At 61.7% G+C, this 55,773-nt stretch carries 58 protein-coding genes, 2 tRNA genes and 2 riboswitches (1 of these 62 only partly in view); of the genes, 33 read left to right on the forward strand and 27 right to left on the reverse strand.

The window, feature by feature from the left end:
- Positions 1-317: 317 nt before the first annotated feature.
- Positions 318-2,651 carry a TonB-dependent receptor gene (locus Q8R81_RS16070; protein WP_305619536.1) on the reverse strand — a complete coding sequence of 778 codons (2,334 nt, stop codon included), beginning with the start codon at positions 2,649-2,651 and terminating at the stop codon, positions 318-320.
- 176 nt (positions 2,652-2,827) lie between these two features.
- On the opposite strand from Q8R81_RS16070, the gene Q8R81_RS16075 reads away from it, so the two are divergent.
- From Q8R81_RS16075 to glpK, 6 genes are all read left to right on the forward strand, one after another.
- On the forward strand, positions 2,828-4,837 hold the full coding sequence (locus tag Q8R81_RS16075; protein WP_305619537.1) for an alpha-glucosidase: 2,010 nt from the start codon (positions 2,828-2,830) through the stop codon (positions 4,835-4,837).
- Positions 4,834-5,847: a LacI family DNA-binding transcriptional regulator gene (locus Q8R81_RS16080; RefSeq protein ID WP_305619538.1), complete on the forward strand. Its 1,014-nt coding sequence runs from the start codon at positions 4,834-4,836 to the stop codon at positions 5,845-5,847. The genes Q8R81_RS16075 and Q8R81_RS16080 overlap by 4 nt, the downstream gene beginning before the upstream one ends.
- Positions 5,844-6,758: an aldo/keto reductase family oxidoreductase gene (locus tag Q8R81_RS16085; RefSeq protein WP_305619539.1), complete on the forward strand. Its 915-nt coding sequence runs from the start codon at positions 5,844-5,846 to the stop codon at positions 6,756-6,758. Before Q8R81_RS16080 ends, Q8R81_RS16085 begins: the two co-directional genes overlap by 4 nt.
- A gap of 91 nt (positions 6,759-6,849) precedes the next feature.
- A complete protein-coding gene (locus Q8R81_RS16090; RefSeq protein ID WP_305619540.1) occupies positions 6,850-7,938 on the forward strand; it encodes an LLM class flavin-dependent oxidoreductase in 1,089 nt (362 codons plus the stop codon).
- Positions 7,938-9,434: a glycerol-3-phosphate dehydrogenase gene (gene glpD / locus Q8R81_RS16095; RefSeq protein WP_305619541.1), complete on the forward strand. Its 1,497-nt coding sequence runs from the start codon at positions 7,938-7,940 to the stop codon at positions 9,432-9,434. The genes Q8R81_RS16090 and glpD overlap by 1 nt, the downstream gene beginning before the upstream one ends.
- Positions 9,431-10,915 (forward strand): glycerol kinase GlpK, encoded by a 1,485-nt coding sequence (gene glpK / locus Q8R81_RS16100; protein ID WP_305619542.1) that lies wholly within the window; start codon positions 9,431-9,433, stop codon positions 10,913-10,915. The genes glpD and glpK overlap by 4 nt, the downstream gene beginning before the upstream one ends.
- A 15-nt stretch (positions 10,916-10,930) precedes the next feature.
- Here glpK and cobU read toward each other — a convergent pair whose 3' ends face one another.
- The 9 genes from cobU to Q8R81_RS16145 are packed head-to-tail and all read right to left on the reverse strand — an operon-like array spanning position 10,931 to position 19,438.
- Positions 10,931-11,437 (reverse strand): bifunctional adenosylcobinamide kinase/adenosylcobinamide-phosphate guanylyltransferase, encoded by a 507-nt coding sequence (gene cobU, locus Q8R81_RS16105; RefSeq protein ID WP_305619543.1) that lies wholly within the window; start codon positions 11,435-11,437, stop codon positions 10,931-10,933.
- Positions 11,434-12,894: a cobyric acid synthase gene (locus Q8R81_RS16110; RefSeq protein WP_305619544.1), complete on the reverse strand. Its 1,461-nt coding sequence runs from the start codon at positions 12,892-12,894 to the stop codon at positions 11,434-11,436. Before Q8R81_RS16110 ends, cobU begins: the two co-directional genes overlap by 4 nt.
- Positions 12,882-13,814, reverse strand: a complete 933-nt coding sequence (gene cbiB / locus Q8R81_RS16115) for an adenosylcobinamide-phosphate synthase CbiB (RefSeq protein ID WP_305619545.1) — start codon at positions 13,812-13,814, stop codon at positions 12,882-12,884. Before cbiB ends, Q8R81_RS16110 begins: the two co-directional genes overlap by 13 nt.
- Entirely contained in the window at positions 13,807-14,805 is a 999-nt protein-coding gene (locus Q8R81_RS16120) for a threonine-phosphate decarboxylase (RefSeq protein ID WP_305619546.1), read from the reverse strand. Before Q8R81_RS16120 ends, cbiB begins: the two co-directional genes overlap by 8 nt.
- On the reverse strand, positions 14,802-15,515 hold the full coding sequence (locus tag Q8R81_RS16125; protein ID WP_305619547.1) for an adenosylcobinamide-GDP ribazoletransferase: 714 nt from the start codon (positions 15,513-15,515) through the stop codon (positions 14,802-14,804). Before Q8R81_RS16125 ends, Q8R81_RS16120 begins: the two co-directional genes overlap by 4 nt.
- Positions 15,512-16,090 (reverse strand): histidine phosphatase family protein, encoded by a 579-nt coding sequence (locus Q8R81_RS16130; protein WP_305619548.1) that lies wholly within the window; start codon positions 16,088-16,090, stop codon positions 15,512-15,514. Before Q8R81_RS16130 ends, Q8R81_RS16125 begins: the two co-directional genes overlap by 4 nt.
- Positions 16,087-17,103, reverse strand: coding sequence for a nicotinate-nucleotide--dimethylbenzimidazole phosphoribosyltransferase (cobT, locus tag Q8R81_RS16135; RefSeq protein WP_305619549.1), 1,017 nt, complete (start codon positions 17,101-17,103; stop codon positions 16,087-16,089). The genes Q8R81_RS16130 and cobT overlap by 4 nt, the downstream gene beginning before the upstream one ends.
- Entirely contained in the window at positions 17,100-17,507 is a 408-nt protein-coding gene (locus Q8R81_RS16140; protein WP_305619550.1) for a DUF1636 domain-containing protein, read from the reverse strand. Before Q8R81_RS16140 ends, cobT begins: the two co-directional genes overlap by 4 nt.
- On the reverse strand, positions 17,507-19,438 hold the full coding sequence (locus Q8R81_RS16145) for a TonB-dependent siderophore receptor (protein ID WP_305619551.1): 1,932 nt from the start codon (positions 19,436-19,438) through the stop codon (positions 17,507-17,509). The genes Q8R81_RS16140 and Q8R81_RS16145 overlap by 1 nt, the downstream gene beginning before the upstream one ends.
- A gap of 206 nt (positions 19,439-19,644) precedes the next feature.
- A riboswitch (cobalamin riboswitch) is annotated at positions 19,645-19,837 on the reverse strand.
- A 58-nt stretch (positions 19,838-19,895) separates the two neighbouring features.
- A riboswitch (cobalamin riboswitch) is annotated at positions 19,896-20,097 on the forward strand.
- A 212-nt stretch (positions 20,098-20,309) separates the two neighbouring features.
- Here Q8R81_RS16145 and Q8R81_RS16150 point away from each other — a divergent pair.
- From Q8R81_RS16150 to Q8R81_RS16160, 3 genes are read left to right on the forward strand one after another with little or no spacing between them, the layout of a single operon-like run.
- Positions 20,310-20,882 carry a hypothetical protein gene (locus Q8R81_RS16150; RefSeq protein WP_305619552.1) on the forward strand — a complete coding sequence of 191 codons (573 nt, stop codon included), beginning with the start codon at positions 20,310-20,312 and terminating at the stop codon, positions 20,880-20,882.
- Positions 20,879-21,481 carry a cob(I)yrinic acid a,c-diamide adenosyltransferase gene (gene cobO / locus Q8R81_RS16155; protein WP_305619553.1) on the forward strand — a complete coding sequence of 201 codons (603 nt, stop codon included), beginning with the start codon at positions 20,879-20,881 and terminating at the stop codon, positions 21,479-21,481. Before Q8R81_RS16150 ends, cobO begins: the two co-directional genes overlap by 4 nt.
- The gene (locus Q8R81_RS16160) at positions 21,478-22,767 is read left to right on the forward strand and encodes a cobyrinate a,c-diamide synthase (RefSeq protein WP_305619554.1); all 1,290 of its coding nucleotides are present in this window, start codon (positions 21,478-21,480) and stop codon (positions 22,765-22,767) included. Before cobO ends, Q8R81_RS16160 begins: the two co-directional genes overlap by 4 nt.
- A gap of 43 nt (positions 22,768-22,810) precedes the next feature.
- Here Q8R81_RS16160 and Q8R81_RS16165 read toward each other — a convergent pair whose 3' ends face one another.
- The 5 genes from Q8R81_RS16165 to Q8R81_RS16185 form a co-directional block, all read right to left on the reverse strand.
- Positions 22,811-23,419, reverse strand: a complete 609-nt coding sequence (locus tag Q8R81_RS16165) for a hypothetical protein (protein WP_305619555.1) — start codon at positions 23,417-23,419, stop codon at positions 22,811-22,813.
- A gap of 183 nt (positions 23,420-23,602) precedes the next feature.
- Positions 23,603-24,511: a hypothetical protein gene (locus Q8R81_RS16170; protein ID WP_305619556.1), complete on the reverse strand. Its 909-nt coding sequence runs from the start codon at positions 24,509-24,511 to the stop codon at positions 23,603-23,605.
- Positions 24,511-25,386 (reverse strand): hypothetical protein, encoded by an 876-nt coding sequence (locus Q8R81_RS16175; protein WP_305619557.1) that lies wholly within the window; start codon positions 25,384-25,386, stop codon positions 24,511-24,513. Before Q8R81_RS16175 ends, Q8R81_RS16170 begins: the two co-directional genes overlap by 1 nt.
- Complete coding sequence (locus Q8R81_RS16180) at positions 25,383-25,514, reverse strand: hypothetical protein (protein WP_305619558.1); 132 nt, start codon at positions 25,512-25,514, stop codon at positions 25,383-25,385. The genes Q8R81_RS16175 and Q8R81_RS16180 overlap by 4 nt, the downstream gene beginning before the upstream one ends.
- A complete protein-coding gene (locus Q8R81_RS16185; RefSeq protein WP_305619559.1) occupies positions 25,507-26,151 on the reverse strand; it encodes a hypothetical protein in 645 nt (214 codons plus the stop codon). Before Q8R81_RS16185 ends, Q8R81_RS16180 begins: the two co-directional genes overlap by 8 nt.
- A gap of 135 nt (positions 26,152-26,286) precedes the next feature.
- Between Q8R81_RS16185 and Q8R81_RS16190 the strand changes: the two genes are divergently transcribed.
- Both Q8R81_RS16190 and Q8R81_RS16195 read left to right on the forward strand, forming a co-directional pair.
- Complete coding sequence (locus Q8R81_RS16190) at positions 26,287-26,514, forward strand: helix-turn-helix transcriptional regulator (protein WP_305619560.1); 228 nt, start codon at positions 26,287-26,289, stop codon at positions 26,512-26,514.
- A 70-nt stretch (positions 26,515-26,584) separates the two neighbouring features.
- Positions 26,585-27,235 carry a WG repeat-containing protein gene (locus Q8R81_RS16195; RefSeq protein WP_305619561.1) on the forward strand — a complete coding sequence of 217 codons (651 nt, stop codon included), beginning with the start codon at positions 26,585-26,587 and terminating at the stop codon, positions 27,233-27,235.
- 99 nt (positions 27,236-27,334) lie between these two features.
- Here the strand turns inward: Q8R81_RS16195 and Q8R81_RS16200 are convergent, their stop codons facing one another.
- Both Q8R81_RS16200 and Q8R81_RS16205 read right to left on the reverse strand, forming a co-directional pair.
- Entirely contained in the window at positions 27,335-28,369 is a 1,035-nt protein-coding gene (locus Q8R81_RS16200; RefSeq protein ID WP_305619562.1) for a hypothetical protein, read from the reverse strand.
- Positions 28,370-28,480: 111 nt separating this feature from the next.
- Positions 28,481-28,557, reverse strand: a tRNA-Arg gene (locus Q8R81_RS16205).
- A 60-nt stretch (positions 28,558-28,617) separates the two neighbouring features.
- Between Q8R81_RS16205 and Q8R81_RS16210 the strand changes: the two genes are divergently transcribed.
- Positions 28,618-29,343, forward strand: coding sequence for a queuosine precursor transporter (locus Q8R81_RS16210; RefSeq protein ID WP_305619563.1), 726 nt, complete (start codon positions 28,618-28,620; stop codon positions 29,341-29,343).
- Between the two features lie 197 nt (positions 29,344-29,540).
- On the opposite strand, the gene Q8R81_RS16215 is transcribed toward Q8R81_RS16210, so the two are convergent.
- Genes Q8R81_RS16215 through Q8R81_RS16225 form a run of 3 tightly spaced genes read right to left on the reverse strand, consistent with a single transcriptional unit; the run spans position 29,541 to position 30,042 of the window.
- On the reverse strand, positions 29,541-29,765 hold the full coding sequence (locus Q8R81_RS16215; RefSeq protein WP_305619564.1) for a PspC domain-containing protein: 225 nt from the start codon (positions 29,763-29,765) through the stop codon (positions 29,541-29,543).
- On the reverse strand, positions 29,765-29,905 hold the full coding sequence (locus Q8R81_RS16220) for a hypothetical protein (RefSeq protein WP_305619565.1): 141 nt from the start codon (positions 29,903-29,905) through the stop codon (positions 29,765-29,767). Before Q8R81_RS16220 ends, Q8R81_RS16215 begins: the two co-directional genes overlap by 1 nt.
- The gene (locus Q8R81_RS16225) at positions 29,905-30,042 is read right to left on the reverse strand and encodes a hypothetical protein (RefSeq protein WP_305619566.1); all 138 of its coding nucleotides are present in this window, start codon (positions 30,040-30,042) and stop codon (positions 29,905-29,907) included. Before Q8R81_RS16225 ends, Q8R81_RS16220 begins: the two co-directional genes overlap by 1 nt.
- A gap of 353 nt (positions 30,043-30,395) precedes the next feature.
- Between Q8R81_RS16225 and rimP the strand changes: the two genes are divergently transcribed.
- From rimP to Q8R81_RS16295, 14 genes are all read left to right on the forward strand, one after another.
- Positions 30,396-30,956 (forward strand): ribosome maturation protein RimP, encoded by a 561-nt coding sequence (rimP, locus tag Q8R81_RS16230; protein ID WP_305619567.1) that lies wholly within the window; start codon positions 30,396-30,398, stop codon positions 30,954-30,956.
- Between the two features lie 3 nt (positions 30,957-30,959).
- Positions 30,960-32,612, forward strand: coding sequence for a transcription termination factor NusA (gene nusA, locus Q8R81_RS16235; RefSeq protein WP_305619568.1), 1,653 nt, complete (start codon positions 30,960-30,962; stop codon positions 32,610-32,612).
- Positions 32,593-33,354: a DUF448 domain-containing protein gene (locus Q8R81_RS16240; RefSeq protein WP_305619569.1), complete on the forward strand. Its 762-nt coding sequence runs from the start codon at positions 32,593-32,595 to the stop codon at positions 33,352-33,354. The genes nusA and Q8R81_RS16240 overlap by 20 nt, the downstream gene beginning before the upstream one ends.
- A 5-nt stretch (positions 33,355-33,359) precedes the next feature.
- Positions 33,360-35,960 carry a translation initiation factor IF-2 gene (gene infB, locus Q8R81_RS16245; protein ID WP_305619570.1) on the forward strand — a complete coding sequence of 867 codons (2,601 nt, stop codon included), beginning with the start codon at positions 33,360-33,362 and terminating at the stop codon, positions 35,958-35,960.
- 173 nt (positions 35,961-36,133) lie between these two features.
- Complete coding sequence (locus tag Q8R81_RS16250) at positions 36,134-36,670, forward strand: DUF1697 domain-containing protein (RefSeq protein WP_305619571.1); 537 nt, start codon at positions 36,134-36,136, stop codon at positions 36,668-36,670.
- A 2-nt stretch (positions 36,671-36,672) separates the two neighbouring features.
- The gene (rbfA, locus tag Q8R81_RS16255; protein WP_305619572.1) at positions 36,673-37,077 is read left to right on the forward strand and encodes a 30S ribosome-binding factor RbfA; all 405 of its coding nucleotides are present in this window, start codon (positions 36,673-36,675) and stop codon (positions 37,075-37,077) included.
- Positions 37,078-37,090: 13 nt separating this feature from the next.
- Complete coding sequence (locus Q8R81_RS16260) at positions 37,091-37,669, forward strand: thymidine kinase (protein WP_305619593.1); 579 nt, start codon at positions 37,091-37,093, stop codon at positions 37,667-37,669.
- Positions 37,666-38,217, forward strand: coding sequence for a GNAT family N-acetyltransferase (locus tag Q8R81_RS16265; RefSeq protein ID WP_305619573.1), 552 nt, complete (start codon positions 37,666-37,668; stop codon positions 38,215-38,217). Before Q8R81_RS16260 ends, Q8R81_RS16265 begins: the two co-directional genes overlap by 4 nt.
- Positions 38,214-38,921 (forward strand): site-2 protease family protein, encoded by a 708-nt coding sequence (locus Q8R81_RS16270; protein WP_305619574.1) that lies wholly within the window; start codon positions 38,214-38,216, stop codon positions 38,919-38,921. Before Q8R81_RS16265 ends, Q8R81_RS16270 begins: the two co-directional genes overlap by 4 nt.
- A gap of 1 nt (position 38,922) precedes the next feature.
- Positions 38,923-39,837, forward strand: a complete 915-nt coding sequence (truB, locus tag Q8R81_RS16275; protein ID WP_305619575.1) for a tRNA pseudouridine(55) synthase TruB — start codon at positions 38,923-38,925, stop codon at positions 39,835-39,837.
- A 5-nt stretch (positions 39,838-39,842) separates the two neighbouring features.
- Positions 39,843-40,112 (forward strand): 30S ribosomal protein S15, encoded by a 270-nt coding sequence (gene rpsO, locus Q8R81_RS16280; RefSeq protein ID WP_292623991.1) that lies wholly within the window; start codon positions 39,843-39,845, stop codon positions 40,110-40,112.
- Positions 40,113-40,371: 259 nt separating this feature from the next.
- A complete protein-coding gene (gene pnp / locus Q8R81_RS16285) occupies positions 40,372-42,696 on the forward strand; it encodes a polyribonucleotide nucleotidyltransferase (RefSeq protein WP_305619576.1) in 2,325 nt (774 codons plus the stop codon).
- Between the two features lie 110 nt (positions 42,697-42,806).
- Positions 42,807-43,316 (forward strand): hypothetical protein, encoded by a 510-nt coding sequence (locus tag Q8R81_RS16290; RefSeq protein WP_305619577.1) that lies wholly within the window; start codon positions 42,807-42,809, stop codon positions 43,314-43,316.
- Positions 43,317-43,570: 254 nt separating this feature from the next.
- Positions 43,571-43,801 (forward strand): hypothetical protein, encoded by a 231-nt coding sequence (locus tag Q8R81_RS16295; RefSeq protein WP_305619578.1) that lies wholly within the window; start codon positions 43,571-43,573, stop codon positions 43,799-43,801.
- Positions 43,802-43,805: 4 nt separating this feature from the next.
- Here Q8R81_RS16295 and Q8R81_RS16300 read toward each other — a convergent pair whose 3' ends face one another.
- Both Q8R81_RS16300 and Q8R81_RS16305 read right to left on the reverse strand, forming a co-directional pair.
- The gene (locus Q8R81_RS16300; RefSeq protein ID WP_305619579.1) at positions 43,806-44,972 is read right to left on the reverse strand and encodes a diguanylate cyclase; all 1,167 of its coding nucleotides are present in this window, start codon (positions 44,970-44,972) and stop codon (positions 43,806-43,808) included.
- 72 nt (positions 44,973-45,044) lie between these two features.
- Complete coding sequence (locus Q8R81_RS16305) at positions 45,045-45,746, reverse strand: GcrA family cell cycle regulator (protein ID WP_305619580.1); 702 nt, start codon at positions 45,744-45,746, stop codon at positions 45,045-45,047.
- Between the two features lie 119 nt (positions 45,747-45,865).
- Between Q8R81_RS16305 and Q8R81_RS16310 the strand changes: the two genes are divergently transcribed.
- Complete coding sequence (locus Q8R81_RS16310; protein WP_305619581.1) at positions 45,866-46,744, forward strand: ABC transporter permease; 879 nt, start codon at positions 45,866-45,868, stop codon at positions 46,742-46,744.
- A 27-nt stretch (positions 46,745-46,771) separates the two neighbouring features.
- Here the strand turns inward: Q8R81_RS16310 and hspQ are convergent, their stop codons facing one another.
- Complete coding sequence (gene hspQ / locus Q8R81_RS16315) at positions 46,772-47,152, reverse strand: heat shock protein HspQ (RefSeq protein WP_305619582.1); 381 nt, start codon at positions 47,150-47,152, stop codon at positions 46,772-46,774.
- Between the two features lie 176 nt (positions 47,153-47,328).
- Between hspQ and Q8R81_RS16320 the strand changes: the two genes are divergently transcribed.
- Positions 47,329-47,418, forward strand: a tRNA-Ser gene (locus Q8R81_RS16320).
- Between the two features lie 244 nt (positions 47,419-47,662).
- Complete coding sequence (locus Q8R81_RS18405; RefSeq protein ID WP_371135391.1) at positions 47,663-48,019, forward strand: integrase arm-type DNA-binding domain-containing protein; 357 nt, start codon at positions 47,663-47,665, stop codon at positions 48,017-48,019.
- A 423-nt stretch (positions 48,020-48,442) separates the two neighbouring features.
- Here Q8R81_RS18405 and Q8R81_RS16330 read toward each other — a convergent pair whose 3' ends face one another.
- The gene (locus Q8R81_RS16330; RefSeq protein WP_305619584.1) at positions 48,443-49,156 is read right to left on the reverse strand and encodes a response regulator transcription factor; all 714 of its coding nucleotides are present in this window, start codon (positions 49,154-49,156) and stop codon (positions 48,443-48,445) included.
- A gap of 200 nt (positions 49,157-49,356) precedes the next feature.
- On the opposite strand from Q8R81_RS16330, the gene Q8R81_RS16335 reads away from it, so the two are divergent.
- Together Q8R81_RS16335 and Q8R81_RS16340 are read left to right on the forward strand one after the other, a co-directional pair.
- Complete coding sequence (locus Q8R81_RS16335) at positions 49,357-51,189, forward strand: EAL domain-containing protein (protein WP_305619585.1); 1,833 nt, start codon at positions 49,357-49,359, stop codon at positions 51,187-51,189.
- Between the two features lie 46 nt (positions 51,190-51,235).
- On the forward strand, positions 51,236-51,649 hold the full coding sequence (locus Q8R81_RS16340) for a BLUF domain-containing protein (RefSeq protein WP_305619586.1): 414 nt from the start codon (positions 51,236-51,238) through the stop codon (positions 51,647-51,649).
- Between the two features lie 8 nt (positions 51,650-51,657).
- Here the strand turns inward: Q8R81_RS16340 and Q8R81_RS16345 are convergent, their stop codons facing one another.
- A complete protein-coding gene (locus Q8R81_RS16345) occupies positions 51,658-53,262 on the reverse strand; it encodes an ATP-binding protein (RefSeq protein ID WP_305619587.1) in 1,605 nt (534 codons plus the stop codon).
- Positions 53,210-53,932, reverse strand: a complete 723-nt coding sequence (locus Q8R81_RS16350) for a Crp/Fnr family transcriptional regulator (RefSeq protein WP_305619588.1) — start codon at positions 53,930-53,932, stop codon at positions 53,210-53,212. The genes Q8R81_RS16345 and Q8R81_RS16350 overlap by 53 nt, the downstream gene beginning before the upstream one ends.
- Positions 53,933-54,103: 171 nt before the next feature.
- Between Q8R81_RS16350 and Q8R81_RS16355 the strand changes: the two genes are divergently transcribed.
- Together Q8R81_RS16355 and Q8R81_RS16360 are read left to right on the forward strand one after the other, a co-directional pair.
- Complete coding sequence (locus Q8R81_RS16355; protein ID WP_305619589.1) at positions 54,104-54,394, forward strand: hypothetical protein; 291 nt, start codon at positions 54,104-54,106, stop codon at positions 54,392-54,394.
- A 103-nt stretch (positions 54,395-54,497) separates the two neighbouring features.
- On the forward strand, positions 54,498-55,298 hold the full coding sequence (locus Q8R81_RS16360) for a sensor histidine kinase (RefSeq protein ID WP_305619590.1): 801 nt from the start codon (positions 54,498-54,500) through the stop codon (positions 55,296-55,298).
- Here the strand turns inward: Q8R81_RS16360 and Q8R81_RS16365 are convergent.
- Positions 55,274-55,773, reverse strand: partial view of a mannitol dehydrogenase family protein gene (locus Q8R81_RS16365; protein ID WP_305619591.1) — the 3' portion only. The gene runs 883 nt beyond the window's last position; 500 of the gene's 1,383 nt are visible here — the last part of the coding sequence; its start codon lies beyond the right edge, outside the window; the stop codon is at positions 55,274-55,276. The two genes, Q8R81_RS16360 and Q8R81_RS16365, sit on opposite strands and share 25 nt — an antisense overlap.

Consider the following 55,773-nt stretch of genomic DNA (forward strand, 5'->3'; position numbering starts at 1 on the left):
AGCGCGGCGAACCTTGAGATAAAGTTCCACTCTCTTCACCCTCCGCCTCCGCGCAAAGGCGAAGGTCTAGCAGGAGTGGCCCCTTTTTAATCCGGTGCTACCGTCCGATGAATGGCCCCTTTTATTGCCGGTGTTCTCAAACGCAAGAATACCAACGCGAGCTAACAAACAGTAAATGACCATAACGGGGTCGTGTCCAGAACGGCAGCTTTTATGCGGTAAAGCTCGCAAAGCCGCCAATCCAGTCAACCACCCCAATAAAAAAGGCCCCGGACTTTCGCCCGGAGCCTCTTCTTACGCCGAGGGAGGATCGGCGGTTACTGGATCTTGGCGCGCAGGCTCACGCCGAAGTAGCGGTCGGCGTCGCGCGGGATCTGCAGGCGCTGGCCGGCGCTGATGTTGAGCAGGGCGTAGGACTTGTCGGTGATGTTCCGGGCGTGGAACGTCAGGCGATAGAGGTCTTCTGCGTCCGAGAAGCCGATCCCGGCGTTCCAGATGCCATAGGCGTCGATCGGGCCGCTCTCTCCGAGGTCGGAGAACTGCTTGCCGACGTGGCGGAAATCGGTGTCGAGGTAGAGCTTGAAGCCGCCCAGATCGCGTTCGTAGCTGCCGCCCAAGGTATAGGTGAACTTCGGTGCGAGCGGCAGGCGAGTGCCGTTGCGGGCGTCGGGTGCATTGGTGCCCGGGTTCGGGTTGAACTTGCGGACCTTGGCATCGGCATAGGCCGCACCGGCGCGCAGGGTCAGGCCGTCAACCGGCACGGCCAGCAGATCGGCCTCGAAGCCCTGGCTGCGCACCGTTCCGGCGTTGGTCAGGTTCGAAACGGGGACGCCGTTCAGAAGCACGAAGTTGTTTGCCTGGAAACCCTTGTAGGTCACCGTGAAAGCCGAGGCGTTGAACTGCACGCGGTTGTCGAGGAACTGTGATTTGATGCCTGCTTCGAAGGCGTCAGAGATTTCCTCGTCGATGGGGATCGCGTTGACCGGGGCGGTGTGGTTGAAGAAGACGTTGAACGCGGGGCCTTTGTAGCCACGCGTGTAACTGCCGTAGAGCATCACGTCGTCTGACGGCGTGATCTGCAGGACGGCGCGGCCTGAAAAGTTGCCGTTGCTGCTTGATCCGGCAGAGGTGTTGGTGCCGTTGCCGCCCGAAGCCAGCGTGCCGCCAGCGGGGCTGCCGTTAGTGCCGGGGCCGGTGGCGGGGAGGCCGTTGGTGGCGTTCACTGCTGGCGCACGGGTATGCGCGTAGTCCAGCTCATCCTTGGTGTACCGCAGGCCGCCGGTGATCGCGAACATGTCGCTGAAGCGGTAAGTGGCCTGGCCGAACACGGCATAGTTGCGCGATTGCACGTCGCTGAACGATGTGGCGGTGGGAAACAGAGTGTTGACCGTATCAGCAAGGTTGCAAGGACGTGCGCCCGATGCGGCGACAGGCAGGGTGGAAGTAGCGCACGTGATGTTGTTGCGCGTGAAGTCCTGCTGGTTGTTCGATCCCCATGCAAAGGCCCCCACCTGATAGAAGAACGGCTGCGTCTGGTCCGAGGCGAGGCGCACTTCAAGGCTGAGCTGCTGGGTGCGCACTTCGCCGCTGTCATGCAGTTCGCCGGTGCCGACAACGGCGCGCGGCAGAAAATCGCCTTCGCGCACTTCCTCGTTCTTCCAGTTACGATAGCCTGCGATGACGCTGAGCGTGTGGCTTTCGAACACGTCGAAATCACCCGATGCGGTCAGGCTCCACTGGCGGTCCTTGGTCAGTGTGACAAGGTTGTGGTTGATGAAGCGCTGGTTCACGCCCTGCGCCACGCCGCCCGGCAAACCGAGTTCTGCATCAAGCGCCGCGCCACGGCTGACGCCGGTGACATCGGCACAGCAATCGTCGTCTGCGCCAAAGAAGTCTGCGATCAGGCGGAGCTTCGATCCATCGGTTTCATAGTCGAGGATGCCGCGCGCGCCGTAATGTTCGTAGCCGTTGACCTTTTCGTTGCTGCCACCGAACACGTTGGTGATGTTGCCATCATAGTTGCCGTAGAAGCCGGTGACGCGGGCGCTGAGGCCTTCGCCAAGCGGGCCGGAAATGGCGGCGCGCAGGCGGTATTCCTCGTCCTCGTAGTATTCGGCGCGCACTTCGCCCTGCAGCGTGTCGGTGCCGCCCTTCGACACGATGTTGACAAGGCCTGCCGAGGCGTTCTTGCCGAACAGGGTGCCCTGCGGGCCGCGCAGCACTTCAAGACGCTCTGCATCGACCAGGTCCATGAAAGCCTGGCCCGAACGGCTAAGCACCACGCCATCGACCACGGTGGAAACGCTGGGTTCAGCGGCGACCGAGAAGGTGATCGTGCCCACGCCGCGCATCACGATGGCGCTGTTGGCGCTGGTCGTTCCCTTACGGAACGTGACCGACGGGACGAGCTGCGTCAGCCCTTCAAGGCTGGTGACGCCGCTCGATTCGAGACGGTCTGCCGTGATCGCAGTGATGGCGATGGGCACGTCCTGCACGTTTTCCGCCACCTTTTGCGCGGTGACGACGATTTCTGTGATGCCGCCTGTTTCCTCTGCGGCTTCCTGCGCATTTGCGTGGCCTGCGAAGGAGAACGACAAGGCGCTGGCAGACAATGCCAAGGCGCGCACGGACGGACGGTGAGTGAATTTCATGGTGTCTCTCCCTGCAAAAAGCGGTCTTCCAAGGGTAGTCATGCTCCCTCGTCGATCGGCCGCTATTGATGCTTGATCTGCTATGACTGTCTCGATATGTCAAGCGGTGTCAGAAAAACGGACAGCGGCAGCGGCAAACCCGCCACAGCAACGCTGCCGGGATGAGGAAAACGCCATTGGAACTGCGGCTGCACGCTGGAATTGACGGGTTCGATCTCCGATTCGGGGATCGACTGGTGCTGCGGCACACGTCTTCCTGTCCTGCGGTGGTCATGGCGCGTGGCAATCCCGAAGTGCAGATGGTTCGCGGCAATTTTCGCATCAGCGATGAGCCTAATGGCGAAATTGCCCCGGCAGGCTGGCGTGAAAGCTCTGGCGGCATGGAACTGCTGGACGGTGACGTGATCGTTGCGCGTCTTGCGGTTGATGCGAATGCCGTGACGGTCAGTGCGCTGGTGCCGGGATATGATCGCCTGCGCATCCGCTTTCACGCCGAACCCGGCGAATGCGTGTGGGGCGGGGGTGAGCAGATGAGCTATCTCGCGCTCAATGGCCGCAGCTTTCCGATCTGGACGAGCGAGCCGGGGGTGGGGCGTGACAAGTCCACCGAACTGACGCGGCGCATGGACGCCGAGGGCATGGCGGGCGGTGATTACTGGAACACCAACTATCCGCAGCCCACGTTTCTGACCTCGCGCTGGCTGGCGGTGCATCTTGATGCGAGCTGTTACAGCGTGCTCGATTTCACCGATCCGGCGTTTCATGCGGTGGATGTGTGGAGCGGCACGGCGCGGTTTGAAGTGTTTGGCGATGATGGGCCGCAGGGTCTGGTCGCGCAGCTTTCCGCGCGTTTTGGCCGTCAGCCTGAACTGCCCGATTGGGCTATCGGCGGCGCGATCGTCGGGCTGAAGTCAGGCGTGACCAGTTTTGACCGGCTGGAGAAGTTCATCGAAGCCGGGACCGCCGTCTCCGGCCTGTGGTGTGAAGACTGGGCGGGCGTGCGCGAAACCAGCTTTGGCCGCCGCCTGTTCTGGGACTGGCACAGCGGCGCGCGCAGTGCCGAGCGTTACCCCGATCTGGCCGCGCGCATTGCGGCGCTGGACGCACGGGGCATTCGCTTTCTGGCCTACGCCAACCCCTATATCGCGGTGGATGGCGACCTTTATGACGAGGCGCGCGCAGGGGGCCATTTCTGCCTGCGGACCGATAGCGATGAAGTTTACCTTGTCGATTTCGGCGAGTTCGATTGCGGCGTGGTCGATTTCACCCGCGCCGAAACGCGTGCCTGGTTTGCCGAACGTATCCTCGGGCGTGAAATGCTGGATATCGGCATATCGGGTTGGATGGCGGACTTTGGCGAATACCTGCCGACCGATCTGCGCCTTGCTGATGGCTCTGATCCGATGGAGGCGCACAACCTTTGGCCGGTGCTGTGGGCGCAGGTCAACGCGATGGCGCTGGAATCGCGTGGCAAAACTGGCGACGCGCTGTTCTTCATGCGCGCGGGGTTCTCGGGCGTTCAGGCGCATTGCCCTCTGCTGTGGGCGGGCGACCAGTCGGTCGATTTTACGCGCCACGATGGCATCGGCACGGTCATCACCGGTGCGCTTTCGGCAGGGCTTGTGGGCAACGCTTACAGCCACTCTGATTGCGGCGGCTACACCTCGCTGCACGGCAACGTGCGCACCGCCGAACTGATGCAGCGGTGGTGCGAGCTTGCCGCCTTTGCCCCGGTCATGCGCAGCCATGAGGGCAACCGCCCTGACGATAACCTTCAGTACGACAGCAGCGCAGATCTTCTCGCCTGCTTTGCCCGATGGAGCCGCGTCCACGCGCACCTTGAGCCTTACGTCCGCCATTTGTGCGGAGAGGCTTGCGACTTTGGCCTTCCGGCACAACGGCCGCTGTTCCTGCATTATCCGCAGGAAACCGCGCTCTTTACGGTGCAGGACCAGTTCCTCTACGGTGCCGACCTGCTGGTGGCGCCGGTGATCGAGGAGGAAGCCGTGCAACGTCGGGTGGTTCTTCCAGGGACCGAAACCTGGCGGCATTGCTGGACGGGCGAAGACTTTGCCCCCGGCACGCATGACATTCCCGCTCCAATCGGGCAGCCACCCGTATTCTACCGACCGGACAGCGCGTTCGCGCCACTGTTCGAAGGTTTGAAGGGGGCATTGGAAGCATGAGCGAGCGGTCAAACATTCGGGACGTGGCGGCCAAGGCGGGGGTAGCGGTGAAGACCGTCAGCCGCGTGCTGAACGGCCACCCCTATGTCAGCGCCGATACCAAGGCCCGCGTCGAGGAAGCGATGCGCGCGCTGGATTTCCGGCCCAGCGTTGCTGCGCGGATCCTCTCGGGTGCGAAGTCGAACCAGATCGCACTGATTTACGACAATCACAGCCCCTACTACATGTTCCAGATCCAGACCGGCTGCTGGGACTTTTGCCGCGCGAACAACATCCGCCTGCTGGCCCAACCCGTCGATGTGGCTGATCCGCTGGTGGGGGAGCAAGTGCGCGGACTGGTGAGCGAAACGCATGTCGACGGGATCATCCTGTCCTCTCCCGTTACCGATTGCGACCCGGTGCTGCGCGCGCTGGAGGCGATGGACATTCCCTTCGTGCGCATTTCGCCCGGCACCAACCATGCGTTGACCAGTTCGGTGTTCATGGATGATGCTCAGGCGGCGGATGACATGACCACGCACCTGATCAACGCCGGGCACCGCCGCATCGGTTTCATCAAAGGTCATCAGAACCACATGGCCTCGGATGACCGACTGTTCGGCTATCGTAGAGCGCTCGATCGGGCAGGCATTTCCTATGATCCGGTGCTGGTATGCGAAGGCGAGTTCGATTTTGATTCGGGCACGCGCGGGGCCAACGCACTGCTCGATTTGCCTAACCGCCCGACCGCGATCTTCGCGTCGAACGATGACATGGCAGCAGGCGTACTGGCCATCGCGCACGACCGAGGCATCAATGTTCCGGCAGAGCTTTCCGTCGCAGGCTTCGACGATACCACGCTTGCGCGCACCGTGTGGCCACCGCTGACCACGATCCATCAGCCGATGATCGAACTGGCGCGCACGGCCACTGAAATTCTCATCGCGGGCGGCGATATTTCCCACCGCCGCCTGCCCCATACACTCGTAGAGCGCGCTTCGGTCGCGCCGCCACACAGGACTGTTTCATGAGCGAATTGCAATTGCCACCTGCTTTCCGTCCCCTCGGCAAGAGCGACATTGCCGTGTCGCCCATCGCATGGGGCATGTGGCGGCTGGCCGAGGATGGGCGTGGCGCTGCTGGCGCGGCCAAGCTGGTCCATGCGGCGCTGGATGCCGGGATCAACTTCCTTGATACCGCTGACATCTATGGCTTCGATGGCGCGGGCGGCTTTGGCGATGCAGAGGCGTTGCTGGGCGAAGTGCTGGCGGCTGAACCTGCGCTGCGTGAACGCATGGTTCTCGCCACCAAGGGCGGCATCCTGCCCCCGCTGCCCTATGACCAGAGCGCCGAATACTTGCGTAAGGCCATCGAGGATTCGCTGACCCGCCTGAAGGTGGACGTGATCGACCTGTGGCAGATCCACCGCCCGGACATTCTGGCCCACCCGCAGGAAATGGCGCGCGTGCTGGATGATGTTGTGGCTTCGGGCAAAGTGCGCAAACTGGGCGTTTCAAACTTCACGATGCCGCAACTGGCCGCCCTCAACCACTTTTTGGGTGAGAAGCTGGTGACGACGCAGCCTGAGATCAGCCCGCTGCGGATCGACTGCTTCGAAAACGGTGAACTGGATCAGGCGATGATGCTGGGTCTGACGCCGATGGCATGGTCGCCGCTGGGCGGGGGCCGTCTGGCGGCGCCGGAAAGCGCGCGGGACATCGCCGTGGCTGAGGCGCTCGATGTTGTGGCGCAGGCGCAGGGTGTTTCTCGCACGGTGGCGGCCTATTCATGGCTGATGGCGCACCCGGCGGGGATCATCCCGATCATCGGATCGCAAAAGGCTGAGCGGATTGCCGAGGGCACGCAGGCGCTCACGGTGCAGTGGACACGTCAGGATTGGTACGCCGTGCTGGTTGCGGCGCGGGGCGAGCGGCTCCCGTAACAGCCGCAACAGATTGAAACTAAAGGCGGACGGCACCGGTTAACGGTTTTGCCGGTACGGAGTTGCGTCCGCGCTTCGAAGGAGAGGCAAGATGGCTGAACAGAATTGCGAGATCGCCTGGTTCTCGGCGCTGTGCGACGACGACTATGAATTCCTGGGCGTGCCGGACAAGTACCTGCAATCCAGCTGGGAACACTGCCGCAACATCGTGATGCGCGCCGAAGAGGGTGGGTTCGACAATATCCTGCTGCCATCGGGCTACAGCCTTGGCCTTGATACCACCGCCTTTGCGGCGGCGGTTGCCACGCAAGTGCGGCGGATCAAGCTGCTGTGGGCCACGCGCATGGGCGAGGACTGGCCGCCGCAACTGGCGCGCAGGATCGCTACGCTGGACCGCATACTTGGCCCGAATGCGGCGGGAACGGGCGGGCGGCTCAACGTCAACATCATCTCGTCCGACATGCCGGGTGAGACCATTGCCAGCGGCCCACGCTATGCCCGCGCGACCGAGATCATGAAGATCGTGCGCACGCTGCTCAACGGCGAGCATCTGGATTTTCAGGGCGAGTTCTACAAGCTCAAGCTTGATCCGCCGCGCATCGGCACAATTTCGGGCAAGTGTCCGGCGTTCTACTTCGGCGGGCTTAGCCACGATGCGCGCGAATGTGCGGCAGAGGGCAGTGACGTGTACCTGATGTGGCCAGACACGATGGACAAGGTGCGTGAAAACATAGCAGACATGAAGACGCGCGCTGCCAACTATGGCCGCACGCTGAAGTTCGGCTATCGCGCCCATGTAATCGTGCGCGAAACTGAGGACGAGGCGCGCGCTTACGCTGATCGGCTGCTGTCTAAGCTGGACGATGACGCGGGTAAGGCGATCCGCGAGAAGTCGCTCGATGCCAAGAACTTCGGCGTGCAGCGCCAGCAGGAACTTCGCGGCGCGGCCGATGGTGATGGCTTTGTGGAAGAGAACCTGTGGACCGGGATTGGCCGGGCGCGTTCGGGTTGCGGTGCGGCCATCGTCGGCACGCCCGATCAGGTACTGGCCAAGCTGCGGGCCTATCAGGCAGAGGGGATCGAGGCGTTCATCCTCTCGGGCTATCCCCACGCAGAGGAAGCCGATCTGTTTGCTCGCCATGTGTTGCCCTATATCCAGCACGGGCCCCTGGACATCTGATGACAAAGTCCGTGGAACAGGATGTGTTTGACGTCGCCGTAATCGGTGGCGGCGTCAACGGCACCGGAATTGCACGTGACGCAGCAGGGCGGGGCGCGAAAGTGCTGCTGCTGGAGGCGCATGACCTTGCCAGCGGCACTTCGTCCAATTCCAGCAAGCTCATCCACGGCGGGTTGCGTTACCTCGAGCACTACGAATTCGGGCTGGTGCGCGAGGCTTTGGGTGAGCGCGAGAAGCTGTGGACCATTGCGCCGCACATCATCTGGCCAATGCGCTTTGTGCTGCCGTGGGTGCAGGGGTTGCGTCCGCGCTGGCTGCTGCGGCTGGGCCTGTTCCTGTACGATCACCTCGGCAAGCGCCGGCTGCTGCCCGCGACCGAGGCGGTGCGGTTGGACCGGCACGTGGCAGGCGCGGCGCTCAAGCCTGAGTTTGTCCACGGCTTCGTCTATTCTGATGGCTGGGTGGATGATGCGCGTCTGGTCGTGCTGAACGCCCGCGATGCGGCAGACAAGGGAGCCGAGGTCCGCACGCGCTGTCCGGTGGAAAAGTTGGAGCGCGAGGGTGAGTTGTGGCGGATTGAGACTGCGCAGGGTACGTTCCGCGCGCGCTCGGTGATCAACGCGGCGGGGCCAGCTGTACTGAACGTGCTTGGGCGCAGCGGCGAGGCTCCGAAACAATCTATCCGCCTTGTGCGCGGATCACACATTGTGGTGCCAAAACTGTTCGACCACCCGCATCCCTACTTCTTCCAATTGCCAGACGGGCGCATCTTCTTCGCGATCCCGTACGAGCATGATTACACGCTGATTGGCACAACTGACCGCGATCATGTCGCGGGCGAACCCATCGTGGCAAGCGATGAGGAAGTGGCCTATTTGTGCGAGGGCGCGAGCCGGTTCTTCAAGAAGCCAGTCATGCCCGCCGATGTCGTCTGGACCTATTCCGGCGTGCGCCCGCTGGTGGATGATGGTTCGGGCAAACCTGAAGCGGCCACGCGCGGTTACACTTTCGAGGTAAGCGATCCCACCGAAGGCGCGCCGATTCTTTCCGTGTTCGGCGGAAAGATCACCACTTTCCGCACACTGTCCGAAGAAGCGGTTGATCGCATGGGCGAACGCATTCCGGCGCTGGCGGGCGCGCACTGGACCGATTGCAAGCCATTGCCCGGCGGTGATTTCGGCGTAAGCGAAGTGGCGCAGCGGATCACCGATCTGCAACAGCGCTACCCATTCCTTGAACCCGTGTGGGCTGAGCGCCTGCTGCACAGTTATGGCACGCTTGCCACCACCGTGCTGGGCGATGCCGCAACGCTGGACGATTGCGGCGAACACTTCGGCTACGGGTTGACCGAACGCGAAGTGCGCTATCTGATTGCGCACGAATGGGCGCTTGAGGCAGACGATATTCTATGGCGGCGCTCAAAACTAGGGTTGCGCCTGTCACCGCAGCAGCAGGAAAACCTGCGCCGCTTCATGGGAGAGTTGACCGCGCAATGACCGATGCCACTCCGACCAACGCGCGCTGCATTCTTGTGCTCGACGAAGGCACCACATCTACCCGTGCGATCCTGTACACAGCGGGTGGCGAAGTCCTTGCATCGTCGCAGGAGGAATTGACCCAGCATTACCCCGCGCCGGGGCTGGTAGAGCATGACGCGACCGAGATATGGGAGCGCACCCTGCGCTGCGCCCGCGCGATGGTCGAACGGGCAGGCGGGGCAGCGCGCGTGGCAGCCATCGGCGTGACCAACCAGCGCGAAACGGTGGTGGCGTGGGACCGCGAAACCGGCCAGCCCATCACCCGCGCGCTCGTCTGGCAGGACCGGCGGACGGAGGACAAGTGCCGGGCGCTTCGCGAGGCAGGGCATGAGGCGCATGTGCAGGAAACCACAGGCCTGCTGCTTGATCCCTATTTCTCTGCCAGCAAAATGGCGTGGGTGCTTGAGAACGTGCCTGAAGCAAAGGCGCTCGGCTCGCGTCTCGCCTTCGGTACCGTGGAATCTTGGCTGGTTTGGAAGCTGACTGGCGGTCTGCACATCAGCGATGTGACAAACGCAAGCCGAACCATGCTGATGGCGCTGACGGGCAAGGGCTGGAATTCCGGGCTGTGTGACCTGTTCGGTGTTCCGCAATCGACGCTGCCTGAAATCGTCCCGAGTGCTGGCCCTTTCGGCGAAACCCGCGCCGATCTGTTCGGTGCGCCCATTGCCATCACCGGCCTTGCCGGAGACCAGCAGGCTGCCACCATTGGGCAGGGCTGCTTTGCCGTGGGCGAGGCCAAGGCGACGCTGGGCACCGGGGCCTTCATCCTGTCCAACATGGGCACGCGCCCGCCGCGCTCCACCCATCGCTTGCTGGGCACTGTATTGAGCGAGGTGAACGGTCAGCGGTTGTTCGCGCTGGAAGGTTCCGTCTTCGTGGCGGGAAGTCTCGTCAAGTGGATGCGTGACAACGTCGGCCTGCTCGAAAACGCGTCTGACAGTGAAGCGATGGCCGCTTCGGTGACTGATAGTGCAGGCGTCGTCGTCGTTCCCGCGCTTTCCGGCCTCGGCGCGCCCTATTGGCTGGCTGAAGCACGCGGTAGCATCACCGGTCTCAGCTTTGCTGCCACCCGCGCGCACATCGTTCGTGCCGCACTCGAATCCATCGGCCATATCTTCCACGATCTCGCCAGCGCTTTTGCTGCCGATGGGGCTGGCTGGTCGCTACTGCGGCTGGATGGCGGGATGAGCGCCAACGACTGGCTGGCGCAGGACATCGCCAATATGCTGAACCTGCACTGCGAACGCCCCGCAGACGTCGAGACGACAGCGCGTGGCGCGGCAATTCTGGCGGCGATTGGCGCAGGTTTCTATCCTGACTTGAATGGCGCAAAAAGCATGATCCCCCAGCGTGCCGTGTTTGAACCGGCGATGCTGGACACCGAACGCACGCGCAGGCTGGATACCTGGCGCACCGCATTGGGACGGCATTTGTAAAACCTTGGCCGTGAACTAAGGTTTCAGCACCATCGACAGGCCCGCTGCGACGAACACCACCTCGTCGACGGCTTCGGCCAGCTTCTGGTTGAGCCATCCTGCCTCGTCCCGGAAACGGCGCGCCAGTGCATTATCGGGCACGATGCCAAGCCCCACCTCGTTTGCGATCAGGGCGATGGGCACGCTGCAGGTTTCGACCGCTGCCATCAGATCATCGCGTGCTGTGGGAATGCTGAGGCCCGCCAGCATCACATTGGAGAGCCAGAGCGTCAGGCAATCCACCAGTATTGCATCGGCTGAGACGCACGTGCGAATAGCGCCGGGCAGGTCAATCGGTGCCTCAAACGTCTGCCAATCTTGCCCACGGTCCATGCGATGCAGGGCAATGCGCTGCGCCATCTCGTCGTCTCTGGCCTCTGCCGTGGCGATATAGACCATAGCGCCGCCGCGGGCTTCGATCCGTTTTTGCGCATAGCGGCTCTTGCCGGAACGCGCCCCGCCAAGGACCAGCAGGCTCGTCATCGTCCAGCGCCGTGTGCCAATGCCAGCAGGGCATCAATATCAAGGTGCTGTTCGAGGGCATTGGCCAGATCGTCCAGCGCAGCGTCGACTGTCATGCCATGATCCAACCCTTCGCTTTGCGCGCCGATGCGGCGCAGCAGTTCGGCGCGCAATGCGGGGCGGGCAAGCAACCCGTGGCAATATGTGCCGATGACCCGTCCGTTCTGACTGATCGCTCCGTCCGCTCGGTTTCCATCAAGCACGGCGAACGGTCGCGCGGTGTCCGGTCCGGCCGTTACGCCCATGTGCATTTCGTAGCCCTCGAACGCAGCCCCAAAAGCCATCCCGCTGACATTGCGCAGCGCCTTGTGCGCGGTGAGTTCGGTGGTTACGTCCAGCAGGCCAAGGCCGGTCACCTCCGTTGGCGCACCCTCGATCCCGAGTGGATCGGCAATGGTTCGCCCCAGCATCTGGAAGCCGCCGCAGATGCCAAGAACCATGCCGCCGCGCCGGTGGTGGGCAAGGATGTCGATGTCCCAACCCTGCGCGCGCAGGAACGCCATGTCGGCAATCGTGGCTTTTGATCCGGGAATGACGATCAGGTCAGCCTCTGCCGGAATAGGCTTGCCCGGCGGGATCATTGCCAGTTCGACATCGGGTTCCTGTCGCAGCGGATCAAGGTCGTCGAAGTTCGATATGCGCGGCAGCATCGGGCAGGCGATCAGCTTGCGCGCGGGCGCAGCAAGGCGCGGGCGTTCCAGCACGACCGCATCCTCGCTTGGCAGCTTGGCGATGCAGGCCAGCCAAGGCACTACGCCAAAGCCGCGCCATCCTGAAAGAGCTTCGATGGCGGTGTAGCCGTCTTCAAACAAGGAAGGGTCGCCACGGAATTTGTTGACGATAAAGCCGTGGATCATCGCCGCGTCATCGGGATCAATCACGGCGCGTGTGCCGACAAGCGAGGCAATCACGCCGCCCCGGTCGATATCGCCCACCAGAACCACCGGCACGTCCGCCGCGCGGGCAAAGCCCATGTTGGCAATGTCACCCTCACGCAAGTTGATCTCGGCAGGGGAGCCAGCCCCCTCGACGATCACAATGTCGCAGCGGCTTTGCAGCCGCTTCCAGCTTGCCAGCACTTCGGGAAGGAGGTTGCGCCTGCCTTCACGGAAGTTTGCCGCACCCAGCGTGCCGCGTACCTGGCCATGAACCACAAGTTGTGAGGTGTGATCTGCCTGTGGTTTGAGCAGGACGGGGTTCATATCGGTGTGAAGTTCCGCCCGCGCGGCAAGGGCCTGCAGCGCCTGCGCCCGCCCGATTTCGCCGCCATCAGCGGTGACCGCGGCGTTGTTCGACATGTTCTGCGGCTTGAACGGCAGCACGCTCAGCCCCCGGTTGGAGGCTGCCCGGCACAATCCGGCAACCAGCACAGACTTGCCGACGTCAGACCCGGTTCCTTGTAACATCAACCCAGCCATGCTGCTCCTCCCGCGATAATCCAGCAGATCGCGCAACTGCGGTGATAGACGCGCCTTGCGCGTACCAATGATTCCAGATTTGCCTCGCTGCCTTCGCCGATCCACGGTTTGGCCAGCATCACACCATCATAGCTGGCAGGCCCGGCGAGACGCACGCCCAGCGCGCCCGCCATTGCCGCTTCGGGCCATCCCGCATTGGGTGAGGCGTGGGTGTAGCGGTAACGCCAACCGATCTTCCAGCCACCGGGACCAGCCAGACAAATCAGCAGTGCCGAAATGCGGGCCGGGGCGAGGTTCATCAGATCATCAAGGCGCGCAGCCGCCCAGCCAAAGTGGCGATAGGGGGCTTCCTTGTGCCCGATCAGACTGTCGGCCGTGTTCACCGCCTTCATGATCCAGATGCCGGGCAGGCCTGCCACCAGCAGCCAGAACAGCGGCGCGACAACCCCGTCGCAAAAGCTTTCGGCAAGGCTTTCGATGGCTGCGCGGCAGATGCCCGTTTGGTCGAGCGCTGCCGTATCGCGCCCGACGATCATTCCGACGGCGGTTTTGGCTTGGTCGATGTCGTCTGCCCGCAGTGCCTCGATCACCGGCACGATATGCGTATCAAGACTGCGCTGGGCAAGCGCGGGCCAAGCCAGCAGGGAGAGTATCAGCCAACCGGAGGATCCAAACGTGCTGGCCGCGATGGTCAGTATAGTTCCGCCAAGCCCAGCGAGCGCAATGAGCACCAGCACCGTTGCGATACCGCCCGCCGTCTGTGCAGCAGGACTGGCCTCGCGCCGGTTCCACCATCGTTCGCATCGGGCGATGATCTTTGCAAAAGCGCCGACCGGATGGCCGATGCGGGCATAAAGGCGCGTAGGCCACCCGAACGCTGCGTCGAGGCAGAGCGCCAAAAGGGCCACTGGTTCAGCCACTGTGCGGTGCCTTTGCAAGGGTGGCGTCTAGGCGGCTCAGCGCCGCATCATCGCGCGGCAGGCCAATACGCAGGAGGGTCGGGTGACCGGAGAAGGGCCGGGTGAGAATATGCTGCTGCGCGAGTGCGTTAAATACGTTGCTGGCATTGAGCATGGTGCCGAGCCGGAATAGCGGGCACGCCCCTTTTGGCGTCAAGCCGTGGTGGTGCAGGACGGAATCGAGAGCGGCTGCCCGAGCCACAAGGCTATTGCGGGTTGCGACGATCCACGCGGTATCGGCATAAGCGGCCTGCCCGTATGCAAGCGCGGCGGTGTGGAGCGGCCAGTCGCCAAAGCGCTGGCGTAGGCCGTGAAGCACGTCTGGCGGCGCGATTACAAAGCCTAGGCGCAGTCCGGCAAGGCCGAAGAATTTGCCGAAGGATCGCAGCACGATCAGTCGTTTGCCGGGAGCAACTTGCGCTGCCACGCTCCAGTCTGGGTCGCAGTCAGCAAAAGCCTCATCGACGATCAGCCATCCTCCGTGCCGCTCCTGATGGGCGAGAAGCGAGAGCAGCGCGTCACGCGAAAGGATGCGTCCGTCCGGGTTGTTGGGGTTGCCAAGGATCAGCGCAGAGGCGCGATTTGGCAGGCCTGAGAGGTCATCAACCGGCTCGGCGCGGTCAAAGGCTGCGGCGTAGGTGCCATAGGCCAGCGGTTGGTATAGTCCCAGCAGGCCAAGCAGCCGCGCAAGCTGGCGCAGGCCCACTTCGCTGCCCGGCACGGCGGCGCAAAGGGCAGGGTTGCACTGGAAATAGCTGGCTGCAGTGTGTTCGAGTGTTGCCAGCGCGGCGGGATCGGGAAGTGCCTGCCAATCCACTGCCAGCGTTGCAGCGGGTCGCCAGCTATCGGGATTTATGCCGGTGGAAAGATCGAGCCAGTCTGGGGGAGTGCCGCCGAACTGGACACAGGCATCGGCAAGGCGGCCACCGTGGTGGGTGAAATGGCCGCTCATTGCCCCAGCACCAGCATGAGCAATGCAACGACCTCGACCAGTTCGATGCCTGCGCCGTGGCCGTCTCCCGATATGCCGCCGATGCGCTTGTGCAGCCACAGCGCCCACAGCGGGATCACCGCCACAGCAGCGATCATCAGCGGGCAGGTGAAAGCAGCAATGCCGCTCCACATCGTAAGCCAACACCCGAAAATCGGCCAGTTCGCGCCGCGCCGAAATAGGGTGCCGAAACCGGGATGGAGTGGGGGCAGCAGCAGCGTCCACGCCATCGGGGCAATCCGGGCAAGGAGCGGGGGCAGCGCCATCAAAGCCGTGCTACCGTTTTCGAGCATGGCTTGGAGCAGAACAAACTTTGCCAGAAGTTGCAGGACAATGGCGGTCGTCCCGAAGCTGCCGATATGCGGATCGGCCAGCGCTTCGCCGATCCGGGAACGGTCTGCGTGGGCCGCGCCCGCAGCGTCCGCGATGTCACCAAGGCCATCAAGGTGTAGCGCGCCGGTTATGCCAACCCACATCACGAGTCCAAGCAATGCGCCAAGCGCCGGGCTGTGCAGTGCGCCAAGCCACCCCGCCGCTGCCACTGCTGCGCCCACAACCAGCCCCGCTACCGGAAACCAGCGGATCGCCCTGCCGAAATCATCGTCACTGGCCGCAATCGCGGGAAGCGGCACGCGCGTCATGAACTGCAGGGCGAGCAGTAGCGGCTTCACCTCGGCAGTCCGGTGTGCAGCGCCACGATCTGTCCTGCAGGCGCGTTGCCCGGCCAGATCCTGATGGAGAGCAGCGCGCCATAAGGCAAATCGAAGGCCCAGACCTGCCGGTGGTCCAGCCCGGTGAGGACGGAAACAGCGGCGCGCATGGCTCCGGCGTGAGTCACTACAAGCGATGCGTCGTCAAGGTCGGCCAGTGCCTCAGCCACGCGGTTGCGCAAGCAGGACCAACGCTCGCCGCCCGGTGGGGCACATGCGTCCGGGTCATCCCAGAACCGCGCAAGCGTGGTGTGTGGCACAGCCTCCGAAGCAAGGCCGTCCCACGCGCCGAAGTTCAACTCGCGCCAGCGCGGGTCGATGCAAAGTTCGACGCCGCGCAACGTCGCCAGCGTTTCTGCCCCGGCCAAGGCGCGCAGCAGATCCGAACTCACGACACGGCTGACAGCCAAGCTGTCGGACACACACCCTTGCAATCCCCCTGCCGGATCGGCGGGCGGCTCATCGGTGTGGCCCAGAAGCAGCCCGGTGCGTCGAGATGGGCCATGCCGGACCAGATGCACCACCTTGCAGGTCACAGCGCTTGCGCCACCGCAGCCTCGGCGAAGGTTGCCATGCCGTTGTGTGCGGCCAGAGCCGCGCGAACGATTGGCAACGCCACCGCTGCGCCCGAACCTTCGCCTAGCCGCATTCCCAATTGCAGCAAAGGTGCCAGGCCGAACTGCTCAAGCAAACGTGCGTGGGCCTGTTCGGCAGAGCAGTGTCCGGCAAGGCAATGGGCTGCAAACCCTTGCTGCGCCGCCACCAGCGGCGCGATGGCGGCACAGCAGATGAAGCCGTCAAGCAACACCGGCACGCGCTGCATCCGCGCGGCAAGGATTGCGCCAGCCATCGCCGCGATCTCACGCCCACCAAGGCGGCGCAGGGTTTCGAACGGAGACGTGCAATAGCGGTCATGCAGAGCGACCGCGCTTTCGACGGCGGCCACTTTGCGCGCGATACCCGCTTCTTCCACACCACTGCCGCGCCCGCACCAGTCCGCTGCACTGCCGCCGAAGGCCTGAAGGCACAGGGCGGCGGCAGGCGTGGTATTGCCAATGCCCATCTCGCCCACGATCAGCAGGTCGGTGTCGGGTGTAACGGTTGCTGAACCCGCGCTTAGTGCAGCAAGGCATTCATCGGCGCTCATCGCCGCCTCGCACGAAATGTCGCCAGTTGGCTTGTCGAGGTCGAGCGCTACCACCGAAAGACTTGCGCCACCTGCAATCGCGAGCTGGTTGATGGCTGCGCCGCCCGCCCGGAAGTTGGCCACCATTTGCGCGGTCACCTCCGGCGGAAAGGCGCTGACTCCTCGTGCGGCAACCCCGTGATTGCCGGCAAGGACCGCGACACTCGCTTTGCGGATGGCGGGCTGCGCCGTGCCCTGCCAGCCAGCCATGAATACTGCGATTTCCTCAAGCCTGCCGAGTGACCCGGCGGGCTTGGTCAATGTCGCCTGCCGCTCTGACGCTGCTGAAATCGCTTCCAGATCCGGCATCGGCAGGGCCATCAGCGCCTCGGCAAAGTCGCGCTCTGTGTCGAAGCGGATCATGTGCAGATGAACCCTTCGGGCGGTGTGCGCGTGATGAAGTGGCCCTTCACGCCCTGCGGCCACTGGCCATAGGGCACCACGCCTTCCGCACTCGCAGCATGAAGCGCTGCATATTCCAAGATAGCGCGCGCATCGTCCTCGGCGGGTTGGAACCCGCCGAGGATGTAGCTGATCTTGCCCGGCGCCCGCACATGCACGGCGCAATGGCGCTGGCAGGCAAAGAGGCAGGCCATTTCCTGCACCTCCACCGTTTGAAGCAAGGGATCGGCCTGCTGCACCACGCGCATGGCGTCGGCCAGCACTGCGCCACCGCGCCGCCCGCTCTCGTCCTCGCGCTGCTCAGTTGAATGGCGGCAGGTAGAGCAGACGACCACCGCCGCCACGGGTTCCACCGGGCGCAGCATCAGAAACGGCTCCGCAGGCCAAGATATACCGCGCGCCCGAGCGAGCCGTAGCCGCCCGTAGTCTCATACTGCTTGTTGCCCACGTTTTCGACACGCGCATTCAGCGTCAGTCGTTCGGCCATGCGCCACTGCGCACGCAGATCAACCAGCCAGTATCCGGGCAGAACCGTCGCGCTGCCCGCCCGGTCGAATGTCTTCCCGGCATAGCGCGCGGCGACGCTGGCCCGAAGGCCCTGCGGAATATCCACGCCGCCTTCAACATTCGCCAGATGGCGCGGCACGCGGGCAAGCTGTCGGCCAAGGTCGGCGCTGCCCGGGGAGCGGTCCTCCGCTGCGATCCAGCTGTAATTGCCCGAAGCGAACAGCACGCCCACATGCGCCCGCGCCGCCAGTTCCAACCCCTTGGCATGGGCCTTACGGACATTGGCGTAGTAGCCAAAGCGGCTCGTCATGGTGCCGGGGATAAAGCAGGCGGCGGGCAGGGGGGTGGTGTTGGGGCAAAAGGCGAAATCGATGAGATTGTCGGTATCACGCTCAAACCATGTGGCCGATGCGTGCAGAACCTCCCCGACGGCTTGTTCTGCCCCAACAGACCAGCCCTTGGCCTTTTCCGGCGCCAGCGTTGCCGAGCCATAGATGCTGAACAACTGGTAGAGCGACGGGGCTTTGAACCCTTCGTCATAGCTGGCGCGCAGCACGGTGCGACCTTCGTTCGGGGTGTAGACGGCTCCGCCAGTAAACACCGTGTTGCCGCCAAAGCGCGACTGATCGTCATGCCGCACGCCGCCGTTGAAGGTCAGCCCTGCCAGCGGCGTAACGCGCAACTCGCCATAGACGCTGTTGGTATCGGCGCTCTGCGGCACCAAAGCATAGGGCGTACCGTTATTGCCGGGCGAAGCACTTGTCATGCGCTGCTCCTCGCGCTCCGCACCAAACACCGCCTGCACCATATCGTTCAGTTGCAGCGATCCTTGGTACTCGAAGCGCCGCACCCGGCCATGCGCATCAAAGTTCAGCGGACGGATTGACCGCGCAGGATCATAGTTCTCGCGGTCGGTTTCCGTCTGCAACACGGCAAGGCGGTTGGTGAACCGCCCGTCGAGCAAAACGAGATTGACCCCGGCATAGCCAGTCCACTCGGCCGTCAAACCATAGACCTGCGAATCCCCGGTCGAGCCGTCAAAATCGTTGCGCGCATCGGCCCAGTAGCCGCGCAGATCGACCGAAAGGTTGGGGGCCAGTTTCAGCGTGGCGGTGCCGCTGGCCGATGTGCGGCGGTATCCGTCCGGCTCGGTGCCATTGCCGCGCGCCGATATCCCGTCGGTGGTAAAAGTCGATCCGGCCACGCGCCAGTCCAGCAACGATCCGGTGCCGCCGATCCCGGCCTGTGCGTTCACCGTGGCGTGAGTGCCCGCTTCAATCGCCATGCTGCCTTCCAGCGGCTTTTCCGCCCGACGGGTCAGCACGTTGACCACGCCGCCGATGGCATCGCTGCCCCACAGAATGGACTGCGGCCCGCGCAGGATTTCCACCCGCTCGATGTCGTCAAGCAGCAGGTTCGAGAACGAAAAGCCGCCGCCCGTGGCCGAGGGATCGGATATCCGCACACCGTCGATCACCATGACCGTCTGCGAGGAATCAGCGCCACGTATGCGCAGCGATGTTGCGGTGCCAAAGCCCCCGTTGCGCGTCACGCTGATGCCCGGCGTGCGCAACAGCAGGTCGGTCAACGTAATGGGCTGCTGCTGGCGGATCGCCTCTTCAGCAAGCACGGTGACAGTGGCGGAAACGCGGTCCTGTTCAACCGGGCTGCGCAGTGCGGTGACGACGATGGAGGAATCGGGTGCCTCGCCGGGAACAGACTCCTCGGCCAGGGCCGGGCAGGCGATCAGGGCGAATGCGGAAACAAGAGAATATTGGGTAAGGCGCACGATGCGGCTCCCTCTGGTACAGACGGCGTGGACCCGCCGTTCCGACCCGCGAAGGAAGCGCGCGCCAGCGCATGTGCCTGCAATCAGGCGCAACGCGGCCCCGCTTCCTGCGCGGGGCTTCCCGGCAGGCAGTGGCTGTCGTTGCGCGAGGGCTTGTCCCACCCTTGCGGACGGGAACCTCGAACGTCCGGTGCACCCTGCCCGAACGAAGAACGACTGCGTCAGGCAGGTCTCCTGGCTCACGGGTCAATGCCTGTCCGGCCGCCTTCTCAGGACAGTGAAGTCCCAATGGCGTGAATGGCCGGTCGGCTCGCCGCTTACAGTTGCAGGGGCAGCCGGGGTATCGCACCCCGTTCCCTTTTGATCCCCTTTCGGGGAACCTGTCGCGGCACCGCAGATAGCGGCACACTTTTCATGCTGCAAGCGCGAATACTTGCGCGGATCAATGGCTTGGATTATCACGGCCAGCGTAACGGGTGCCCGAAAGGGCTTAATCGGGAAGTCCGGGTGGCGGCAAAAGCCGCTTGATCCGGCACTGCTCCCGCAACTGTAACCGGTGAGCGCATCGCCATCATGCCATTGGGATTCGTCCCGAGAAGGCGGCGACAAGCGCGATGATCCGGGAAGTCAGGAAACCGGCCTGTTATCGTCGTTTCTCTGCGCGGGCGGGATGCACCGGGCGGACGAAGGCTGATCCTTCGCGGACGACACTCATGTGCGTTTTTGCCGAAGGGAGCCTTGTGATGACCAGTACCTGACATCACCTGATCGCACCTCAAAGGTGCGTTTAAGGCTCCCGTGCGTCCCGCTGATCAGGGCGCTTGCAGCATTGATCCCCGTATTTCAGCCCCATATTTCAGGAGGCCGACCGATGGTCCGCAATTCCCGTTTCGATCTTGCCGTGTTCGGCATTCTCGTGCTCGTCATGCTCGTCACCCGCACCCACTCGCTGAGCAATGTCATGCACTTGCCTGATACGAGCCTCGCCAGCTTCTTCGCGCTGGGCTTCCTTGTGCGGCGCGGCATCGCGTTTACGGCATTGTTCTCGCTCGCGTTCGCCATCGACGTGACGGTGATCGGCTGGTTCGGCCAGTCGGACTTCTGCTTCACCCCCGCTTACTGGATGCTGGTGCCTGCCTATGGCACGATGTGGTTGGCCGGGCGTTTCGGCGCGGAAAAACTGGGCGAACGTGCTTCTGCTCTTCCCGCACTCACCGTGCTGGTTGTTGCCGCAACGTTGGTTTCGCAGTTGTTCTCAAGCGGCGGGTTCTACTTTCTTGGCGGGCGGTTTGAAGATCCCACGCTGGCAGGCTTCATGCCGCGCCTTGGCCGCTACTTCCCACCCACGCTCTACGCCACGCTGCTGTGGACCGGAGCCGCTGCAGGCGCGCTGGCGGTGCTTTCGGTCGCCCGCCCACAACTGCGCGCGAGTAGCCGCAAGTGACCACTGAAGCAGACGCTGCTCACCGCGAACGCACCCGTAAACACAAGGCGGTGGTCGATGCCAAGATCGCCGCCGCCCAGCGGGACAGGGGCCTGCTGCTGGTCCTGACCGGCAATGGCAAGGGCAAGTCCTCCAGCGCCTTCGGCATGGTCGCGCGCACGCTCGGCTATGGCCGCAAGGCTGCGGTGTTCCAGTTCATCAAGGGGGCGGAGAACGTGGGCGAGCGCGCCTTCTTTTCGTCCCACCCCGACGTGATCTGGGAAAAGTGCGGCGAAGGGTTCACGTGGGAAACGCAGGACCGCACGCGCGATATCGCCGCCGCGCGGGCAGGGTGGGAGAAGGCCAAGGCGGCCCTCTCCAATCCCGCGATCAGCCTCGTCGTGCTGGACGAACTGACCTACCTCGTCACCTACCGCTACCTCGGGCTGGACGAGATCATGCCCGCAATCGAAGCGCGGCCCGAAATGCAGCACGTGGTCATCACTGGCCGGGCTGCGGACGAGGCGCTGATCGCTGCTGCCGATACCGTCAGCGCCATCCGCGATGTCAAACATGCCTTCCGCGATGGCGTGCGTGCGCAGGAAGGGATCGACCGTTGAGCACGGCGTTCTGCCCCGCGCTAATGGTCAGCGCTCCCGCATCCGGGCAGGGCAAAACCACCGTCACCGCCGCGCTTGCCCGCCGCCACCGTCAGGCCGGGCGGCGGGTAAGGGTGTTCAAATGCGGGCCGGATTTTCTTGATCCGATGATCCTCGAACGGGCCAGCGGCGCGCCGGTCTATCAGCTCGATCTGTTCATGTGCGGCGAGGAGGAATGCCGCCGCCTGCTCCATGAAGCGGCGAAAGAAGCAGACCTCATCCTTGTCGAAGGGGTGATGGGGCTGTTCGACGGCACGCCATCCGCCGCCGATCTTGCTGCGCGCTTTGGCCTGCCGGTGCTTGCTGTGATCGATGGTAGCGCGATGGCCCAGACATTCGGCGCGCTGGCCCACGGTCTGTCGACCTATCGTTTGGATGTTCGGGTGGTGGCAGCTCTCGGGAACAAAGTTCGTGGCGAACGCCATGCTGCGATGCTGGCCGAAAGTCTGCCGGAAGGACTGCACTGGGTCGGCACTCTGCCGCCCGATGCGGACGCCGCGTTGCCCGAACGCCATCTCGGTCTTGTTCAGGCCGAAGAGATCGCAGACATCGACAGCCGCATTGATCGCGCCGCGGCGAGCCTGTCTGACGCCGCACTATGGCTGCCCGATCCGGTTCCGTTCATCGCACAACTCGGACCGGTGCCGCCGCCGCACCTGGCCGGGACGCGCATCGCCGTGGCTCGTGATGCCGCTTTCGGTTTCATCTATCGCGCCAACATCGGTTGCCTTGAAGCGATGGGCGCGCAACTGGTCTACTTCTCGCCGCTGGCCGATGCGCGCTTGCCGCAGTGCGATGCGCTCTGGCTTCCCGGAGGATACCCGGAACTGTACCTGCGGTCGCTGTCGGATAATCGGGCGATGCGTGCGGCGATCAAAGCGCATCACGCAGCGGGCAAGCCGATTCTCGCAGAATGCGGCGGCATGCTGTATTGCCTCGATGCGCTTGACGATGGCAAAGGCCTTGTGCTGCCGATGCTCGGTCTGATGCCCGGTACCGCAACGATCCAGCCCCGGCTCGCGGCGCTTGGCCTTCAGGCGGTTGATCTGCCCAGCGGTACGCTGCGGGGGCATACCTTTCACTACTCACGCCTTGAAACCCCGCTTGCGCCCCTGTGGCGCGCGCACAATCCTGAAGGCGTGGTGGGGGAAGGTATGTTTCGGCACGGTTCGCTTTGGGCAAGCTATGTTCATGGTTATTTCCGCTCGGCACCCGCAGCCGTGGCAGCGATATTCCACCCCGGCTAGGGCGCAACACTCTTTGAGGGGCAAAGTTGTGCTGTCGCCCCAATCAAGGCGCAAGATCATTTCCGGTCGTGCTGGGGCGCAAGGTGTCGGTCTGCAGTGTGGTGTAGGAGTCGATCAGTTCCCAGCAATTGCTACGCCCATTTGCGAACAGCAGGCGGCCGCTGCTGCCGTAAGATCCGATGATCTCGCCTTCATACCGGCCGTCAACAGGCGGGCCATAACGGATTTTTTCCCATGATACGTTGACGATGTGCACGGGATAGTCCGTCAGCGTTGCGGTCTGGTGTCTATGGGTCACGCGCACGAACTGGGGCGTGCCATCGCTGTCTGCTGCAGGCTTACCCCCTTGTGCATAAACAAGGTGACGATTGACCATAGCCAAAGGAAACGCGGTAAAGCGTTGGCCTGCAATATGCCGCACTTGCGGGCGCTTGCCATCCGACTTGCGCCTGTCAACAGTTGTCATCGTCACCTTGCGGGCGAAAAATGCCCGCTGCGCTGCGGGCGGCGCACTTGCCAAGTGCGCAAGGAAGCTGTCGAAATCGCTGTTTTTGCAGGCCGCTTGTGCGGCTGTGATCGCCTGAGGTTCGATGTCGGCCCTAAACGGCGGCGTGGCTGCGGCCAAGGCTATGCCAGCAAGCAGTACGGCCACGCGGTGGAGGCGATGCAACGGTGCTGGCATGGTGAGGGGCATCAACGAAGGTCTCCGGCAGTGTGATTGAAAAAGGTTGACCCGGTCCGAATTCAGCAATGTGCCGACCGGCCAGGATATGGCGCGCCACTATCGCCGCGGCGCGCAACAATCGCCGGACGCACATGATCTGCAGTGAACAGTTCAGCGTTCCTGATCAGGCGCCGGATCGGTGCAATCGTCACAATCCTTCGCTGCCCGAAACCCTTCGCGATAATCCCGGCGGACTTGCGCCAGCAGGGCTGGTGTAATTCTCATCGCAACACGGTAGTATCCCTCTCGTTCCGGCCCGGCGATGCCGGGTTCGGCGATCAGTTCTATCCGGTCAAAGGGCTGCCCGCTCTCACCAGCAAAGCCCACGGCAAGTTCGCCGAAATAGGGGCATGACCATTTTCCCAGATAACGCCCGTCCTCGTCCACGATCTTTGGCTGCCCCTCGCTCCCGGCAGCAGGATCGGCATTGAGTGCGTTGGCGATCCGCTGAATATCGAGGAGCGCGCAATAGGTGCTGCGCACGCTATCCATCTGGTCTGTAAATGCGTCGGTCGCATCGGTCAGAAAGCGCCCGCTACGGCGATCTACCAGCATCGCGACGGCGGCCTCGTGGGGCTGGGCATGGGGATTGCGCGATGGACGCGGCGACAGGGTGCCAGTCGCGATCAGGCTGGCCAGTTGCCGGTTCATGCCGACCAGTTCCCACGTGAGGTCTACCTGCCACGGCAAAAAGACCAGACCACCTGCCTTGGCGTCGTCGCGATCCTGTCGTGCCGCCATGTCCATCCCTTCGGACAGTTCAGCATCGACGCTGTCTACTTGTGCGGCAACTTCAGCATGATTGCGCAGATCCACGGGGATATGGAAATGGTATTCACCCGCTTCGGAGCGATAGCACCGACGGTCGTGCCGGTCATCGGACGGCTCGGTGGCCCAAGCGCAGGATGGCTGTAATCGAGAGCGATAGGAGGTTGCTCCAGCCTCGGCTGTGTCCTGCGCGCAAGCAACGCTGGCCGATGCAACCACACCCGCGCCAAGGAGTGTGATGATCGCGCGCATCACTGCTGCAATCCAAAAATCTGGCAATCCGGGGCGGGTTGATCAAATTCGAAGCGGGATGTTGCCGGATTCCACGCCAGTTTGCGTTCGTAAGAACAGACCGGGTGTCGCGCGGGGATCAGGTCTTGCTGGGTCAGCTTCTTGGGCTGATCTTCAACTTCGCGGAAGGGGATGTCCGATGGATAACTGCCTGTTGCAACGCGATAGATCATCGCTGGCATCGGTTCGGCGTTGTCGGGATCGAGCACAAGCATCGCTTCGACCGATGTCAGGTCCAGGCAGGCATTGTGCCGCGCCTTTTCATCCTTGGCGTTGAAGCACGCACGGATCGATTGTTCTGCACTAAGCGGGACGGACAGCACTTGCCGTGCAACCGCTCCGGTGGTCCCCGCACCGTCAATTCGATAGAGCGACAATGTGGCCTTGCTTGCTCGGCCCCCGGAATAGGCGATATGTTTCCACGCCTCGATGCCGATGATCACGGCTTCACCCGCAGCGCCCGATCGTTCGTGTCCGGCGCGGCGGATGCCGAGACTCCATATCTCCAGGCTTTGGTCGGCATCGACGATCAGGTCGATTGGCAAGGAACGATCGCTGCTCCCTCCAAATTCCCGAATGCGAAGCTGCGGCCGCATCTGCGCATCGCCACCTTTGATCGAAAAACACAGACGCGTTTTGGGAAGGCAGCGCTCCCCCTCAATACGGTCCGGCGCTGGTGCGGGGGTGACCATATGCTGCTGCTCGTTTCCGGCTTTGTCGCGGATCGCAAAGCTTGAAACCGGATCGGACGGATCCCGCCCGAACGGTTCATACCCGCTTTGTGCCGCCAGCGGCGTGGCGAACAGTAGCGCTGCAAAGACAATCGCCTGTTTCACTTCAAGTCCCCGTTCGTGTTGCTGCCAGAAGCATTGCGCAATTCCGGTTTCAGCGACGCAATCAGCACGGCGTTTTCCGGAAAACTCACCGTCCTCGTGCCATTCGAATTCGGCATGGCCTTACTCATGGTCCACACCATCGCAGGTGGTTTCCTCAATGCCGCAAAAGCCACGGAACCACGCTGTCACGATGTTCGGCTTCTCGCTTTCACGCTCTTCGGCATCGCCGTTGATCGTCAGTCTCAGCCACCCTCCGCGACAGTCACGGATGCCCAGAATGGCCTTGCGGTAAATCCAGTCATCGGTGGCATAGACTTGCCTGCTTTTCGCATCAGGCCGGGAAAATCCCGCTGACGTTTGCATGACAAAATAGACGTCGGGGACTTCAATCCAGCCTGCGGGCGTCGCAAGCGTGCCGAGCTCCGGGTCGGCCGTGGTCGCATCAATTTGCACCCAGTCGCCGGAGATCGCCGTAACTTCGATGCCCACTCCGCGAAGACCGTCTCCATCGGGTAGGCGCTTGTGCATCATGCGGCCGATGATCGGGGCAGAAAAGGATGGTGCCGACCGTATCACCGGTGGCAGACGATCATCGCGCACCCATGTAACGGGCGAGAACGAGCAGGCCTTTGCTGGCAATTTGTGCTGCAGCTTGCCACTTGGCAACGCGGCAAGAGGCGCCGATGCATTTAGAATCAACACGATGGTCGCAATCGCGCTTAAGCAGCGCGATACATTTAAACCCCTGTTCGTCGGCCCGTTCATGCTTTTTTACCTTTGCTTGGGCCATGCAATAGTTGCCGGGACCAGTGATTGCCAACGGCATGATTGGTCCATTTCAGTCGCAATGCGCACCAGTTTGGATTTGCAAAGGACGAATATCGTTGCATTTCTGCAAATGTGCGCATTGTAACGCCACTGCTGGCCAATCAGGCCGGCATCAGCCTTTCGACGCTGGAAAAGGCTTTGGCAGGCAAGCGCAACTTCATTCTGGCGACGCTCGTCCGCATTGAATCCGCGCTGGGCCTGACCGCTGCGAACTTGGCCGGGTTCAATGCAGCTTGCGTATGGGACTTTGGGGATGATTGGATGACTGCGTCTTACCTGCAGATTTGCGCGCGTCCATGACAACTGCCCAACCACCCGCGCCCACCTGCTGTCGCCTTGTTCTGCCAACGTCAACCAGCTAACCAGCAGCATGTTGCGCTTGTTGTCGTCTATCCTTTTGCTGGCAGCCTCACCCGCTTGGGCCGTGGATCATGTCGGATTCGATCCTGCGGGCGCTTCGCATCGTGGCCATGTGCGCGTCAGCAACCTTTATCCGGGGCATGATGTTGAGAATTCTGCCACCAAAGCCATGTCCTGCACGGTGCTTCGTGACGGCACGTTCGAGCCACTGGGCAACTGCGCGCGCCACGTTGCGGATGGCAGTTATGCGGTTGCGGCAGCCGCGCTTAGGCAGCTCGATTTTGACCGTTGGGGACTTGCTCCAATAGTTATCCGAGGGGTTGGCTATGCTTATGTTCGGCGCAATGGCCGTGCGCTGGTCGTGCCCACTTTTGACAATGCGCCCGATGAATTCATCGACGGACTCGTGCGCGTGCGGATCGGTGATAAGCTCGGCTATGCCAACCGCAGGCTGAAAGTTGTCATTCCGGCAATCTATGACGGAGCCTATCGTTTCGGCAATGGGCGGGCATGGGCCTGCATCGGCTGCGTGTCCGTTTCAGACGGTGAACACAGCTGGTATCGCGAAGGGCAGGCCATCTGTATCGACCGAAGCGGAACAATGCGTCCCCAAACCGAATGCGGCCAGGCAGGATGGCTTCTGCCTCAATCGCGCGAATAACGTCCGCGGCATGTCCACGCCCTTGCGCCAATCGGCGTCACTTGCATTTGCAGTGATCAGCACCAAACGCGCAAGGGATCGTAGAAGTGGGGGGCGTCGTCATCGTCCGCCGTTACCCGTGCTGTTGGCCGCTCCGTCCTCGGTCGGCAGCACAGCATCGTCGCCGTCCTTGCTTCTCCCGTCATCGCAATTGCTCGGCAGCGGTCCTTCAATGCCGTCCAGCGTGCGGAGCTGGATATTGATGGGGCCATCGCTGGCCGTGTAGACGGTATCTCCGTTGGGATAGGTATAGCCCCGAAAGAAGCGCGGCGGCGTGGTGCAAGTTATCAGCAGATAGGGCATGTTGAACAGGTCGTTGTCGTGATGGTCGGTAAGGTGGAACGTCTCGCCATAAGGCCCGCTGCCAAACCGTTCGCGCAGATCGAAAGCCGCATCGGGCAGGCGGACTGGCAAGCGGAATACCGGCGTTCGCCCCTGCTCATCCGTTCTGCCCTGAAACACCTTTTTCTCGTCCTTCACAAAAGGCAGCTCGTAGTCGGTCTCCCTGCTGGCCGACAGGGCAAAGTCGGTATCCGCCGCCGGCTTGCCAGTGCGTGGTTGAAGCAGGACGAAGCGATAGGCATATTCGCCGCTGCCGATCACCTCCACCTCTGGCGGAGCAGCGTTGCCGAGGGCCAATGACATCCACTGCTCTTTATCGGCGTCGTGATCTGGCGTGAGCGCGCTGCTTGACAAGTATGCCTCGACGGCATCGACCAGATGACACGTTTTGCCCTGCTCGATGTTCTCGACCGCCATCACCTCCAGCACATGGCCATCACCATCGGCCCGGTAGTGGGCGAATATGTCGGCCTGAACCAACCCATCCTTGCCCCGCAACTGTGCCAACGGGTCGCCCGAATCTGGCGCTGCAATGAGGCGATAGCGCGTCTTTCCAACATGGCACCGTTCAAGGACCAGTTCCTGATTATCGGCGATGACCATGCCGGTGAAAACGTCTTGCGCATGTGCCCCGGCGGGCAGGACAATCAGGCTGATGCCGAACGTAACGGCCTTGAATGCGGTGAAGGCGCGTGTCTTGCGTTTGTTGCCGGGCGCAGCGGTTTTGCTTGGGGCTGTGTCATGAAGCGTCATAGTCGTGGCCGGTTGCTGAATCGGTCGGCGCGCTATCAGGCCTTCGCAATGGTTGCCAGCGGCGTTCTGCTGTCAGGCCCGTTCCCCGCCATCAGGGATTTTGTTCGGAAGTGGCGCGCCCGGCAGGACTCGAACCTGCTGCCTCAAGATTAGAAGTCTCGCGCTCTATCCAGATGAGCTACGGGCGCGCGCCGGGTTCCCATAAGCATGCTTTTCGGATCGTGCAAACCGGGCTAGCGTGGCTTCCCATGACCGATCCCCAGCTTTCGCGCATCGATGGCACCTCCAGCGCACGCCGCCACTTCCGCTATTTCGACTATGTGATGGCCTCATTTGTGGCCATCCTGCTGCTTTCGAACCTGATTGGCGCATCCAAACTGGCGCAAGTCGGCGGGTTTACGTTCGGCGCGGGGATCCTGTTCTTCCCGGTTTCCTATGTGATCGGCGATGTGCTGACCGAGGTCTATGGCTATGCCAACGCACGGCGTTGCGTGTGGATGGGCTTCTTCGCGCTGATTTTCATGGCTTTCATGAGCTACGTCGTCGTCGCCATGCCAGCTGCACCGGATTGGGGTGGGCAGGCCGCTTATGAAAGCGTGTTCGGATCGACGTGGCGGATCGTGCTCGCCTCGGTCGTCGCGTTCTGGGCGGGGGAATTCATCAATTCGTTCGTGCTGGCACGGATGAAGGTGTGGACTGGCGGCAGGCATATGTGGAGCCGCACCATCGGCTCGACCGTGTTTGGGCAGGCCATCGATAGCATGCTGTTCTACCCCATCGCGTTCCTCGGCATCTGGACCACGGATCAGGTGTTGATGGTGATGGTGACGAATTGGGCGATGAAAGTGGCATGGGAAGCGGGGCTTACGCCGGTGACTTACGCCGTAGTGGGCTGGCTGAAAAAGCGGGAAGGTGCCGAAGTGTTCGATACCGACACGGACTTCTCGCCCTTTGCAAAATCGCCGCAGGTTTGAAGTGAGTGTGTGGCCGAGCATCCTTCGACAGGCTCAGGATGAGCGGATAAACTCTAGCTATTGCTGAAAACCGCTCATCCTGAGCCTGTCGAAGGATGTTTCGCACTGGAACCACCGTGCCCCAAAAGAAACCCCGCTTCTCCGGGGGCGGGAGAAGCGGGGTCATAGCGCGCGGGGCGAGGGGGCTTTGTCGCGCGTCAATCGGCGATCAACCCGATCAGCAGATAGACGATGATCGCCGAGCCAAGGCCGAGCAGGGTGGCAAGGGCAAAGGCCACGCGGACCAGCGTTATGTCCACGCCAAAGTAGTTCGAAATCCCTGCGCAAACGCCCATCAGCTTGCCGCGAACCTTGTCGAGGCGGAAGCCGCGTGACGTTTCAATAGGGCGAGGGGCCGAATCATCGAAGCGAAGCTGGGACATTAGATCATCTCCTGTGCGACAGCCGAAGCTGCGTCATTGTGGTCGGAATGGTTGGGAACGCTGACGGTTCCGGCAATCAGCGCGAGGCTGAGGGCAAAGGCACCCGCCGCTGCGGCGAACTGGTTGATAAGCTGGCTCATCAGATCAGGCCCTGAACCTGCGCGGCGGGGGCATTGTTCGCCTGCGGGACGTTCACGGTGCCTGCGATCAGGGCGAGGCTGAGGGCAAATGCGCTGGCGGCGGCGGCGATGCGGTTGGTGAATTCGGTCATGGTCATGGTCCTCATGTGCAAGTGGTTGAAGCCGTTCAGGCTCATGCAAACGACTTTGCACGCGTCGTGCCAAACTGTAGAACCGGCAGAAACGCGCGGTTCAAGACAGGTTTGGCTTCGGCTTAAACCTTTCTACTTGCTGAACAGTGGGAAATTGTCCCATATTTTGGGAACCAAATTTCAACCTTCGCTCAGGCCGTATCGCAGCCGTCGATGATAGCTTGCTTTTGCGCCTTGCTTTTTTGGGGCGACCTGCCTATTTGCGCCTCATCCCGACATTGTGAAAGCAAAGTCAGGCTGGTGCCAGCGGGCACCGGCACGGACCGGCTTTTGCGCATCGGCGATCAATCGGAGTTTGCATGACGGATATCGCACGTATCACTGAGGTTGTAGAGCCAGAGGCCAAGGCGCTCGGTTTCGACCTCGTGCGCGTGCGCTATTTCAAGGGCGGCGAGATCGGTGATGAGGAGCATACGCTCCAGATCATGGCCGAACGTCCGGACACTGGCCAGCTGGTGATCGAAGACTGCGCTGCGCTCTCGCGCCGCGTGTCCGACCGGTTCGATGAACTGGAAGAACAGGGCGAAATGCTGCTCGAAGACGCCTATCGTCTCGAAGTCAGTTCGCCTGGCATTGATCGTCCGCTTACCCGCGCGAAAGACTTTGCCGCATGGATCGGTCACGAAACCCGGGTCGAGCTTTCCGAGCTGCTGGGAGAGCGCAAGCGTTTCCGTGGCGATCTCAAGGGTTTCGATCCCGAAACGCAGGTCATTTCTATTGAGGACGACGGTACGGTCTATAACGTGCCGTTCGAACTTGTCGCCAACGCCAAGCTGATCCTCACGGACAAGCTTATTGCCGCGTCCCGCCCGCTTGACACCAGCGGTGCGGACGAAATTCTCGAAGAACAGGAAGACTGACCCGTGGCCAGTACGATTTCTGCAAACCGCGCCGAACTGATCGCAATCGCCAACGCGGTTGCCACCGAAAAGATGATCGACAAGTCGGTCGTCATCGAGGCGATGGAAGAAGCGATCCAGAAGTCTGCGCGCAATCGCTATGGCGCGGAGAACGACATCCGTGCCAAGCTCGATCCGCGCACCGGCGACTTGCGTCTGTGGCGCGTTGTCGAAGTGGTCGAAGTGGTTGAGGACTACTTCAAGCAGGTTGATCTCAAGGCCGCTGACAAGCTGCAGCCCGGCGCTGCTGTTGGCGATTTCATCGTCGATCCGCTGCCCCCGGTTGATCTGGGCCGCATCGATGCACAATCGGCCAAGCAGGTGATCTTCCAGAAGGTCCGCGACGCCGAACGTGATCGCCAGTTTGACGAGTTCAAGGACCGTTCGGGCGAAGTCATCACCGGCGTGATCAAGTCGGTCGAATTCGGCCACGTGATCGTCAACCTCGGCCGCGCCGAGGGTGTGATCCGTCGTGACCAGCAGATCCCCCGCGAAGTGCCCCGCGTTGGTGAACGCGTCCGCGCGCTGATCATGAAGGTTGAGCGTCAGAACCGTGGCCCGCAGATTTTCCTGAGCCGCGCCCACCCCGATTTCATGAAGAAGCTCTTCGCGCAGGAAGTGCCTGAAATCTACGATGGCATCATCACCATCATGGCCGCCGCCCGCGATCCGGGCAGCCGCGCCAAGATCGGCGTGATCAGCCGCGATAGCTCCATCGATCCGGTCGGCGCCTGCGTCGGCATGAAGGGCAGCCGCGTGCAGGCCGTCGTGCAGGAACTGCAGGGCGAAAAGATCGACATTATCCCTTGGAGCGAAGATACCGCGACGTTCGTGGTCAACGCGCTTCAGCCCGCCACTGTCAGCCGCGTGGTAATCGACGAGGAAGAGAGTCGCATCGAGGTTGTCGTGCCTGACGATCAGCTCTCGCTCGCCATCGGCCGCCGTGGCCAGAACGTGCGCCTCGCATCGTCGCTGACCGGCTCGGCCATCGACATCATGACCGAGGCCGAAGCTTCGGAAAAGCGCCAGAAGGAATTCGCCGAGCGTTCGAAGATGTTCGAGGAAGAACTCGACGTCGACGAAACCCTCTCACAGTTGCTGGTTGCAGAAGGCTTCACCGAGCTGGAAGAAGTCGCCTACATCGACCTGTCCGAAATCGCCGCGATCGAAGGCTTCGACGAGGAACTGGGCCAGGAACTGCAGAGCCGCGCTGCCGAAGCGATCGAGCGCCGCGAAGAAGCCCTGCGCGAACAGCGCCGTGGCCTTGGCGTCGAGGATGCGCTGGCAGAACTGCCGCACTTGACCGAAGCGATGCTGGTCGTTCTCGGCAAGGCCGGGATCAAGACGCTCGACGATCTGGCTGATCTGGCCACCGACGAACTCATCGCCAAGAAGCGCGTTGAACAGCGCCGGCGCAACGACAAGGCCCCGCGTGAACGCACTGAGCGTTCGGAGCGGACCGAAGACAAGGGCGGCGTGCTGGGCGAATTCGGCCTGAACGAAGAGCAGGGCAACGAAATCATCATGGCAGCGCGCGCGCATTGGTTTGAAGATGAGCCGGGGTCCGAAACCGACCCCGCATCAGAGGAGGCCGCCCATGCGGAATCCTCACAATGAGCCGCTAAGCTCCGACATCGTTGGCAAAGCGTCGGCGGGCCGTCCTCCAAAAGAGGGCACCCCGCCGGAGCGCAAATGCGTGCTGACCGGGCGTCACGATACGCGGGATGATCTCCTGCGCCTCGCGATCTCGCCCGATGGCGATGTGCTCCCAGACGTGATGGCGCGCGCGCCCGGGCGTGGCGCATGGATCGGCGTGAATCGCCAAGCCCTTGAAATTGCGCTCGCCAATGGCAAACTAAAGGGAGCTTTGGCACGCGCATTCAAGGGCGCGCCGCTCAGCATCGCTACCGATCTCCCTGAACGCATCGAACAGGCCCTGCGTCGCCTTCTGACCGATCGTCTCGGCATTGAACTGCGGGCCGGCAACTTGCTGCTGGGCACCGAAAGGATTGCACAAGGCGCACGTTCAGGCGCGGTCACGTTCCTTGGTCACGCCAGTGACGCAGGCACCGACGGCCCTAACAAGCTGGCACAAGCCTGGCGTGTGGGCGAAGGGGCCGAAGGTACTGGCAAGAAAGGCATCATCTTGCCGCTGGACCGCGCGGCGCTGTCTGTGGCATTGGGCCGCGACAACGTCGTTCACCTCGCGCTGACCGATGCCGCAGCGACCATCCGAGTCGCAGCGCCGCTGCAGCGCTTGATGCATTTTCTCGGGCACGAGACCGAAACCGAAATTGACGCCACCGAGCCACACATTGGCATGGTCGCGGACGACGATATTGATACGAAGGGCGAATGAGTTCGATGAGCGATAGCGACAAGAAGCCGACACTGGGCCGCAGGCCACTGGGCCTGAAGACCGCAGTAGAGGCAGGAGAGGTCAAGCAGACCTTCAGCCACGGTCGCACCAATAAGGTGGTGGTCGAAGTGAAGCGGCGCAAGCTGATGGGCCGCCCCGGTGAGGCTGCACCCACCGCTGCGCCTGCTGCGCCCGAGCCAGTCGTTGTAGCGACTCCGGTCGCACCGCCGCCGCCCCCGCCGCCCCCTCCGCCGCCGCCTGCGGCCAGCCGTGAAACGCGGCAGGAAATGCAGACCCGTCTGCTGCGCGAAGCCGAGGAAGCGCGTCTTTCTGCGGTTGAGGCACAGAACCGTCGCGAGCAGGAAGACCGGCTCAAGGCGATTGAGGACGAGCGCAAGCGCGCTGAGGAAAAAGCCCGCGCCGAATCCGCGCCCGCACCGCAGCCGGTCGCCACGCCTGAGCCGGAAGCCGCGCCTGTGGTTGAAGCTCCCGCTGCGCCTGTGGCCGCAGCACCCGCAGCAGAAGCTGCGCCTGTGGCAGAAGCCGCCATTGCTGCGCCTGTCGAAGCTGCGGCTCCAGAAGCACCTGCAGCGGTTGCGCCCGCCCCGCGCCGCTTCACCCCTGTGCAGTCAACCGCTCCGGCCAAGCGTCCGGAACCTGCTGCGAAAAAGCCTGCAGTCAATCCGCGCGACCGCAAGACCGAAGATCGCCGTGGTGGCAAGCTCACTGTCACGCGCGCACTGAACGACGATGAAGGCGCTCGCGCCCGCTCGCTCGCCGCGCTCAAGCGTGCGCGCGAAAAGGAAAAGCGTGCCCACTTTGCTGGGCAGTCGCAGCCGCGTGAAAAGCAGGTCCGCGATGTCATCGTGCCAGACGCGATCACCGTGCAGGAACTGGGCAACCGCATGGCCGAAAAGGCTGCGGACCTTGTCAAGGCGCTGTTCAAGATGGGCATGATGGTCACCATCAACCAGACCATCGATCAGGACACCGCCGAACTGCTGGTCACCGAATTCGGCCACAATATTCTGCGTGTGAGCGACAGCGACGCCGATATCGATACCTCGATTGACGTCGATGATGAAGAATCGCTGATCACGCGCGCGCCGGTCGTGGCGATCATGGGTCACGTCGATCACGGCAAGACCTCGCTGCTCGATGCGCTGCGCGGGACTGACGTTGTGCGCGGTGAAGCCGGTGGCATCACGCAGCACATCGGTGCCTATCAGATCAAGACCAAGGCGGGCGATCTGATCACCTTCCTTGATACTCCGGGCCATGAAGCCTTCACCGAAATGCGCATGCGCGGTGCCAATGTCACCGACATCGTCATTCTGGTGGTTGCCGGTGATGATGGGCTGATGCCGCAGACGATTGAGGCGATCAACCACACCAAGGCTGCGGGCGTGCCGATGATCGTGGCGATCACCAAGTCGGACAAGCCTGAATTCAACCCGCAGAAGATCCGTGAACGCCTGCTCGAACACGAAATCATCGTGGAAGACATGTCGGGCGATGTGCAGGACGTGGAAGTTTCGGCCAAGACCGGTGACGGTTTGGACAACCTGATCGAAAAGATCCTGCTTCAGGCCGAACTGCTCGAACTGCGCGCAAACCCGGATCGCGCGGCAGAAGCCACCGTGATCGAAGCCAAGCTCGACAAGGGCAAGGGTCCGCTCGCCACCGTCCTCGTCAATCGCGGCACTCTGAAGGTTGGCGACATCCTCGTCGTCGGCACCCAATCGGGCCGCGTTCGCGCGATGCACGATGACAAGGGCCGCCAGATCAAGGAAGCCGGTCCGTCTCTGCCAGTCGAAGTCCTCGGCCTTGGCGGTGTGCCAATGGCAGGCGACACGCTGACCGTGGTGGAAAGCGAAGCCCGCGCGCGTGAAGTGGCAGCCTACCGCCACGAACGTGCCACGGCAAAGCGTACCGCGCAGGCGCCCGCCAGCCTCGAAAACATGTTCTCGGCGCTTGCTGCCAAGAGCACGGTCATCGAATATGCGTTGGTCGTCCGTGCCGACGTGCAAGGCTCCGCCGAAGCCATCGTCAATGCGCTCAACAAGATTTCGACCGACGAGATCAAGGTCCGCATCCTGTCATCGGGCGTTGGCGCGATCACCGAAAGCGACGTCAATCTGGCCCAGGCCAGCGGCGCACCGATTGTCGGCTTCAACGTCCGTCCGAACGCCAAGGCGCGCGAACTGATCGAGCGCAACAAGGTGCGGATGAAGTACTTTGACGTGATCTATCAGCTCACCGACGATATTCGCGCGGAAATGGCGGGCGAGCTTGGACCGGAAGCGATCGAAACGGTTGTTGGCCGTGCCGAAGTCAAGGAAGTCTTCCCTGCGGGCAAGAAGGACAAGGCTGCCGGTCTGCTGGTCGTCGAAGGCGTCATCCGCAAGGGCCTCCACGCCCGTCTCACGCGCAACGACGTTATCGTCAGCCGCACGACTATCCAGTCGCTGCGTCGCTTCAAGGACGACGTTGCCGAAGTGCGCGGCGGTCTGGAATGCGGCGTTCTGCTGACCGACACGAACGACATCAAGGCTGGCGATCAGCTGGAAGTCTTCGAAGTCGAAATGCGCGACCGGACTTTGTAAAACACGCTCCGCGAAGCCGGAGCACCATAAATCCCCCTCCCGCTTGCGGGAGGGGTTAGGGGAGGGCCTGTTAAACCGGCTCAACCCAACAAGCCCTCCCCCGGCCCCTCCCGCAAGCGGGTGGGGAGGAGGTTGGCATCCATACCGGCATGCCGGTCGGATGGAGATTCGGTTTGACCCGCTATGTCGCCCTGTTCGGTTCCATCAACGTCGGCGGCAATCGCCTGACGATGGCGGACATGCGCTATGCGTTTGAGCGGGAAGGGCTGACGGGCATCGAGACAGTGGTCGCCAGCGGCAATTTGCTGTTCGATTATGATGACCGTCCGTTAGATGGTCTCGAAGACCTCTTTTCCCACGTCATGCTGGAGCGCTTCGAGATAAACAGCTTCGTTGCGGTGCGCGATCGCGTGGCCATTGCCGAGGCGGTGGAGGGCAATCCCTTCACCGGCATCGGCAAGGACAACCTCGTCCACACGCTGTTCCTTGAACGCCAGCCAGACCAGGCCGCGTTCGACAAGCTTGCGGCAGATCAGGCGATGCGGGGCATGGAAAAACTCGCAATCGGTGACCGCAGCATCTATATCGATTTCGCGAACGGCGTGGCCGAAAGCAAGCTGACCGGCGCCTTTATCGAGCGCCGCCTCGGCTGTCGGGGCACAGCGCGCAATGTGCGCTCGCTCGCCCGTATCCTTGCAAAGATGAGTTGAATTTGGCCAAGCAGACCACCCCTGAAAACCGCTCCGTCCGCCTGCTGAAGGTGGGGGAACAGGTGCGCCACATCCTGTCCGAACTGCTGATGCGGCAGGAAGCGCATGACGATGTGCTGAGCGCGCATACCGTCTCGGTCACCGAAGTGCGCATGTCGGCTGATTTGCGCCATGCCTCGGCCTTCATCAAGGCGCTGCTGGGCGAGGATGAGGAACTGGTGCTGAAAGCCCTGCGCACCCACACCGCGTTCTTCCAGCGTGAAGTGGCGCAGCGGTTGCGTCTGAAATACGCGCCCAAGCTGAAATTCGTGCCCGACGAAAGCTTCGACACCGCACGCAAGATCGAAAACCTGCTCCGCGATCCCAAGGTCCAGCGCGATCTCGATGCAGCCCCTTCCGAAGACTGACCGGCGCGCGGCGATGGCCAAGCTCTATTTCTACTATGCCAGCATGAACGCCGGCAAATCGACCAATCTGCTGCAAGCGGACTTCAACTACCGCGAGCGTGGGATGGCGACGATGCTGTGGACCGCCGCCATCGATGATCGCGGTGGCGAGCGGGCGATTGAAAGCCGCATCGGGCTTAACGCACAGGCGCATCGCTTTGATTCTGAAACCGATTTGTGGGGCAGGGTGGCGGCTGCTCATGCGGTGGAGCCGCTGTCCTGCGTACTGGTGGACGAAGCGCAGTTTCTGTCAAAAGCGCAGGTCTGGCAACTCGCCCGCATTGCCGATGAGGCCGGAATTCCCGTGCTGTGCTATGGCCTTAGGACCGATTTCCAAGGTGAACTGTTCGAAGGTGCGGCCGCCCTGCTGGGCATCGCGGACTCGCTGGTCGAACTGAAAGCCGTCTGCCACTGCGGCCGCAAGGCCACCATGAACTTGCGCGTCGATGACAGCGGCGCGGCGGTGAAGGCCGGGGCGCAAACTGAAATCGGCGGGAATGACCGCTATGTCGCGCTGTGCCGCAAGCATTTCTCCGAGGCGATGAACCCATGAGCGATGATGGTCTCTACGTGCGGCTGTCCGATGGGGACTTGCGGCTTGAGATATTGCGGGAAGAGCACCGCGAAGGCCTACGCGCGGCGTGCGCACAAGACGCTGAAATCTGGGATCTTTACCCGTTCACCTATTGGGGTGAGGCTTTCGATCCCCAGTTTGACACCATGATCGTCGGCAGCAAAGTGCGTCGTCCTTATGCGGTGTTCGATGGTGACACGCTGGTTGGCATGACGGCCTGGATCGAACATGGCGCGGCCGGTTGGTCGGTAGAGATCGGAAACTCCTACATCGTACCCGCAGTGCGCGGCACCGGCTTCAACCGGCGGCTCAAGTATCTGATGTTGAACCATGCTTTCGCCTGCGGGCTGGAGCGCGTGGCATTCAAGGTCGATGCGCTGAACCTGCGCAGTCAGGCAGCCGTGCGGAAAGTTGGCGGGGTTGAGGAAGGCTTGATGCGCCACGAACGCCGCACATGGACCGGGCGGGTGCGCAACACCGTCCTGTTTTCGATCCTGCGCGATGACTGGACAGGCACAAGCGCATGAATCCCGAAGGAATTTTCTGGCAGATCGCAACCATCGCGATCCCGATGATCATGGCCATCGTCTTCCACGAAATCGCCCACGGCTGGGTCGCCCGCGCGCTGGGTGACCCTACGGCGGCAGAACAAAACCGCTTGAGTCTCAACCCCTTGCGCCACGTCGATCCGTTCGGAACGATCATCCTTCCCGGCCTGCTCAAGCTGTCGGGCGCGCCGGTGTTCGGTTGGGCCAAGCCGGTTCCGGTGGATTTCAGCCGCCTGCGCAATCCGCGCTGGGGAATGGTCGCCGTGGCGGCGGCGGGGCCGGGGATGAACTTTGTTTTGGCTGCATTTTCTGCCGTGGCGCTGGGGTTGCTGGTGCGGGCGACGGACTATGCGGCGGAACCGGGGCTGGGTGTCCTGTTCGTCGCAGATAACCTGCGCAACTTCCTGATTGTGAACATTTTTCTGGGCATGTTCAATCTTCTGCCGATCCCGCCGTTCGATGGCTCGCGGATCGTCATGGGCATTCTCCCGGCACCGCTGGCGCGCGGATATGCGAAGCTGGAACCGTTCGGGCTGATTATCGTATTCGGATTTCTTGTTATTCTTCCGTACTTTATGCCCGAACTTCGGTTGGTGGAACGCTTGGTCGGGCCGCCGGTGCAGTGGCTGGGCGAGCACTTGGCGGGGCTGGCCGGGTTTGTGGCCGGGCCAGAGCCGCAGTAGGGTGGTTGACGGTTGGATCATCCTCGACAAGCCGCTGGAAATGGGGTCGACTCAAGGGGTTGCGGCGGTGAAGCGCAACTTGCGGCAGGCTGGCTTTGGCAAATGCAAGGTCGGCCACGGCGGCACGCTCGATCCGCTCGCAACCGGCGTGTTGCCGATCGCAGTTGGAGAGGCGACGAAGCTGTGCGGGCGGATGTTGGATTCCGACAAGATTTACGCCTTCACAGTGACCTTCGGAAGCGAGACGGATACCCTTGATCTGGAGGGCAAAATCATCGCCACAAGTGAGGTCCGCCCCACACTCGCGGCGCTTCAGGACGCTCTAGGTGCATTTAGGTGCACTTCGGAACAGGTGCCTCCGGCCTACTCCGCGCTGATGGTAAATGGCCAGCGCGCCTATGATCTGGCACGTGCCGGAGAGACTGTCGAACTGCCATCGCGGACCGTTACGATCCGCGAACTAACGCTCGATGGCTTCACCGGAACCGATGCGGCGGTTGAATCTGCAACCCTGACTGCCCATGTGACAAAAGGCACCTATATCCGCAGCCTTGCCCGGGACATCGCCCGCGCGCTGAACACTGTTGGACATGTCACGATGCTGCGCCGCCTGAAGGCCGGACCGTTCGCAATTGGACAGGCGATTTCGCTGGACAAACTGAACGATGTCGGTCAAGGCGCGGCCCTTGAACACATACTCTTGCCGCTGGAGGCAGGGCTGGTCGACATCCCGGCTCTCAACCTCGATCCCGAGCAGGCAAGGGCGGTCCGCCAGGGCCGCGTTCTGGCGGGATTGCCCCACGACGACGGGCTTTACTGGGCGAGGGCTGGCAATCTGCCGGTCGCGCTGGTGGAGCTTGCAGGCGGAAGTCTGAAAGTCTCGCGGGGGTTCAACCTTTCCGATGTCGCGGAGTAAAGAATATGTCGATTACCGCTGAAAAGAAGCAGGAAGTCATTGCCACGCACGCTCGCGCCGAGGGTGACACCGGTTCGCCGGAAGTCCAGGTCGCGATCCTGACCAGCCGTATCCTGACGCTGACCGAGCACTTCAAGTCCAACCACAAGGACAACCACTCGCGTCGCGGCCTGCTGATGATGGTCAACAAGCGTCGTTCGCTTCTCGACTACCTGAAGAAGAAGGACGTGGGTCGTTACAACGACCTGATCCAGAAGCTCGGTCTTCGTAAGTAACGCAAACGTTCGGCCCGCCTTGGCGGGCCGTTTCGTTTTGGCATCCCCGCGAAGGCGGGGATCTTATGCGGCAACAAAGAGGCCGCGTAAAACGACTGAGGCCCCCGCCTTCGCGGGGGTTTAGCTATTTTGAATTGGCATGTTCGCAATTCGGCGGACAGCCTTCGGGGCACGACAAACGGCCCCACACCGGACCGGGACGGTATTCCCCGGCAGCAAACCCCGCACGCAATAGGGCGCGCGGGCTGAAGGAAATACAATGTTCGACGTCAAAACCGTATCGCTGGAGTGGGGCGGAAAGACCCTCACACTGGAAACCGGCCGTGTTGCCCGTCAGGCTGACGGCGCGGTCATCGCCACATATGGCGAAACTGTTGTCCTGTGCGCGGTTACCGCCGCCAAGTCGGTCAAGGAAGGCCAGGATTTCTTCCCGCTGACCGTCCACTATCAGGAAAAGTATTCCGCAGCAGGCCGCATCCCCGGTGGCTTCTTCAAGCGTGAGCGCGGCGCGACGGAAAAGGAAACGCTGGTTTCCCGCCTGATCGACCGTCCGGTCCGCCCGCTGTTCCCCGAAGGTTTCTACAACGAAATCAACGTTATCGCTCAGGTTCTGAGCTATGACGGCGAGACCGAGCCTGACATCGTGGCAATGATCGCTGCATCGGCTGCGCTGACCATCTCGGGCGTGCCCTTCATGGGTCCGATCGCGGCTGCTCGCGTTGGCTACATCGACGGCGAATATGTGCTGAACCCGAAGCAGGACGTTGCGCTGGCCGAAGGCCGTCTCGACCTGACGGTTGCAGCAACTGACACCGCCGTGATGATGGTGGAATCGGAAGCCAAGGAACTGAGCGAAGACGAAATGCTCGGCGCCGTGCTGTTTGCGCACGACGAAATCCGCAAGGTCATCGGCGCGATCATCCAGCTGGCCGAAAAGGCTGCGAAGGAACCGTGGAATATCGACCTCACGGACAACACCGCTGACATCAAGAAGAAGCTCAAGACGCTGGTCGGCAAGGATGTTGCCGCAGCGTACAAGCTGACCGACAAGTCGGCGCGTTCCAACGCACTGAACGAAGCCCGGGCCAAGGCCAAGGCTGCGTTTGCCGCTGAAGGCGCGCAGACCCAGATGGTCGCGATGAAGACGATGAAGAAGGTGGAAGCCGACATCGTCCGTGGCGCGATCCTGAAGGATGGCACCCGCATCGACGGTCGCACGACCACGCAGGTCCGTCCGATCGAAGCGATGGTGGGCTTCCTGCCGCGCACGCACGGTTCTTCGCTGTTCACGCGCGGTGAAACGCAGGCCATCTGCACCACCACGTTGGGCACCAAGGAATCCGAGCAGATGATCGACGGGCTGGAAGGCCTGCGGTATGAAAGCTTCATGCTCCACTACAACTTCCCGCCCTATTCGGTTGGTGAAGTTGGACGTTTCGGCGCTCCGGGCCGTCGCGAAGTGGGCCACGGCAAGCTGGCATGGCGTGCGCTGCACCCCGTGCTGCCGACCAAGGACGAGTTCCCTTATACGATCCGCGTTCTGTCGGACATCACCGAGTCAAACGGTTCGTCTTCGATGGCCACCGTTTGCGGCGGCTGCCTTTCGATGATGGATGCGGGCGTTCCATTGAAGCGTCCGGTTTCAGGCATTGCGATGGGCCTGATCCTTGACGGCAAGGAATTTGCGGTCCTGTCGGACATTCTGGGTGACGAAGACCACCTTGGCGACATGGACTTCAAGGTTGCCGGTACGTCCGAAGGCATCACCACGATGCAAATGGACATCAAGGTTGCCGGGATCACGCGCGAAATCTTCGAAGTTGCCCTGCGGCAGGCTTCGGAAGGCCGCGCGCACATCCTTGGTGAAATGACCAAGGCCCTGGGTGAATCGCGCTCCGAGCTTTCGGCTCACGCTCCGCGTATCGAGACGCTGCAGATCGACAAGTCGAAGATCCGCGACATCATCGGCACTGGCGGCAAGGTGATCCGCGAGATCGTGGCCACCACCGGCGCGAAGGTCGACATCGACGACGAAGGTCTGATCAAGATTTCGTCTTCGGACCTGACCCAGATCGAAGCCGCACGCCAGTGGATCCTCGGCATTGTCGAGGAAGCTGAAGTCGGCAAGGTCTACAAGGGCAAGGTCGTCAACATCGTTGATTTCGGCGCTTTCGTGAACTTCATGGGTGGCAAGGACGGTCTCGTCCACGTTTCCGAAATGAAGAACGAGCGCGTTGAAAAGCCGACCGACGTGGTTAAGGAAGGCCAGGACGTTTACGTCAAGGTTCTCGAAATCGATCCGCGCGGCAAGGTTCGCCTGTCGATGCGCGTTGTCGATCAGGAAACCGGTGGCGAACTGGAAGATACCCGTCCGCCGCGCGAGCCAAAGGGCGACCGTCCGGACCGTGGTGATCGTGGCGACCGTCGTGGTCCGGGTGGCGGCCGTGGTGGTGACCGTGGTCCGCGCCGCGAAGGTGGCGACCGTGGTCCCCGCCGTGAAGGCGGCGGTGATCGTCCACGTCGTGACCGTGAAGTCGGTCCTGCTCCTGATCACATGCCTGCGTTCCTCAAGTCTGACGACTGAGGTTCAGCACAAGCTGTCAAATGAACGAGGCCCCGCCGCAAGGTGGGGCCTTTTTCATTTTACGGCGGGGCATTTGCGAACTGGTGAGCATTTGCTGCGACATTGGGCGCGTGAAACAGGCGTCCGACAAGATCATCAGTTTTGAAAAAACGGCGCGGCGCGATCTGCGCTGGTGGATGATGCTGGTGGTAGGCGCGATGTTTTTGGGGACGGCTATGGTGGTGCCGCCGCAATCCAATTGCAATGCGAGCGGGGAATGCGCGCCGTGGCTGATACCGGTTGCCGGGGTGATGGGGGCGCTCGCGCTTACTATGGCGTTCGGCCAGCTGGCAGCCAATATGCAGCGCGGCAGCAAAGTGGATTTTGCGGCTGGCACGATTGAGTGGTGGCAGGGGCGGACAGCGCGGCATCCGGGCGATCACGGAGCGATGGCACTGGAGGACATTGCCCGCATCCGCATCCAGCACCGCGATGAGGGGGCGAACGCGGTGAGCCTTTATGATCGCGCCGGAGAACGGCAGGCGTTCTTTGACGAGGAGGTGATCCCGTGGCGGCAGGAAGAATGGGCGCGCAGGGTGATCGCGCAGGTGCCGGGCATAGAGCTTGAACTGTGCGATTGAGCGTTTGGACGCCTATCGCCAAGGATAGCGGGGTGCTTTCCCTTTGCCTTCCGGGGGCTTTGGGTCCATAGCGGCGCTATCGGTGGACTGACCAATGTGTAGGCACCACCGACTGAGAGACTCCATGCGCTCCCGCTTACGCAGTGGGAAGCAGACGTGGATCATCCGGCGCACCATTCCCAGCACCTGCGTTCGCTTATGCGTGAGGCTTTGGCCCGCGCATCCGCCTATCGTTTCAGCAAGGAGTGCCGCCCATGAGCCGTGCCATGAACCTCAATCTTCCCGAAGCCACTGTCCGTTCGCGTTGCGAAGCGGCTGGCGTATCGATCAGCGCGCTGGAAGTGCTGCCTTCGGGCGGAAGCCGGCTGGTCTGCACGCGCGAGGAAGGGGCCGATGAAATGCGCATCAAACTGCGCACGAGCATCATTGACGGCAAAGTTGCGCGCTATGCGTTCCAGCGCGCGCAGAATTCGCAGTACAGCTGATAAGTCAGGCTGCGTCCTGCAAAGGCGGAGTATGATTGCCGGCAAGCAGGATCTGGTTTCGGCCAGATTGCTTGGCGGCATAAAGTGCTTCGTCGGCTGCGCGCAGGGCGTCGCTTTTGCTGGCGTAGGCAAAGACATCTGCAATGCCGCCCGAGAACGTGATCCGTCCGAACGGCATATCGGTTGCGCGGTTGACGAGGCGACGCTCTGAGATCTCCTCACGCGCGTGATCAAGCCGATCTCTGGCCTTTTCAGGGCCTAATGCACGGAACAGCACGGCAAATTCCTCGCCGCCGTGGCGCGCCACGTGGCAGCGCGCATCCGAAATGCGGCTGAGCGTGTCGGCAACGACCTTGAGCACCCGGTCCCCGGCGGCGTGACCGTGGGTGTCGTTGATGCGTTTGAAATGGTCGATATCGACGAAGGCGACGCACAGCGATTCGCCTGCCTCCTGAGCAACTGCGATTTCCTTGTCGAGCATCGCTTCGAATGCGCGGCGGTTGGGCAGCCCGGTGAGGTGATCCTCGTCGGCAACTCTGCGCGCTTCGTCGAGACTGTGCTGGAGGGCCTTGGCGCGCTGTTCGGATTCGTTGAGGTCGTGCTCGATCTCACGCGTGCGGTGCATCATCGCCTTGGCCAGCGTGGCCAGTTCGGTGATGACCACGCCGGCCCGGCTGACCTGTTCAAGATCATCGACATGCTGCTGCAGCGCCGCGCCATATTCGCTGGTCGCGTTGCGCGCGCTGCTGGTGGTGCTGGCGAAATCGTCGAGACTTTCTTCAAGCCGCGACATCAGCGCGACGAGCTGCTCAGCGGTGCCATCACCCTTTTCCTCGCGCATGACCTGTTCAAGCCACGGCAGGGTGATGGCCTGACTTTCCTCAATGCGTTCAAGGATCAGCTGGGCAAGGCGAGGGTTGGCACCGGTAACGTAATCGTAGGCGATCTCCAGCGTCCAAGGCATGACTTCAAGATCATGGTCGATCAGGAAATCTGCGACTTTGCCCAATAGGCGGCGCTTGGCGGGCAGCCATATCTCGCGCGCACTGGGATCTCGGAAGTTGGCAATTTCTGCCGATGCCGATTCCTCGACGGTGTCGTCTTCCCCGGAAATGCCGAGCCATTTGAGCAGGCGGGACCGGGATCCGCGCGCGGAGGGATCGTTTGTCATACGCCCTAGAACGGCGAATGCCGCGTGATGTTAACCACGCGGCATTGCAGAAATTGGTGCGTTCAGCGCCGATCAGCGAACTCTGGGACCACCGAACGGCATTGGCGGGGGCGGGCGGCGATGGCCACGGGGCAGCTGCGCCTGATACGCACGGCCACAATGGTCGACGCAGTATGGGAAGCCGGGGTTCACCTTGTCGCCACAGAAGTGGAAGTCCGGCTCACCGGGATGACCCATCGGCCAGCGGCAGATGCGATCGTTCAGATCGAGCAGGCTGGTCTTTTCGGAAATTTCCGGACTGGGGCGTGCCGGCACAAGGCGGCGCGGCGGGGCCGGCGGAATCGGTGCCTGCTGGTCGCCCGGGCCTTGGCGCAAGAAGCCGCCGGGACCGACCGAGACGATGCGCGGCTGCGGGGGAGCAACCGGCGCGTCCGACGCGGGCTTCGCTTCGGCGGCGGAGGCTGGCGCAGGCGCGGCCGCGCGCGGGGCAGGCGGGGGCGGAGCAACCGGCGCGGGGCGCGGTGCTGCGATCTTGGGTTCGGCTGCGAGCGGTGGCGGCGGGGCTGGCTTGGGCACCTTGGGCGCGGGGGCTGCAGCCTCGCTCTTGTCGTTTGCCTTGACCGGCGAAGGGCGCGCCTTCAGCCCCAGGCGATGCGCCTTGCCGATCACCGCATTGCGGCTGACACCGCCGAGCTCTTCGGCGATCTGGCTGGCGGTTGACCCGCCCTCCCACATCTTGGTCAGCTTCTCGATCCGCTCTTCGGTCCAGCTCATGCTTCAAACCTGTCCTTCAGGGCCGCAAGGGTGCGGCCGAATAAAAATACTGTCGGTCCAATGGACCTGTCACGCACGTGACCTTGCCTTAGCCGCGTTGCCACGATACCGCCACCATCATGGTCGATAAAGCGCTAGCCCGCGATGGGGCAACTTCCCGCAACACCGGAACCTTCACCCCGCCCGGGCAACCGGTGTTTCGTGGCTTCAACAGGTTGGGGCTGTGGACCCTCTATATGAAGGAGGTTCGCCGTTTCTTCAAGGTGCAGACCCAGACGATCTGGGCACCTGCGGTAACGACGCTGCTTTATCTGATGATATTCACGCTTGCCCTGGGCGGCGGTGCCAATGGCGGACGTGAAGTGTTGGGCGTAAACTTCGCCAGCTTCGTCGCGCCGGGGCTGATCGCGATGGGCATGATCAACAATTCCTTCGCCAATTCCAGCTTCAGCATGCTGGGCGGCAAGATTCAGGGCACCATCGTCGATTACCTGATGCCGCCGATCTCCACCGGAGAATTGATGCTGGCGCTGGTGGGTGCGGCAGTGACGCGCGCGGTGCTGGTGGGGCTGGCTGTGGCAGGCGCGATGCTGCTGTGGCCGGGCGTGTCGCTGGGTATTGCGCATCTGTGGGCGGTCGTCTGGTTCGGGCTGATGGGGGCGATCCTGCTCGCGCTGATCGGCGTGCTGACGTCTGTCTGGGCGGAAAAGTTCGATCACAACGCAGCGGTGACGAACTTCGTCATCACCCCGCTGTCGATGCTTTCAGGCACATTCTATGTGATCGACAATCTGGCACCCGCGTTTCAGACCGTGAGCCGGATGAACCCGATCTTCTATGTGATCTCAGGCTTCCGCTTCGGCTTTCTGGGGCGGAGCGACATCGGCAGCACCAATATGGCGGTGCTGCACGGCGCGATTGGTCTCGGCGTGCTGAATCTGGCTTTGGGAGCCGGGCTTTACATGGTGCTGAAGTCGGGCTGGAAGCTCAAGAACTGAGGGGGCGGGGGCGCCCCCGCGCTCAGATCAGTGCGAAAGGCTGCGGCGCAGGCGGTAGCGTCCATTGCGGAAGCCTTCGAACATCTCATCAAGCGAGGGATGATCGATCGGTCCCGCTTCGGCATCGCCAAGCAGGTTCTGCTGGCTGACGTAGGCGACGTAGCTGCTCTCGTCGTTCTCGGCGAGGAGGTGGTAAAACGGTTGGTCGCGCGGCGGGCGAATGTCTTCGGGAATGGAATCGTACCATTCCTCGCTGTTTGCGAAGACCGGGTCGATATCGAACACCACACCGCGAAAGCCGAACATGCGATGGCGCACGACGTCGCCAATCGAAAAGCGTGCCGATGAAACGGGAGGGGCCGAGATATCGCGGCCGGCCTGTGGCGAAAAGAAACTCGCGCGGTCCATATTCACAATATAGGCAGATGGTGCGCCGCAAACAAGTTGTTCGCACAGAAAGGTTGGTGACTGCGCGGTGGTGTGGAAAACTGTACCGTTTTTCGCTTGGCAAGCCTGATATCATACGCTAACGGCTCGCTTCCTCGACCGGGAACAGCCCTTTGCGGCCCCCTGATTGGCACCAAGGAGAGGTGGCAGAGTGGTCGAATGCGCTGCACTCGAAATGCAGTGTACGGGAAACCGTACCGTGGGTTCGAATCCCACCCTCTCCGCCAATTCACCTTGCCATCACATGCAATAGCTCGCCAAAATCCCTGGGAAACGCCGCTGGGCCTGTGGCTCATCCCGCGCCACCAATAAACAGGCTTTCAGGCGGTAACCTGAAAAGGAATTGCCCCGAGCAGTGATCTGTTTCCCCTAACGCAGACGGGGGGTATTCTCTCCGACACGAAGATCCGCAAATCTGCGTCAGCCGACAAGCCCTGAAAACTGGCTGACGGGCAGGGCACTTTCCTCCTTGTGCCGCCGAGCGGCGGCAAACTCTGGCGCATGAAGTACTGCGTCGAGGGCAAGGGAATGCTCCTCTCCGTCGGTCCCTATCCCGACGTCACCCTCATCGACGCGCGCAAGAGGCGAGACGTTGCGCGCCGCCAGTTGCGCCAAGGCATTGCCCCCAGCGCCGAGAAGCAGCCAGAGGCCAAGGCTGCCAGCTTGGCTGACGTGTATTCGTTCGAATTGGTCGCGCATGAGTGGTTCGAGATCAGAAAGTGCCGGTGGGTGGGCGCCATCCGAACGACGTCCTGCGCTCGCTTGAGCGGTACGTGTCCCGAAGCTGAGAACCGGTCGACGCCGCCTACAACCGGGCCGAGTGTCTGACGCGCCGTCGGCAGATCGCGTGCGAATGGGCAGACCTGCTGCTTGAGGGGATGCGGCGCGCCGAAGAGCTGCTGACCGTGGCGCGCAGGAAGAGTTAGTGTTTGAAGCAAACGCCATAGAAGCTGCCGGATTCCTTGAGGCATATGGAACCGACTTCGCATTCAGCCGTAAAACTTGCCAAAGTTGCAGAGAGATCCTGGCCAAAGCGCGTATCGGTTGATCGTATCACAAGGGCAGTATGCGGCATCTCTGCGCCGCACGTCCCGTAAATCTACCGTATGGTTCCCCACTTGCCGTTAACTTCAGCCAATGCATTGGTTTTTATGCCAATACTGGGGAAGGGAGGCCGGCATGTCGCTAAACCAAAACGATCCGAACGATGGTACTTTGCCCGCTGCGGCTTACAACGCTGAAACCGTGAACCTAGCCCAGTTTCGGGGCTTCCGCTTTCAGGCTGGTCAAATCAAGGTGTGCGGCCACGATCAAGGCCATAACCTCGGCAATGCTCTTCAGGCCAAGCTTGGCGAAGGCATTGCCCCGGTGCATTTCGACCGTTCGCGGACTGATCCCCAGACGTTGGGCGATAGTCTTGTTGGTGACGCCTTCCATCAGGATCGCGATTATCTCACGCTCGCGCATCGACAATTGCTTTATCCGGCGCAACGCGTCCGTGCGCGTGCGCAACGCGATGTTCAGCCCATCAAGTATGTCGAACGCCTGTGCCAGCATGTGATCAAGCGCATCGGGAGGGAAGGGCTTTTCAAGGAAGTCTATTGCGCCAAGCTTCATCGCGCGCACGGCAACCGATACATCGCCATGCGCGGTCATGATAATGACCGGCCAAGTCACCGCCCGCTCTTTCAGCAGTTCAAGCATTTGCAGCCCGTCAATGCCGGGCATGCGGATGTCGAGCAGGATCGGGGCAGGGGCAAGTTTGGGCAACTGGTCAATGAAATCTGTGCATGCAGCGAATGGCCACGCGTCAATGCTGCACGACCCCAGCAGAAAATGCAGCGATGTGCGCATCTGGCTGTCGTCGTCGATCACATAAACGCAGCGCCTGACCGCGTTGGTGGCCAACGGCTCCGCGCTGACGATCGATGCAAGGGGCTCCTCGGCATGACTGGCTTCCTGCATAAGCGCCTCCAGTTTCTATCGCGCGATCTGTTATGGGATGGCCTGCCTGGTTGGACCGCAACCTCACGTATGGCGCGCCTATCAGTACGGTTGAATCGCGTGCAGATCCGGCTTCATCCGCGGGATGCTGTGTCATGATCTGCAGCGCACCTAGCATCAGTGCGTTGAATCCGCAAAATTTTGTTTCCTTTCAAAATGATGTGCAGACGCGGCGTCGGAAGGCGATTGGCCAGTACCACATTCTTGACAGTGCATCTGAAGCGGATTTCGATAACATCACGATGCTCACCGCCCGCATTTGCGGTGCGCAGTCAGCAGCGATCAGCTTTATCGATGATCACCGGCAATGGTTCAAAGCCACTTGGGGTATAGACCAGCGCGAAACCCCGATTGCCGTTTCGTTTTGCGCGCATGCAATTGAATCAGAGGCGATCTTTGTCGTCCGCGACGCCCATCTCGATCCACTTTTTGCGAACAATCCGCTGGTTACAGGAGCGCCGCATATTCGCTTCTACGCAGGTATGCGTATCGAAGCAGATGACGGCACGCCGATTGCCTCGCTGTGCGTCTTTGATCCGCAGCCCCGTCCTGGTGGCCTGACAGAGCAGCAAGCCGTCGCCTTGCGCGTGCTTGCTTCGCAAGTGCAGGCGTTGTTGCAATTGCGCCTGTCGCTGATTGATCGCGAGGCGCAGGTAGCAGCGCAGACCAAGCTATCCAACGAGTTGAGATATGTAGCCGACCACGATGTGCTTACCGGATTGCCGCATCGCGGGCCTTTCAACAAGCGACTGCGATCTGCCATCCATGACGCACGGCAGGATGGCGCGCGCCTCGCGCTGATGCTGATTGACGTGGATCACTTCAAACAGATCAACGATTCGCTGGGGCACACGGCAGGTGACGCCATGTTGATCAAGTTTGCCGAACGCTTGCGTGGGATTCTGCGTGTCACAGATACAGTCGCGCGGCTTGGCGGAGACGAGTTTGGGGTCGTGCTGACCGACATAAACCGCAGCGAGGAAGTCTCGGCAATTGTCCACTCGCTGATCGAACGATTGCACAAACCGATGGAGCATGAGGGGCGGCTGGTGGACTGCCGCGCCAGCATCGGGCTGGCAATCTATCCCGATCATGCCGACACCGCCGAATTGCTGACGCGGTGCTGCGATCAGGCGCTTGCAGAGGCCAAACAATCGCGCGGATGTGTAGAGACGTTTCATCCCGGCATGGCTGAAGAATTCGAGCGCGAGAGCAGGATGCTGAAGGTCGCCCGGCAAGGCATCGAGATGCAGCGGATTGTCCCGCATTACCAGCCCAAGATCGCGTTGAGTTCAGGCCGGCTGGTCGGCTTCGAAGCGCTGGTGCGATGCGCGCTGAACGAAGGCCCGGCGATCCTGCCGGAAATGTTCGAACTGGCTTTTGCAGACCGCGAACTTGCCGCTGCCATCAGCCGCCAGATGATTGACAGGGTGCTCGATGACATGCGCAGCTGGATCGATCGTGGCCTTGCGTTCGGACATGTCGCGATCAACACATGCGCGGCAGATTTCCACGCCAACGATTTTGCCGAACGACTGCTGGGCAACATCGAACAACGCGGGCTTGATCCTCGCTTGATCGAAGTGGAGGTCACTGAAGGTGTGTTCCTCGGTCGCGGGGCGCACCACGTCGCCCGCGCGCTGTCGGTGCTCAGCCAACGCGGCATCCGGATTGCGCTTGACGATTTCGGCACCGGATTTGCTTCGTTGACGCACCTGAAGCAGTTCCCGGTGGATGTCCTCAAGATTGATCGGTCGTTCGTGGCGGGTATCGGCAGCAATCCGGACGACACAGCCATCGTCCGCGCCCTGATCGGCCTTGGGCAAAGCTTGGGTATCGAGACGGTTGCAGAGGGCATCGAGACTTTGGCGCAGGCAGAATTCGTCAAGACGCACGGCTGCGATGTCGGGCAGGGCTTTCTTTACAGCGCAGCACACCCTGCTGATCTTGTGCCGTCAATAATCGATCTTCTGACGGATCCGGAGGCTGCCTGACAAAAAGCCCGTCAACGGATCGCGCGTTTTATTGTCAGGATATGCCATGCCGCTGCATTCATTATTGTATATCAGCAACAGCTGCATCGCGCCCAAGGATGCACCAGTGGTGGTCAAGTCCATTGCTGCCAAGGCGCTGAAACACAATCCAGCCGTCGGCCTGACCGGCGCCTTGCTGTTCACCGGAACCCATTTTGCCCAGATTCTGGAAGGCGCGCGCACTGCTATCGACCAACTCATGGAGCAGGTCATTCAAGACCCGAGGCACGATCATCTTGTGATCGTCGATAAAGGCCCCCTCAAAGTGCGCCAGTTTGCAGACTGGAGCATGGCCTATTTCGGCCCGTCGCTGTTTGTCAGCCGCCACGTTACCCGCCTGCTGAACAATCCATCGCCGCAAGAACGTCGGCGGGCGGCCGAATGGCTGACTGAACTGATGCGGCAGTTTTCGAACAAGTGAACGCGTCTTCAGGCCGAAGAGTGCCCCGCAACGGCGGCGTCATCCTTGATCGGAACCGAAAAGCACAACTCTGACCCATCCGGGCTGCTGTTTTCCAGCCAGATCCGGCCATTGTGCGCCTCCACTATGGTGCGGCTGATCGATAGCCCCAGTCCCATTCCGCCCTCTTTCGAGGATTCGGACCACGCAAATATTTGTTCGGCAACTTCGATGGCAACCCCGGCGCCGGTATCGCAGATGCACACGACCAGGTGGGCATCGACGACTTTTGCCGAGACGGTAACCTGTTTGATCGGCGTGCCCATGACCGCGTCGCAGGCATTTCGGAGCAGGTTGATGATTACCTGCTGAATCTGCACCCTGTCGGCCGCCATGTGAGTAGCAACGGGAATATCCTGCGTGATGGTAATGGCAGGAGACACGGTCGCCTGTACCAGCCGGATACATTCGCTGACCGCATCCTGCAGATCGAAAGCTGCTCGGTCCGGCTCCCGGCGACGGGTCATTTCACGCAGGTTTCGGATGATGTCGCCCGCCCGCTGCGCCGCTTCCTCAATGCCACGCAGCGCAAACGCCAGTCTTCCGGAATTTGGCGATGCCGCATCATCAAGCCTCGGATCGGCAAGACGCGAAATCCCTGCAGCGTAATTGGCTATTGCTGCCAGTGGCTGATTTAGCTCGTGCGCCAGCGTGGCGGCCATTGTTCCCATCGCGTTTACCCGCGAAACGTGGATCATTTGCGCCTGCAACGTCGACAGCTTCTCGGCCGTTTCGCGCTGTTCAGTCACGTCATAGCCTTCGCAGAACAATCCCGTGATGGTGCCATCGGCATCGCGCACCGCTTGATAGACAAAATCGCAATACCGCAACGCTTTCTCACCGGTTTGCGGATTGACTATTTCCATCGGAATGCCTTTGCCAACAAAAGGCTCACCGCTGCGGTAGACGTCGTCCAACACCTTGAGAAAGCCCTGCTCGACAATTTCCGGCATGGATTCGGCCACCGTCCGGCCTTCGAGGTCTTCTTTGGCGACAAAGCGTTTGTACGACGCATTGGCAAAGCTGAACCGATGGTCCGGTCCGTTGGACGTGGCAATAAACCCGGGTGCCATCGCATATAGCGCATGCATGGCATTGCGTTGATCCAGCAGCCGTTCGACTTGGCCATCGGTCTCGACAAAGGTAAACATGTGTTGGTGCACAGCCCCATGTTTGTCAGCAATCGGGCTTAAAAACACCGTAGCCATGAAATCGGGACCATTGATCCTTCGGCACGGCATGCCCCATGTGCCGTGGCTGCCTGCACGCATTTCCTGCTGGATCAAGGACATGCTGGTTGAATCGATGACGCTGCCCAACAATGCTTCCAACGGTTTGCCAAGTATCACCGCGCGAGCATGCCCAGTCAGCGCCAGAAAGGCATCATTGGCAAAGATGATCGGATCGCCCGGTGCGTGATCATCGGTAAAGAACATCGGCATGTGCGTGGCCTCGGCCACCGCGATCAGGGCAGCCGATTGCCCACCAGTCGCCCCGAAGCCGTCGTCTTCAGTGGGGTGCTCAGCCAACCTGCTTAAGCCGGCCGTGGAGGTAGTTTCCGTCAAAGCCAGCAATTTCCGACAGCCTGACAGGGTCGATGATGGTCAACGAGCCGGATCGCAATTCCATTACTTTCCCCAGTCGCAAAGACTTGAGCACACGGTTCACATGCACCGGGGTAAGGCCGACCGCGTCGGCTATGACAATTTGCGTCAGCGGCATTTCGCATTGGTCGTCTGTGGCCAGCCCGATATTGCGCATGCGGATGTAAAGCTCGCACATGAGATGCGCGATGCGTTCGTTGGCCGTCCGCCTACCCATGCTGACGATCCAGGCACGCAACACGCTCTGATCCACCAGTTGCGACCACCAGAAGGCACGGGTAATCGTCGGCCTTGCCTGAACGAGCACTTCCATCTGGGCACGTGGGACCGAGGCAACCTTGGCATTGGTAATCGTGACGATGCTGTGATCAACAGCCTTGAGCACCGCGATGTGAATGTCACAGAAATCGCCCGGCAGCATGAAGGCGAGGATCTGCCGCCCACCATCGGGCAGGATCTTGTATCCACAAGCCCAGCCTTCCAGCATCACGAACACCGGATCCGGGCTGTCGCCCTCCATGATCAGGTGATGGCCAGCAGGCACGTCGCGAACGTTCCGGCATGCGTCGGCCAGCAGGCCTACGTCTGCATCGTTGAGCGGAGCGTAGCCGCTTAGGCGTTTGGTAAAGGCATTGGCCATAATCTGCTCCTGCCCATCGACTACCTTGCCTGCCCAGTGGATGCATTAACCTCGGTTGTGTTCCCAACTGTCAAAAGGGTTCATAAGTCAGCGACTGCCAGTACGCTACCCCAGGCACTGTCAGCAGGAAGCAGCAGTATCGCTCCCGCCTGGCATCACATCGGCACATTCATGAGCAACGATCCCAGCAACGCCTCGCCAACTCCTCAGCAAATGCGCGATCTTGAACCGGATGCGCACGGGCAGGCGGCGTTGCTGCTGGCGGAAAGCATCTTGCACGCTTTGGTTGAAACCAAAACCCTGACAACTGCCGAGGCGCTTTCAGTGATTCAGACAACGTGTGAAATCAAGGTTGAAGTGGCAGAAGAAGCGGGAGAATCGCAAGGGCGGATGAAGCAGTCGCTTGCGTTGCTGCGGGCGATCTCAGCAAGTTTTGCCGTTGATGCCGAATTCACCGAATAATTCATTTAATATCAATTGTTTTCTTAACCCGGATTAAGATGTCAGGCCCAAATCTCTGCCATACAATCTTTGCCAAACCGGCTCGGGATATCAGGAAACGATGATGACCACGAACATTGCGGCAAATTCCAGCGGGCGGTTCAGCGCGATCGCCAAGGAAGAAATGATATTGCAGCTTTTTGCGCCAGTTTCGCCAATCGGCAGCAAAGTTAACGCATCGCCGCCGGACTACGGTTCTTTGTGGCGAGCCGATGCCATTCACCGGGCAAAAAACATGGCACAGTTAACGGCTTCGCTTGCGACTTTGGCTGAAGACCCATCCCGTGACTGGCTGTCTCGGGATGTTGTGGTAAAAACCCGCAGCCTTGCACGGGCATATCATGAACTGGGAACCGATTGTGGGTCGACCGAACTGGTGCCTTGCGTCCCGCTGCTTTCAGCGATTGTAACGCACCTGGCAGAGATATTTGGATCGGCGCGCCAGATCACGGTCTCCATCGATGCCGATAAAGTCCTGCTGGTTCCCGATATGCGGCGGGCGCTAATTCTGATTTGCAGCGAGCTTGTTATCAACGCTTTGAAATACGGCTATCCCGGCGCGACAGGCGGCACTATTTGCGTCACTCTCAAGCAACTGGACGCAGGATTGTCGTTGGTCGTCGAAAATGACGGCGTCGACTTCACCAGTGACAGCACAGCCAATCAGGGAAGTGCGCTGCTTGAGCGTCTTGGCGCAGTACTGGGAGCATCGATTGAACGCGGCAGTGACCGTCAGGGTCATGGTTATCGCGTCGGTGCCACGGTGGATGCAGGCCAGACGTTGCAGGCGACCGGGTTCGGGTCGCCATCTACATCAGCAGGCAGCGCAAAAATGGTGCATCAACGGTCCATGCGCCACGCATAGTGCGTTTGCCTATCCGCTGCGGTGGGCTGCCATGTTCCTGCGAGCGGGCCATTGTCGGTGAACAGGGCGGTGGCGGCATCGTGTGGGTTTGGGTTGCGGTTGACGATGGCGGTGAGCTTTTCGGCCAGCGGATCGTCGACCGGGCCGTTTGCGCCGGTCAGGTGATGGAGCCATGCGGCGATGGCTTGCAGGATGGCGGGGCATGTGCGGCCTTGGGCTGCATTTTCGGCGAGGGTTTCGAGCCAGCGCTGGGGGATTTTCTGGCTGCCGTCCATTGCGATCTGGATGAGGCGATGGTTCAGCGCGGGGTTGGCGAAGCGGGCGATCAGCGCGTCGGCATAGGCGGCGAGGTTCTGGTTGGGCGCGGGCGTGATGGTGGGCGCGGCTTCTTGGCGCATCAGAGTTTCGGCCAGATGGTGCAGGGCGGGATCGGCCACGGCTTCGTGAACGTATGTGTGGCCCGCCTTGAGGCCGC

The sequence above is a fragment of the Novosphingobium sp. genome (assembly GCF_030696665.1).
Taxonomy (GTDB): Bacteria; Pseudomonadota; Alphaproteobacteria; order Sphingomonadales; family Sphingomonadaceae; genus Novosphingobium.

Excerpts from the sequence above, each read along its gene's own strand:
- Q8R81_RS16070 (WP_305619536.1), bottom strand. The coding sequence starts at position 2,651 with ATGAAATTCACTCACCGTCCGTCCGTGCGCGCCTTGGCATTGTCTGCC.
- Q8R81_RS16080 (WP_305619538.1), top strand. The coding sequence starts at position 4,834 with ATGAGCGAGCGGTCAAACATTCGGGACGTGGCGGCCAAGGCGGGGGTA.
- Q8R81_RS16085 (WP_305619539.1), top strand. The coding sequence starts at position 5,844 with ATGAGCGAATTGCAATTGCCACCTGCTTTCCGTCCCCTCGGCAAGAGC.
- Q8R81_RS16090 (WP_305619540.1), top strand. The coding sequence starts at position 6,850 with ATGGCTGAACAGAATTGCGAGATCGCCTGGTTCTCGGCGCTGTGCGAC.
- glpD (WP_305619541.1), top strand. The coding sequence starts at position 7,938 with ATGACAAAGTCCGTGGAACAGGATGTGTTTGACGTCGCCGTAATCGGT.
- glpK (WP_305619542.1), top strand. The coding sequence starts at position 9,431 with ATGACCGATGCCACTCCGACCAACGCGCGCTGCATTCTTGTGCTCGAC.
- cobU (WP_305619543.1), bottom strand. The coding sequence starts at position 11,437 with ATGACGAGCCTGCTGGTCCTTGGCGGGGCGCGTTCCGGCAAGAGCCGC.
- Q8R81_RS16110 (WP_305619544.1), bottom strand. The coding sequence starts at position 12,894 with ATGGCTGGGTTGATGTTACAAGGAACCGGGTCTGACGTCGGCAAGTCT.
- Q8R81_RS16120 (WP_305619546.1), bottom strand. The coding sequence starts at position 14,805 with ATGAGCGGCCATTTCACCCACCACGGTGGCCGCCTTGCCGATGCCTGT.
- cobT (WP_305619549.1), bottom strand. The coding sequence starts at position 17,103 with ATGATCCGCTTCGACACAGAGCGCGACTTTGCCGAGGCGCTGATGGCC.
- Q8R81_RS16140 (WP_305619550.1), bottom strand. The coding sequence starts at position 17,507 with ATGCTGCGCCCGGTGGAACCCGTGGCGGCGGTGGTCGTCTGCTCTACC.
- Q8R81_RS16150 (WP_305619552.1), top strand. The coding sequence starts at position 20,310 with ATGGTCCGCAATTCCCGTTTCGATCTTGCCGTGTTCGGCATTCTCGTG.
- Q8R81_RS16170 (WP_305619556.1), bottom strand. The coding sequence starts at position 24,511 with ATGCGCGCGATCATCACACTCCTTGGCGCGGGTGTGGTTGCATCGGCC.
- Q8R81_RS16180 (WP_305619558.1), bottom strand. The coding sequence starts at position 25,514 with ATGAGTAAGGCCATGCCGAATTCGAATGGCACGAGGACGGTGAGTTTT.
- Q8R81_RS16185 (WP_305619559.1), bottom strand. The coding sequence starts at position 26,151 with ATGAACGGGCCGACGAACAGGGGTTTAAATGTATCGCGCTGCTTAAGC.
- Q8R81_RS16195 (WP_305619561.1), top strand. The coding sequence starts at position 26,585 with ATGTTGCGCTTGTTGTCGTCTATCCTTTTGCTGGCAGCCTCACCCGCT.
- Q8R81_RS16200 (WP_305619562.1), bottom strand. The coding sequence starts at position 28,369 with ATGACGCTTCATGACACAGCCCCAAGCAAAACCGCTGCGCCCGGCAAC.
- Q8R81_RS16210 (WP_305619563.1), top strand. The coding sequence starts at position 28,618 with ATGACCGATCCCCAGCTTTCGCGCATCGATGGCACCTCCAGCGCACGC.
- Q8R81_RS16215 (WP_305619564.1), bottom strand. The coding sequence starts at position 29,765 with ATGTCCCAGCTTCGCTTCGATGATTCGGCCCCTCGCCCTATTGAAACG.
- Q8R81_RS16220 (WP_305619565.1), bottom strand. The coding sequence starts at position 29,905 with ATGAGCCAGCTTATCAACCAGTTCGCCGCAGCGGCGGGTGCCTTTGCC.
- Q8R81_RS16225 (WP_305619566.1), bottom strand. The coding sequence starts at position 30,042 with ATGACCATGACCGAATTCACCAACCGCATCGCCGCCGCCGCCAGCGCA.
- rimP (WP_305619567.1), top strand. The coding sequence starts at position 30,396 with ATGACGGATATCGCACGTATCACTGAGGTTGTAGAGCCAGAGGCCAAG.
- Q8R81_RS16240 (WP_305619569.1), top strand. The coding sequence starts at position 32,593 with ATGCGGAATCCTCACAATGAGCCGCTAAGCTCCGACATCGTTGGCAAA.
- infB (WP_305619570.1), top strand. The coding sequence starts at position 33,360 with ATGAGCGATAGCGACAAGAAGCCGACACTGGGCCGCAGGCCACTGGGC.
- Q8R81_RS16260 (WP_305619593.1), top strand. The coding sequence starts at position 37,091 with ATGGCCAAGCTCTATTTCTACTATGCCAGCATGAACGCCGGCAAATCG.
- Q8R81_RS16265 (WP_305619573.1), top strand. The coding sequence starts at position 37,666 with ATGAGCGATGATGGTCTCTACGTGCGGCTGTCCGATGGGGACTTGCGG.
- Q8R81_RS16270 (WP_305619574.1), top strand. The coding sequence starts at position 38,214 with ATGAATCCCGAAGGAATTTTCTGGCAGATCGCAACCATCGCGATCCCG.
- rpsO (WP_292623991.1), top strand. The coding sequence starts at position 39,843 with ATGTCGATTACCGCTGAAAAGAAGCAGGAAGTCATTGCCACGCACGCT.
- pnp (WP_305619576.1), top strand. The coding sequence starts at position 40,372 with ATGTTCGACGTCAAAACCGTATCGCTGGAGTGGGGCGGAAAGACCCTC.
- Q8R81_RS16295 (WP_305619578.1), top strand. The coding sequence starts at position 43,571 with ATGAGCCGTGCCATGAACCTCAATCTTCCCGAAGCCACTGTCCGTTCG.
- Q8R81_RS16300 (WP_305619579.1), bottom strand. The coding sequence starts at position 44,972 with ATGACAAACGATCCCTCCGCGCGCGGATCCCGGTCCCGCCTGCTCAAA.
- Q8R81_RS16305 (WP_305619580.1), bottom strand. The coding sequence starts at position 45,746 with ATGAGCTGGACCGAAGAGCGGATCGAGAAGCTGACCAAGATGTGGGAG.
- Q8R81_RS16310 (WP_305619581.1), top strand. The coding sequence starts at position 45,866 with ATGGTCGATAAAGCGCTAGCCCGCGATGGGGCAACTTCCCGCAACACC.
- hspQ (WP_305619582.1), bottom strand. The coding sequence starts at position 47,152 with ATGGACCGCGCGAGTTTCTTTTCGCCACAGGCCGGCCGCGATATCTCG.
- Q8R81_RS16330 (WP_305619584.1), bottom strand. The coding sequence starts at position 49,156 with ATGCAGGAAGCCAGTCATGCCGAGGAGCCCCTTGCATCGATCGTCAGC.
- Q8R81_RS16340 (WP_305619586.1), top strand. The coding sequence starts at position 51,236 with ATGCCGCTGCATTCATTATTGTATATCAGCAACAGCTGCATCGCGCCC.
- Q8R81_RS16350 (WP_305619588.1), bottom strand. The coding sequence starts at position 53,932 with ATGGCCAATGCCTTTACCAAACGCCTAAGCGGCTACGCTCCGCTCAAC.
- Q8R81_RS16355 (WP_305619589.1), top strand. The coding sequence starts at position 54,104 with ATGAGCAACGATCCCAGCAACGCCTCGCCAACTCCTCAGCAAATGCGC.
- Q8R81_RS16360 (WP_305619590.1), top strand. The coding sequence starts at position 54,498 with ATGACCACGAACATTGCGGCAAATTCCAGCGGGCGGTTCAGCGCGATC.